The sequence below is a fragment of the Butyrivibrio sp. INlla18 genome (genome assembly GCF_900103635.1).
GTDB lineage: Bacteria > Bacillota > Clostridia > Lachnospirales > Lachnospiraceae > Butyrivibrio.
The window spans coordinates 1-57,671 of the sequence record NZ_FMXK01000004.1 but is presented as its reverse complement, the minus strand read 5'-3'; the positions used below and the strand labels follow the sequence as shown (position 1 = coordinate 57,671).

Below are 57,671 nucleotides of genomic sequence, written 5' to 3'. Positions count from 1 at the left end.
CAGCTATGAAGGATATTGCCAATGTACTCAACAAGGATGTTGATTCATTGAAACTGACCGACCTGATAACTGTTCTCGAGAAGAGACCAGAAGATCAGAAGAATCTGGCATTGCAGCGAGACAGATTGGTATCTGTAGCAGACAATGTTAGACGTGTAAACGGCCAGAACCAGGAACTACTTCTTAGTTCTTTGGAAATGGTACAATTCGAAATGAACATCATCCAAGCGTCAAAAAGCGCTCCACAGACGGCGAATTATTCCAGAGCTTTAGACACTACAGGCGAATGTTTAGGTTACACTTCGGGCGGGTTCGATGCAAAGCAGTAAGTACCACTCATGATGAAGGGTGGTACATCGCATTGGATAGCCCGAGGAAGTACTGAATATTTCAGTAGTGTCTTTTTTGCGCCCTAAAATAGGCCGCAAAAAAGACAAATATCAATCAAGGAGGAAACGGATATGTCTCTTATGGCAAATCTATATGTGGGTCAGTCAGGATTACAGACATCACAGAACGCATTAAATACAACTGCACATAACATGGCCAATATAGATACCGAAGGCTATACAAGACAGCAGGTGTCTCAGGGCACAAGGGCATATCAGACTCTTGAAAAGAAGAATGAATGTATTGCCTGGAAGCAGATCGGTACCGGCGTTCAATATAATAATTGTAAGCAGGTCAGAAGCGAATTTCTTGATAGCTCTTATAGGAAAGAATCAGGAAGATACGCTTTTTATGATGTTTCTAGGAAGTGTCTTGAAGAAGTAGAAGATCAGCTTCAGGAAATGAACGGATCAGAGTTTGCAACTTCTATCAATAACCTCTGGACAGCAGTTCAAGAACTTGCCAAGGATCCTTGCTCAGCAGTAGCACAGAGTGCTCTCGTAACAAGAGCAAATGAGTTCCTTACAAGAGCAAAGAGCGTATATGACGGTCTTGTTTCATATCAGGATAACCTTGATGCAACGATCGAAGGCATCGTAGATAACATTAATAGCTACGGTGACAGGATCAGACAGCTCAACGAAGATATCGTAAATATCGAGTCTGGCAGAGAAGAAAAAGCAAACGATCTTAGAGATGAAAGAAACAAGCTCCTTGATAAACTTGGTGAGCTTGGAAAAATAGATTACTACGAAGATACCCTTGGAAATGTAACAGTTCTTTTTGAAGGATCTTCATTTGTAACTACTGACCATGTAAATCATATCGGAATCGACAGAACCTTAGTAAGTTCAGTTGGTTATGCAACACCATACTGGGAGTATGCAGCAAGAAAAGAATATGACGAATATGGTATAGAGTACATTGCATCAATCGATGGCGGACATGTTTACAACTTAGAGCAGACAGTATCCTCAACTACAGATACTGATATTGGAAAGCTTAAATCAGTTCTTTTAGCAAGAGGTGATCACAACGCAACATACCACGACATTACTGAGAGTGAAGATTACTACAATACAAACATCGCACAGTCAGTCATCATGAACGTTGAAGCTGAGTTTGATCAGATGATCCACAACATCATGACAGCCATCAACAAGGTAATGGAGGACGCCGAGAGTAATCCAGCAACTCTTGATAACACAATAGGACTTAAGTCAGATTACGTGCTCTTTGTTGTAGCCAATGACAGTGACAAGCTCACTTATGATATTGATGAGGAGCACCCTGCAGGAACTATCGATACTGGATTTACTATCATGAATTCCCAGGTCAATCCTATTTTGTTAAAAGACCCAACAACCTTCACCTTCAGAAATGTAGACGGAAGTGAAGATACTGCAACAATGACAGCTCTTAAGGAAGCATTTAATAAAGAGCAGTACACATTAAATCCTAACGTTGCAAGTAGGAATAACTTTATTTCTTATTACAACGCTCTAGTTTCACAGGTAGCTAACTCAGGAGATGTTTATAACAGCATCACAGCTGCCCAGGAACAGACAGTTACAGCTATTGAATATGGCAGAGAACAGATTGTTGGCGTATCAAGTGATGAAGAACTTGAGTATATGATCCAGTTTCAGAATGCATACAACGCATCAAGTAGATATATAAACGTAGTAAGTGAGATGTTGGAACATTTGGTTACTACACTTGGTAGTTAATGTAAGGAGAATGCTATGGTATCACAATTTTTTGGACTTAACATCGCTGCATCAGGTCTTCGCGCTGCTAATGCAGCCCTTAACACAACAGCAAACAACATATCAAACGTAGACACTAAGGGATACAGCAGACAGAAGGTTAATCAGGAAGCTGCAGATGCTCTGAGGGTATTTGCTAAATATGGATGCGCCGGTGCAGGCGTTGAGACTATCGCGATCGAGAGAGTTCGCGATAGCTTTTATGATGTTAAGTACAGAAATAATGAGCAGCTCCTTGGAAATGTAGAACAAAAGAACTACTATACAAAGCTTGTTGAGCAGTACCTTGATGATGACGGAACAACCGGATTCTCATCTCTTTTTACAAAGATGGAAGCAGCACTTCAGTCAGTTAAGACAGCGGCAGGCACAACAGAAGCCAAGACTACATACGTTTCATCTGTAAGAAGTATTACAGAATACTTTAACAACGTTTATAACCAGCTTCAGGGACTTCAGAGCGATATCAACTCAGAGATCAAGCTCTGTGCAGACAGGATCAGCTCAATCTCTCAGGAAGTTGCTTCGATCAACAAGCAGATCAACATCATTGAAATGACTGGCACAACAGCCAATGAACTTAGAGATAAAAGAGATGTTCTCATCGATGAGCTTTCCAAGCTGGTTTCAGTTGAGACCAAGGAAACTCCTGTAGTTGATGAGAATAATCCAGACAGAGTAACAGGCGCAACAAGATTCCAGATCTGGGTTGCAGGTGGTTACGAGCTCGTTGATACTTACGAATACAGAAGGATGATCTGTGTAGCAAGAGATGAAGACGGATCTGTTAACCAGAACGATGTATCAGGACTTTATGATATCAAATGGGGAACAGCCAGCTACAAAGATGGCGATGACATCAAGGAACTTGCAGATTTCTCTATTGAGTCCAAGCTTATCGGCGGCGAGCTTCAAGGACTGCTTGCTATGCGTGATGGCAATAACAATCAGTACTTTAACGGTAAGAGCACAATAATCGATTCTCTCGCAAGACCTGTTACAGTACAGGTTGAAGTTGATGCCGCATATCTTAAGGATATGAATAAGTGTACTCTTCCTGAGGATGGAACTATACACATCGGCGACAAGACCTATAAGTATGATTCATGGGCTTATGACGGAGACAAGACTTTTACATTTACTATAGACAATTCAACACTTTCAAGTACACCTGATACTAACAGATTAGTTACTATCGGTTACGGTAATGATTATCAGGGAATTCCATATTATCTCGAGCAGATGAACGAGTGGGTAAGACAGTTCTCGTCTGCAGTAAACGAGATCATGGTAACAGGATATACATCAGACTCCCTTGAAGGTGTAGCTCTTTTGACAGGATCAATGGATACTAACTCTGTAGCACAGTATAGCTACGAACAGCTTACTTCCCTTTCTGAGAATAAGGGATATTACAAGCTTAGAGGCGGCAACTTTGAGGTTAACAGTGTAATAATCGAGAACGCAGAGAGATTTGCTACCAAGGCTGACATAACAGAAGGTGAATCAGAGTATGGTAACCTTTCAAGATTAAAAGAGATGTTTGAGACCAAGAAGATATTCAGAGGAGCAACTTCTGGAGAATACCTTACAAAGGTTCTTGCAGACGTAGCCCTTAATTCAAGTAATGCTGGAACATTGGAAAAGACCTATGAGGCCCTTGAAGTAACTATCAAGAATCAGCGCCTGTCAGATGCAGGTGTAGATGAAGACGAAGAAGCTTCAAACCTTGTTAAGTATCAGAACGCATACACACTTTCATCCAAGATGATCCAGACTCTGACTGAAATTTATGACAGATTGATACTTCAGACAGGAGTATAATCTGCCGATATGTATTGTAGATGACAAAAATGACTGCATGGATGCGCATTTTTTGACATGGAAGTTTATCTGGAGGTTGTACTATGCGTATCACTAACAAAATAATGCAGAACAATTCCCTTTATAATATTAACAATAACAAGATCAGTGAGGATCAGCTCAATACAATGATGTCTACAGGCAAAAAGATAACACGTCCTTCAGATGATCCTGTTATTGCTATCAGAGCACTTCGTCTTAGAAGTAACGTCACACAGATTTCCCAGTATTATGAAAAGAATGCTAAGGACGCAGAGAGCTGGCTTGATGTAACAGCCGACGCTCTTTCTACAGTTACGTCTGTTCTTACTGACTGTGTTAAGCAGGCTACTAAGGGTGCCAATAAAGATCTCACTATCGACGACCTTGGAACGATCATTACTCAGATGGAGGCTCTTTCAAAAGAGTATTATTCTACAGGTAATGTAGACTACGCCGGAAGATACGTATTTACAGGTTACAGAACAGATACATCCCTTACATTTGATAAGACAACAACAGCAGATTACAAGGATATAAACGACGAGTTCAAGGCTGCTAATATCAGTACATCCAGCAGAGTAACAGGTCTTAGCAAGCTTGATTCTGAAAAGATCCTTGATTCTTCAGCTGATACTGTATATGAGAGCGATATCGTAGAGCAGACAGTCGGAAGAATCAGACTTTCTTATGATACATTAAGCTACACTACAGACAGCTTCAATACTCCATCCCTTAAGTGGAGAGAGCAACTGATGCAGCCAGCAACAAGTACGGTTGAGGAAAAGATGGATGTCATTAAGCTCAACTTTACTAATAATGAAGGTGAGAGCTTTTACGCTATGCTTCCAGCAATCGAGCCAGGCGGATCAAGAGAAAGCTATACAGTTACCAACGAAGGAATTACTTATACAGTAGTTTCTCATTACGATGGAACTTATGATATCACTGCTAACAGCGATACTCAGACATATACATTTGGAATCGACTCTAACGGAATCTATGATCCTGCCAAGCAGAGCAGCAATATTGCTTCAGGTCAGACAAACCTTGATTCTGTTCAGAAGGCAACTATCACATATACAAACGATGACGGCGAGCAGATCCATTTTGGACTTCCGCTCCTTCAGGCTATTGGCCAGACTTACTCAATGGAGATCGAGTACAATGGCAATGCAGCAACTTGCGTAGTTAACAGTGATGGAACATATACCATCAAAGACCATAATATAACTGATAATGCTGATGGAACATCTACTCAGAACGTAGTAAATGTAACAGGAAACGGCAGTATCCATTCTTCATACAAAGAGACTACATTAAATATCACAAAAGATAAGATGATCTATTCAACAACATCAGATGATGATATCGATGAGTTCTATAATGATCTTGTTGCCAGAGAAGAGGGCGCTATTGCAGTATTTAATGCAGCTACAGGTGAGGTTCTTTTGAATAAAGAGCTTACAAACAAGCTTTCAACTCTTCCAGACCTTATAAACGCCAATACTATCGACGTTATCTATGACAAGAAGGAATGGAATACAGGTGACATCAAGCCTGAGAATTTATTTAATTGCCAATTCACCGATGAAAATGGTACAGTACTATATAACAGAGGTTCAGCAGCTCACGACATCGCTTATGATGTAGGTTTTGCACAGTCAGTAGTTGTTAACACTACAGCTGACGCGGTATTCACAACAAGTGTTAAAAGAGATGTGGATGATCTGAAGGATAAACTCAATCAGCTTACTCAGATGAAGAGTACACTTAAGATCCTCAATGATAAGTTGAAATCATCATCTTCTGATACAGAAAAAACTAAGCTTAAGATCGAAATTGAGTCAGCACAGAAAGCTTATGACTATCAGAGAGAAGAAATTCAAAAGGAGTTTGAACATAAGATTACTTCACTTCAAAAAGCTCTTGATACTGCAAACCTTGCAGTTACTGAAAATGGCACTAAATCAAAAAGACTTGATCTTATTAATACAAGACTTATGAGCCAGACAACAACATTTAAAACTCTTCAGTCAGAAAATGAGGACATTGATCTTGCCGAGACTGTCACTCAGCTCACATCAGCTCAGACTACTTATGAAGCAAGTCTTATGGCAACTGGTAAGATCAGCCAGTCTAGCTTAATGAATTATATTTGATGACTTAACATCAGATAAAATAAAATGTGGCATAGTTACGAAATAACGTTTATAATTAAAATGTAGCGATGTCTCAAAGACAATGGAGGTTACAGCATGAAACTTACAACTAGAGTATTTGGCGAAGTAGAAATCGAGGAGAGTAAGATCATTACTTTCCCAAATGGAATAATTGGTTTCCCTGAGTTTACAAGATTCACACTTATGCATGATGAGGATCAGGGGGCGAACACAATAAAGTGGCTTCAGTCAGTTGATGAACCTAATTTTGCAATGCCGGTTATGGATCCATTGATTGTTTGCCCTGATTATAAGCCTATTATTGATAAGACAGAGGTTGAATCAATCGGTAATCTTGATGAGGAGGAGATGCTTGTTCTTGTAACAGTTACAGTTCCACATGATCTTAAACTCATGACAGTTAATCTTAAGGGACCATTTATCATCAACACAAAAGACATGAAGGCGTCTCAGACAATTATTGATAATGATGAATATCCGGTGAAGTTCCCTATTTATGACATCCTTCAAAAAAATAAAGAAGCAAATGGATGATTTGAGTAATCAGCCAAAAACATTAGCCGCGGAGGGAGAACCATATGTTAGCATTATCAAGAAAAAAGAACGAGTCTATCGTTATTAATAACAATATAGAAGTAACTGTTTTGGACATCAGAGGTGATCAGATCAAGCTTGGTATATCTGCACCTAAGGAAGTTCCTATTTATAGAAAAGAAGTTTATATCCAGATTCAGAATGAAAACAAGGAAGCTACAGATGTTTCTGGAATTGAAGAACTCAAAAAGCTTCTATGAGAACTTAGATCATTTGAAATTAAGGCTGCTGTCCATAAGGGCAGCGGCCTATTTTTGGCTAGAGGATAAATATGCGCATACTTTATTACGACTGGGATGAATTTAATGGTGGGGATTGCAGAGATGCCATGAAAAGGCTTGGACATCAGGTTGATGTTCTTAAACTCAATATGAAAGGCTTTGATCTGACCCCTGAAATAGAAGGAAAGATAAAAGAGCTTGTGACAAAAAAAGAGGTCGATGGCAAAAGATATTATGACCTTCTCTATAGCTTTGATTTCTTTCCAAATATTTCTGAAGCCTGCCAGAAATATGGCATTCCTTATGTGAGCTGGGTATTTGATTGCCCTCATTACACCTTAGACTCCCATGTTACTAATAATCCTGTAAACAGGATATTTGTCTTTGACAAGGTCCTTTACCAAAACATGGTGAATAAGGGTGTTAAGACCATAAATTACTCACCACTTGGAGTTAATGAAAAGAGACTTGGCGAGCTGTGCCAGAAGCTTGACCAGGAAACTGGCGGCGAAGTTGCCTATGAGCATGACGTAAGCTTTCTTGGAAATCTTTATGATAATGAATACAACTTCTATGATCAGGTTAATTTCTTACCACCAATACTTAAAGGCTATACAGATGCGGTTATCAAAGCTCAGGAACGTGTATTTGGGGCAGACTTTTTTACCGAGGAAGAGATATACCCATATGAGAAAGTAAAAGAGCTAAGACAGTACATACAGTTCGAACAGACTGGCAAATATGAGATAGATTACGACGGCGTTATGCTGGATATCCTTAGGAAAAAAGTCACTGTAAATGAAAGAAGAAATATCCTGACTGAAATGGGTAAAAGATTTAATACAGTTCTTTATACTTCTCCAGGGACAAAGCCCATTGAAGGCGTGTGCGACTTAGGGCTTGCCAGCTACAACGAAAAGATGCCAAGAGTTTTCCATAGAAGTAAGGTAAATCTGAACATAACCCTTAGATCTATTCTTTCAGGAGTATCACTTCGTGTAATAGATATTCTGGCAGCAGGAGGATTCCTTATTACAAATTATCAGGCTGAGATCGCAGAATATTTTGAAGATGGTGTTGATCTTGTAATGGTATATACGCCAGAGGATATGATCCAAAAGACAGCTTATTACCTTCAGCATGAAGATGAACGTAAGGAAATAGCTCTTAATGGCCAGAAAAAGGTCTTTGAGAACTTTGCCTATACTAAACTTCTGCAGGAAATCCTGAAATCCTAAAATTTTTATTAATTTTAGGATTTTTTTTCCTTAAAAGACTAATGTTTTAATCCAGCTATCCGATATAGAGGATAAGAAATGCTATAACAATCTCATTTGAACTTATAAGATTATAAATGGTCAATAACAAGGATGTTCTCGAAACCATGGAGGTATAGGATTATGGGAATGGAAGCAATTAACGGCTTTTCGCCACTTATACAGCAGGCGCAGCCACAGGTAAAGACACAGGTACATGAGCAGAGTCAGTCTAATTCTGAAGTAGTTAATCGTGAAGCTGACGGCAGCATGCAGAACGTTGAGTTCAAGGTAGAAGCTGCTGATAGCTCTAACAATACTAATACTCAGAGTGGTCCTCAGAACTATGCTAGTGAGCAGGAGTTTATAGAGGCAACTGAAGAGCAGATTCAGGCTGATAATGCAAAGGTTAAGAAGGCAATCTCTGAAATGACTCAGAATGCTAAGTCAAGCGCTGAGGCAGTATTTGGTATTCATGAGAAGACCAACAGAGTAACTATCAAGATGGTTGATAAAGAAACCAAGAAAGTCATCAAGGAGTTCCCACCAGATGAGACTCTTGATATGATTGCCAAGGTTTGGGAAATAGCTGGAATCATGGTAGATGAGAAGCGCTAACATTTCCGGTATGTAACAGATGATGTTTGACATGGATGTCAAATCAGCACACTCAAGGATTGAGAAAGGAGAAAGCCTATGCCTATCAGAATAACAGGAATGAATTCAGGCCTTGATACAGAAAGTATCATAACAGCCTTAACACAGACAAAGCAGGATAAACTTAATACAGCAAAAGGCGATCAGAAAAAGCTCACCTGGAAGCAGGACAAGTGGAAAGAACTTAATAAGAAAGTTACTTCATTTTATAATGGTGCGCTTAGTAACATGAGGTTTACATCGGCATACAATAAGAAGACAACTACAGTTTCTAATGCTAATGCAGCATCAGTTATTACTGGCGAAGGCGCTATGAATGCAACCCAGACATTAGATATCATACAGCTGGCTAAGTCTGGATATCTTACAGGACAGGAAGTGAAAGTCGGCACTTCAAAGGCTACAAAAGAGACAACTGCAGAAGAACTTGGATTGTCTACTGGTGATAAGATTAAATTCAGTATTGGCGGAAATACTTCAGATGTTCTTTCTGTAACAGTTGAAGAAGGTGATACGGTTGGAAGTATTCTTAGTAAACTAAAAAGTGCTACATCTTCAGAGACAGGAACCAGCCTTAATTTTAATTATGATGAGAACAATGGAAGATTCTATGTTTCTTCAAAGACTGCCGGGGAAGCAGCTTCTTTTGACTTGATAATAGATAGTGAATCAAGTGATGCTATGACTAAACTTGGACTTACCAAAAAAGCAGATGGTTCCAATTATATTTCGGGAACTAGTGCTGAGATAGTTCTTAATGGAGAAACATATACATCTGACACTAATACATTTGAGATTAATGGGCTTACCATTACTGCCAATGAAGTTGCTTCAGGAATTACTCTTTCAACCAAACAGGATACCAGTGGCATTTACGACAATATTAAGAACATGATAAAAGAGTATAACGATCTTATGAAAGAGTTCGCTACTCTTTACAATGCAGATAAGGCTTCAAAGTACAAGATGCTAACTGATGACCAGAAAAAAGAAATGTCTGATACAGAAGTTGAAGAGTGGGAAAAGAAGATTAAAGATGGACTTCTTAGTCATGATGAGACTATAGGAACTATCAAGACAGCCCTTAGAGAAATGATGAATAGTTCTTTTGATGTTACATTAAAAGATGGAACAACTAAGAGTCTTTCGCTTGCTTCTTTTGGTATCTCTACAGGTGGGTATTTTGAGACAGAAGAAAATGAGAGAGATCTTCTGCACATAGATGGTGATGAGGATGATTCATCAGTTAGTGGAAATACAGACTTGCTAAGATCAATGATTTCAACAGATCCAACAGCAGTACAGGATTTCTTTACTGAATTATCAAAGAGCATATATAGTAAGCTTTCGGATCTTATGAAAGGTACTGAGTACAGCAGTTCCTTTACAATTTATGAAGATAAGCTTATGGCATCTCAGTATAGTGCTTATAATACTAAGATCTCCGATGCACAGTCTGCTCTTGAAGCTGCTCAGGATAAGCTATATAAAAAATTTGCAACAATGGAAACAGCACTCTCAAAGATTAATTCGTCGAGTAATTCTTTATCCGGTTTCTTTGGTGGCAATTAATTGATTTTAGGATAAAAATAATAACGAATGCGAGGGAACGCTTATGCCAGTATTATCACAACAGCAGAATGCTTATGCACAGTATAAAAACAACAAAGTAATGGGAGCTTCTGGACCAGAGCTTACGTTGATGCTTTATGATGGAGCAATCAAATTTCTTAATATTGCAGATTATGCAATAGAAAAAAAAGATGTTGAAAAAGCGCATATAAATATTATAAAAACCGAGAGAATAATCGATTATCTTCGAAATACGCTTGATATGAAGTATCCGGTTGCACAGGACTTTGAAAACATGTATTCTTATATTGCAAGGAGACTTGTTGAAGCAAATATCGCTAAAGATAGAGAGATAGTTGCTGAGGTAAACAAACATATGCATGCAATAAGAGACAATTGGGTTGAAGTAATGAAGGCTAATAATATCATGGTAAAGGATGCATAATATTTCTGAGTCTTGAGTGAAGAGGGGAATGCAATGGTATCAGCCAGTCTAGATATGCTTGAAGAAAGCTTGCAAAAAAAAATACAGGTCATGAAACAGATTGAAACTGAAAATGACAAGCAAAGAGAGATTTTGAAGAACCCTGATAAAGTGGATGAAGAAGCTTTTGATAAGATACTCGATGTGAAAGGCGAACTTATTGATAATCTTCTTAAGCTTGACGATGGTTTTCAATCATTGTTTGACAGAGTTAAAGATGAAGTTGGTCTGAATAAAGAGCTATACAAAGATCAGATTAGAAGAATGCAAAATCTGATTCAGGAGATAACGGGGCTTAGTGCATCAATAGAAGCAGCAGAATATCGAAACAAAAAACTGGCGGAAGAGTATTTTAGTGTAGCAAGAAAGGCTATGAATTATTCCAGACAAACGTCAGCAGCGGCATTTAATTATTATAGAACAATGAACAATTTCAAAGATATACCACCTCAATTTTTGGATAACAAGAATTGATATTATGAGAACTCGAAAGAGTTCTCTTTTTTTGCACAAATTTGTGAGACACCGTTTATCGGCATATAAGTGCAATAACTTTATAGCAAAATTGAAAATAATCAAAAAAATTTCAAATTGTTCAAAAAAAAGAAAAAAATATTTCAAAAAGGGTTAAGTTACTAGAAAAGCGGCCGATAACATTAGTGTAAAACAAAACAAAAGCAGCCATGGAAGGGACTCCGCGATACGCTGCACAATAGAGAAGATGGAAAGGCAGCAGGGAAGCGGGCCCCGTTCATGGAGGATTTTCATATGGTAGTACAACACAATGTCACAGCAATGAATTCTAACAGACAGCTTGGTATTACAACTGGCGTTCAGGCTAAATCTAGCGAAAAACTTTCTTCTGGTTATAAAATTAACAGAGCAGCAGATGATGCAGCAGGACTTGCTATTTCTGAGAAGATGAGAAGACAGGTAAGAGGTCTTACACAGGCTTCTGCAAATGCTCAGGATGGTATTTCGGTAGTACAAACGGCTGAAGGTGCTCTTAATGAAGTACATGATATGCTTCAGCGTATGAATGAGCTTGCAGTTAAGGCCGCAAATGATACTCTTACATCTCAGGATAGAGCATACATCCAGCAGGAGATGACGCAGCTTTCAGACGAAATTACAAGAACAGCTGCTTCTACAGAGTTCAATAACCAGCATCTTCTTGATGGATCATTTACTAATAAAAATCTTCAGGTTGGTTCAGAATCTGATGCACAGAACCAGATTAATATCTGCATCATGAAACTTAGTGCTACAAGCATTGGAGTATGGGCAGTTAAAGAGGCAACAGCTTCATATCCAGTTGGTTCAGCAAATACAACTGGTGGACAGATTAATGTAATGTCTCATTCAAATGCTAAAGCTACAATTGAGAGCGTTAAGCAGGCACTTATTTCTATTTCAAAGCAGAGATCAGATCTTGGTGCTATTCAGAACAGACTTGAACACACAATCAAGAATCTTGACAACGTAGTTGAGAATACACAGGCTGCAGAATCACAGATTCGTGATACAGATATGGCAGAAGAGATGGTTAGATATTCTAACAATAACATCCTTCAGCAGGCTGGACAGTCAATGCTTGCTCAGGCAAACCAGACAAATCAGGGTGTTCTTTCACTTCTTCAGTAATTCAGATAAGAGTCATAAGGCTCCAGCCCAGTGCTGGAGCCTATTCTATTGGCCTAAAAAAATTTATACATTTTTTTTAAAAATCCCCCTAAAGTTTTTATATTTATAGACGATAATAAAAGTGTAAAATAAAACAGAGATGATTTTAGGCCAGCACTGAGATCATTTCAAAACAAAGCAAACGAGCAGCAAGGATGCTGCCGTACAAATTCAAGGAGGAATTATATTATGGTAGTACAACACAACGTCACAGCGATGAACGCAAACAGACAGCTTGGAATCACAACTGGTATTCAGGCAAAGTCAAGTGAGAAGTTATCATCTGGTTACAAGATCAACAGAGCAGCAGATGATGCAGCAGGTCTTGCAATTTCTGAAAAGATGAGACGTCAGGTAAGAGGTCTTACACAGGCTTCTGCTAACGCTCAGGATGGTATCTCAGTTGTACAGACAGCTGAAGGTGCTCTTAACGAAGTACATGATATGCTTCAGAGAATGAACGAGCTTGCAACAAAGGCTGCTAATGACACATTACAGTCAAAGGATCGTTCATACATCAAGTCAGAGCTTAATGCTCTCTCTACAGAGATCACAAGAACATCAGCAGCTACAGAGTTCAACAACCAGGCACTTCTTGATGGATCCTTCACACAGAAGAATCTTCAGGTTGGTTCTGAGACAGATGCAGTTAACCAGATTGAGATCTGCATTAAGCAGATGAGTGCTACAAACATTGGTGTTCAGCAGGATCACCTTAATGTTTCTACTCATGGTAATGCTAAGACTGCTATGAGCTATATTAAAGTAGCTCTTGAGTCAGTATCAACTCAGAGATCAGATCTTGGTGCTATCCAGAACAGACTTGAGCACACAATCAAGAACCTTGATAACGTTGTTGAGAACACACAGAGTGCTGAATCTGCTATCCGTGATACAGATATGGCTACCGAGATGGTTAAGTATTCTAACAACAACATCCTTGCACAGGCTGGACAGTCAATGCTGGCACAGGCTAACCAGACAAATCAGGGTGTTCTTTCACTTCTCGGATAATAAGCAGTCTATTGCAAACATTGCAGACTACCAAGAAGAGCTCCGGTTTACCGGAGCTCTTTTTTTAGTATTTCTTCTACAGAACGGAAATAGTTTTCTTTTGAAAAATGCTCTACTGATTTTTGGCATATAATTTTTGAGGGTATTTGTTTTCGCATAAATGCAATGTCGTCCAGAAGACGAGCAAGCTGATTAGCATCGTTGAAGTTTATAAAATAACCATTTACAGAGTCCTTTAGGTATTCTTTTACACCTTGCGTAGGAGTAGATATAACCGGAATACCCATAGCCAGAGCTTCAGCGCCTGTCAACATGAAACCTTCGTAATCAGAGGTACTAATCATAAACTCTGCGTTTGTCATATATGAAAGAGGATTATCTTTCCACCCTAACATATTAGTTTGCTTTTGGAGTCCCAAAAGATTTATCCACTTACGGACATCTTCTTCTATCGGACCATTCCCAATTATATCAAGCATCCATGTTGATTTCGCTTTATACATAGCTTCAAGAACAAGGTCAAGTCTTTTTTCTTCAGATAATCTTCCGACAAAAACAAGTTTATTATGGCATGGGCAATCAGAAGTGGTAGGAATATCATTTAAAATGGGATTTCCTATATTATATACGATGGCTTTAGCGTTAGCATCTTTAAGTTCTTGTTCCATGGAACTATTTAATACCAAATGTGCATCTGCCATTAACATTTCATTGATTCCACCTTGTCCACATTGCGCATAGCGCCAGATTTCATTGTGAACCCAAGAAAAAACTTTCATTTTAGTATTTCTATATTTTCTGACCTGATCACAAACTGCGGACATTACAGGTGTATTAGTAGCAATACATATATCAGGGTCACCATATTGATCAAGCATCAGATTATAACCGCTAGCACAATAACTGGGAGTGACGTCAATATTGTCGCTATTAAGGTAATAAGCTTTTGGATATCCTTTAAGATATGCTATTCCAGGTGTCATGTGCATGATCCTGAGATCAAAGATATTATTATCTAAATATTTAGTCCAAGCATAGATAATGTTTTCAATTCCGCCTTCACGACCGCCATATGGTGAAACTATATCGACAATTATCTTGGACATGCAGATATCCCTTCCTTTAGTTATGACCTTATACAGATATTATAGCAAAATACAGACGTAAAATAATGTATAATTAAATTATCTGATAACAAAGAGCATTTGCTATAAAAGGGGAATAAAATGGTAAATCATGAGCATTTTGATACACTAATAGTTATTACTGCGGTGGATTGTAAACGTCTTTTAAGCTTATATCCAAGACTTGTAGATAATATTGAATATGGGAAAATATTATTTGTAAGTTCCGGTGCTGTTGAAGAAGTACTAGGTGAAAACGTAGATTTAAAAGGAAAAGTGGATTGGATAGATGAGAATAGTCTTATCAGCTTTGACGATGTACATGCTCTTATCAAGGAACGAATGGCTGACATTTTGGCCGGCCGAGAACTCCCTAGAGGAATAACTGGCTGGTATTATCAGCAATTTCTTAAGATGCAGTATGCTTTAAGTTGCCAGGATGAGTACTATATGGTTTGGGATGGGGATACCATTCCTTGTAGAAAAATAGAAATGTTTCAAGCAGAGTCCGGTAAGCCTTACCTTGACCTAAAACATGAGTATCATAAAGAGTATTTTGAAACTATGAGCGTTATATTGCCTGGATTTGATAAGGTTATTGAGAGATCTTTTATCTCAGAGCACATGCTTTTTAAAACTGAGATTATGAGAAATCTTATTTGCGATATAGAAAAGAATGATGCTATTGATGGAAAAAAGTTTTGGGAAAAAATAATAAATGCAATCCCGGCAGATAAGATACAGAACTCTGCTTTTAGCGAGTTTGAAACATATGGAACTTATGTGGCTTTAAAATATAGCAGCGTTTATAAACTCAGGGAATGGCATTCATTCAGGCAGGGTGGGAGTTTTTTTGACATTAATACAATCTGCGATAGAGATTTTGAATGGCTATCCAAAGATTTTCAAGCCATTTCTTTTGAAAAAGGACATACAGTAAGATCCGATAATGCTAATCTTTTTGATAATCCATATTATCAGGAAAAACTGACTCCAAAGCAGATGCTTCAGGCAGCACAGATGGAGTATAAAGAGGGGTACAAAGAAGTCTGGGCAGATGATAATGATGTAAAAAATGCGAATGTGAGTAGTGGAGCGTTTAGAGATGTATGCAAAGATTATTTGACAGATCGATTAAAATATCTGAATGAAGATATTTACAAAATTTACTATGAGATAGGAAAAGAAAAAAAAGGCGTAAATGATGACCAGGCATATTTGTGCTTCGAAAATGCAGAATTCTTGTGTCCTGATCCTGACATGAGTTTGGAAATATCTAGAGAAAGGATGAGACTGCTTGATTCTGGTAAAGTATGCGTAAAAAAGACAGCATTTATTATACTTTCATACAATAATACTTACCTAATGCAACAGTGCATTGAAAGTATATATACAAACTGTAGTCCAGAGAGCTTTTTGCTTGTTATATTTGATAATGGCTCCACTGATGGAGCCGCAGAGTGGCTCACTGCCTGGGGCGAAGAACATGATGAGGCAATTATAATCCTTAGTGAAGAAAATATGGGATTTTCGGTTGGTTGTAATGAAGCGTGTAAGTATGTTCCTGAGGATTATGATGTTTTCTTTTTGAATAATGATACCAGAATGACGGCAAATTCGTTATTTTGGCTGAGAATGGCACTATATGAGGCAAAAGATGTGGGAAGTGTCGGGGCTATACAAAACTATGCTATCAACACAATGGAAGAAAATGTCAATTTCAGCGTTATTGAGCAGTATATGGAACATGGTGCCAGAAAGAATGTTCCGGAGGATAATCCTTATGAAGAGCAGTGCAGATTGTGCGGCTTTGCGATGCTGATTAAGAGAGAGGCTTTTGATAAAACTATAGGCTTTGATGAGAGATTCAATCCAGGATATCTGGAGGATGATGATCTTAGTCTACAAATCAGAAATGTGGGATACAGACTTATATTAGTTCATAATAGTTTTATTTATCATGCAGGTTCACAGAGCTTTAGGAACAGAGATGATATAAAGGAACTATTTGATGCTCATAGGGAAGTTATAGTAGAAAAGTGGGGATTTGATAGTTCAGTCCATGCACTTATCAGTGAAAATGAAATTAAATTTATTTATTCTCTTAGAGATAAGGGCTATGATAGGACAAGCTTTTTTAAGGTTTTACATATAGGATGTGGATGTGGGGCGATGCTTGGCCATATCCATTATCTCTATCCAAATGCAAAGCTTGTAGGTATCGAACCTGATGATAATGCCAGAAAATTTGCAATATCTTGCATTGAGGAATATAAAAGCATAGAAGAAATGCCCTATGAATTGGAAAAATTTGATGAGGTGGCAAATAATATTGGCTGAGGAGAGGCTTAATGGTAAAAGATTTAGTAAAATCCGCAGTTTGTGAAGGAAATGAAGAAAATTTATCAAGATGTATTTCTAGTATCAAGGCAACTGTTCCTGAATATGAACTGATAGTTTCTGAAAAATCATATAATGAAGGAATAAAGGAAGCAGAAAGTAATGGTAATTATTTTTTATTAAGTAGTAGTACGGTTTTGATGGATAATTCTTTTTTTTATCTGCTTTTGGGATTATATTCTAAAGAAAATATAGGCGTGATAGGTGGACTTACCAATATAGCCAATGGGCAATCAAGCGAGCAAAGTATTGAACTTAATACAACAGATGAAGATGAAATAAAGATATTTGCCTCACATATTAATTCTCCTATGAAAAATGCTTATGAGAAAAAAGTGTATCTTTCAAAATACGCGATACTGATAAAACGTGATGTTATCGAAAATGTTTGGACTATTTGACGATATTTTTTCAGCAGGTGCTTATGAAGATATTGATTTGTGTACGTGCAAATCTTTCGGGATATGATGTAATACTTGCGTACAATAGTTTTTTGTATAGCTTGTATAAAGATAAAGCAGAGAGCGAAAATGATTTTAAGAGTGGGCAAAAAAACAGGAAGCTACTTAAGGATAAGTGGAATTGTGAACTGGGTTATTCAAGTGATGTTAGAAGTAAATTGATCGAGATGATAACTGAGGATAAGGAAGACAAGATTGAAGTATTAGAGTTAGGATGTGCGCTAGGAGGTACTCTTAACAGAATTAAATTCTTATGGCCTGAAGCTGGTGTGCATGGAGTAGAGTATACTTCTGAAATTGTGAAAATAGCAGGAAGTGTTACAGATGTAATTCAAGGCGATGTGGAAAATATGGAGATTCCATATCAGAAGGAACAATTTGATTATATTATTTGTGCTGATGTTTTAGAGCATTTAAGAAATCCTGAAGATACATTAAAGAGGTTTCTACCATATCTTAAGAAAAATGGTTATTTTATCATAAGTCTTCCTAATGTAAGATACTATGCTGTTTGCGTGATGTTGATGCAATTTGGAAGGTTTGATTACGCAGACTCAGGCATTCTAGACAGGACGCACTTAAGATTTTTTACCAAAGATACTGCGATTGAGATGATTGAGAATTGTGGTCTTAAAATAGTCAGTATGGACAGAAACTATAATGGAAATGCGGGTGATGACGAGTTTATAGAAAAGATAAAAAAGACCTTTGACGTTGTTGATCCTGAAGAATTTAAGGCATTTCAGTACTATTTTAAGGCCCAAAAGAGCTGATTTTTGGAGAATATTTATGATAACTGTGTTTACGCCTACTTATAACAGAGCGTATCGAATTGAAAAATTATATGAATCATTAAAAAGACAGACATCAAAAGATTTTGAATGGATTGTGATTAATGATGGAAGTACGGATAATACAAATGAACTTTTTGAGAAGTGGCTTGTAGAGGATAATGGTTTTAATATTGTGTACAGAGAAGTACATAATGGCGGTAAACATAGAGCAATAAATCTTGGAGTACAGATTGCTTCATCAGATGCTTTTTTTATAGTTGATAGTGATGATTATCTGACTACAGATGCCATTGAGTTAGTTGATAACTGGTTTTTACAGATAGCAAATGATGAGACGTTTGCTGGGGTCAGTGGGCTTAGAAGCGATTTAGCTGGTAATCCTATAGGTGGTAAACCTAAAATATGTGGCGAATATGTTGATTGTACTAATTTGCAAAGGCATCTTTATCATCTCTTGGATGATAAAGCAGAAGTTTACAAAACGCATATATTAAAAAAATATCCGTTTCCTGAGTTTGAGGGAGAAAAATTTGTTCCTGAGTCTTTAATTTGGGATCATATTGCAAGAGATGGATACAAGCTTAGGTGGTTTGAAAGGATAATTTACATATGTGAGTATCTTGAAGATGGATTGACGGCAAGCTCAGATAAGAAATTCATGGACAATCCTAAAGGATTTCTTACATATCTTGCTATGCTTGAAACTGTGCACAATCCTAAAGAAGTGGATGTTTTTAGGCTGCAATTCTATAATAACCTGATTAAAACATATGGCATGGATAAGGCCTTGGAAATCATAAATATGGCTAATACAATGGATTTCTCACAATATATTTAGTAATAGAAAGGCAATATCAGATGAATATCACAACTTCTTTTGATAGAAATTACATGAAATATGCAATAGTAATGCTTTCGTCATTTTGCGCAAACAATGAAGGCAGTCACAAAGTATTCATAATGCATAGATTACTGACACAGGAAGATATAAATTTTATTAAAGATTCATTGTCTAAATATGATTTGAAAATCTATTCTTTAAAAATGGATTTTTCTGATATTGAGCCGATGATACCGGTTACTCCTTATTGGACGTATGAGACTTATTGTACATTAAAACTTGCAGATACTCTTCCTGATGATATTGAACGAATATTATACTTTGATACTGATATGATCATAAATAAAAGTATCGATGAATTATGGAATATGGATTTTGCGGGAAATGATATTATAGCTGCAGATGAGTCAAATGGAAGTTGTAGATACGAAAATATACAATGTGGGCAGAAGGTTATTTTTGAAGAATATAAAGATAAATTCAGGTATTTTAATACTGGTACGATGTTACTGAACATTAGCAAGATTAAAAGAGAATATTCGTATAAGAAGTATTATGACATTATGGAAAAATGGAAATTTGATCTTCCTGCATGTGAACAGGATATTTTAAATTATGCACATTTTGGCAGAGTAAAATATATTCCATGGTCTAAATATAATCTTTTTGCAAGAGATGGATGTAGGGACGGGTACTCTTATGACAGGGTCATAAATGGAGATGAAACATCGATAGTTCATTTTGTTGGAATGAAGCCATGGAATTCTATGGGGCTGCATTATGATTTGGAGAAATTGTGGTGGGATTATGCAAAGATCACTCCAATATATAAAGAACTTATGGAAGAATTTGTTGAAGATACTTTGACAAATAAAAATATAGAAAATACGTTAAGGAATCTTGATTCTGAAAATAAACAGCTCAAGGAAGCTGTACGAAAAACGACAGAGCTTTTGCAAAAAATCACATCTTAATTTGAATGGGAAAACAAATGAATATAGCAACGGCGCTCAACAAAAAGTACATACCATATACAACTGTTATGCTGACTTCAATATGCATTAATAGTACCGAACATATTGATGCATACCTTTTAAATAGTGAGCTTGAAAATGATGATATCATGAAAATGATGAGTTCATTGGAAAAATATGATATTAACTTGATATCAGTTAATGTGGACAAGGGTAAACTGAATGAAAGAATGCCTAGAAATGACCAATGGAGCTTGGAAATGTATTACAGGCTGTTTATGTTTGAACTTTTGCCAAAGACAGTTGACAGAGTGCTTTACCTTGATGGGGACATAATTGTCAATAATGATATAAATGAATTTTATTATATGTCTTTTGATGATGCAGAGATGATAGTATGTGATGATAAAGGGGGATTAAACAAACCTGAAACCTACGGCGATAAGCATAGAGAAATGTTTAGTGAGGCATATAAGCATGGCTTTAGATATTTTAATTCTGGTGTAATCCTTTTTAATATGAACAAAATGAGATCATTATATACCTTTGATCTTTATCTTGAAGCAATGGACAAGTGGAACTATAAAATGGAGGCGCCTGATCAGGATATATTGAACTATGTGCACTGGAAAAAAGTAAAATATGCTGATTACAAGAAATATGATATGTTTGCGCGAGTTGCACATAATCAGAAAATGACATATGGAGACATCATGGAGACTGCTTCTATTATACATTATCCCGGGTACAAGCCGTGGGAGGCTGGGAGCTTTCACTTTGATATAGAAATGATATGGTGGGAATATGCAAAGGAAACCCCATATTACGTGCAGCTGTTGGAAAATTTTGTCACGGATGTTTTGAATGATAACAATGTTTCAAATTATATAAAAATGCTGGAAAAAGACCTTAATATTAAGAAAAAGGTATTATCCAAGGCACTGAGAATTATGGAATTAGGTAGCGATACAAATGTGTCGGATGATAATTATAACAGCGAAGATGAAGTAGTTAGTATATTTGATAGTCCTACATGGCAGGGAGGATACAGTTATTCTTTCGAACAAAAGCAGTTTTGGGTTGATGCAAGGCACAAAGAGAATTATGTCAAGCTAATGGAACAATTCCTTGAAGAAATAATGACAGATTCAAGAGCGGAAAATTACGCTGTCTCGCTTAACGCTAGCCTAAAAGAGCTAGATAAGGCTTTAGATATGTTTATAAGCTAATTATGATGATTGAAAAAGCAACTGGAGGATTATAATGCTTAGCATATATTTTGGTAATTACAAGAAAGCATATTATGGCCCCGCGTGGTTTAATAATAGCTATGATAGTGAGTGGTTTGAGAATCAGCTTGTTCAAAAAATGATCAAAGACATAGATAAGTCAGACTATAAAGGTGGAGAGCTGATTGTAAGTGAAGTATTAGGCCCAATTGCTCCAAAAGATTTATCAGGGGGATTAAAGACACTTATTTCAATATATAAGAATCCTCAAATGATTTTTGACGCTACTAGTTGTGGTAATAATTGTGCTAAATGGCTTTTAGAAATAGGGGAAAAGGAAGATGTATTGATTAAATTGGAGTATTTGATGGAATTTGAGGGACTAGAACCATTTGAAATAAAAATAGATAATACTGGAGAAATCGTCACAACTGAAAAAGCTTATGTGGTAGCTGCTTTAAAGGCTTTGCATGAAGGAGTTGACAATGAAGGGTAAACATCATGTATTACTAGAAACAAATAAAGTAAAATATGAGTTTGATATAAAAAGGAATATAACCATTATTCAAGGAGATAGTGCCACTGGGAAAACTACTCTAGCTTCATTAGTCAGTGATAATTCAAGATATGGTGAAGCAGCAGGGATAAGGCTCCAATCAGATGTGCCTTGTGTTACATATAATGGTGGTGATTTTTGGAAACAAGAATTTGAGGCATATCAAGATACTATCATTATTATAGATGAGGGCAATTCATTTATTTTTACAAAGGAATTTGCGAAAACTATACAGAATACATCAAATTATTATGTTCTAATAACTAGAAAACCACTATATTATTTACCATATAGCGTTAGCGAAATTTATGGAATACGTACTTCAGGTAAATATCACTATCCTGAAAAAATATATCATGAATTCTATCCGCTGTATTTCCAAGAAGTTGATCCTGATGAAAAAAAGGGTTGTAAAATACTAGTAGTTGAAGATAAAAGAGCAGGTTACCAATTTTATACACATTCCTTAGATGGAATTAATTGTATTAGTGCAGAGGGTAATTCGAACATTATAAAGAAAGTTATGGAGTACGCGAATGCCTCAAATGAAATAACAGTTATAGCAGATGGAGCTGCTTTTGGGGCATATGTTGGTGAGCTTGTGTCATATAGAAAGCAAAGTGACTTTGCTATTTATTTGCCGGAATCATTTGAATGGATGGTTTTAAAAGCTGGAGTAGTTAATTTTGACAATATTGAAGATGTACTAAGCAAGCCAGAAGAATATATAGAAAGTAAAGAGTACTTTAGTTGGGAACGCTACTTTACGTCAACATTAAGAAATTGTACAGCTTCTGATCTGATCAAATCATATAGCAAAGATGCACTTAAGCCATATTACTTCAGCGGTAAGAATAAAGAGAAGATTTTGTCTGTAATTCCTGAAAAGATAAGAGAACAGTTATGAATTTAAGATAATTCTTCAGACGAACTCACGAAACAAATTGAGGAAACATTTGAACATTTTGACTCAAGGTTTATACTTAGGCGTCAGTATCAGCATCAGGGACCAGCTAAATGTCGTAACATTGGTATGAAACAGGCGACCGGAAAGTATATTATTTTTCTTGATTCAGATGACATTTTTGGGGACAGTCTTTTATTGGACATGTCGCAAACCCTGGAAAAATCGGGGGGAGGTGTGTATCGCTAATTTCATGATGCTTGATATTGTAAACAATAATAAGAGTTTTATCTATGCAAAAAAGAAAAAAGGGGTTACAGATAGAACATTTAGTATTAAGGAACTGGGAATTGAAGGATTGGGCTATAGAGTCAATAATTGTAAACAACTTTCATATGATATTGATTCTAGAAATGTGATAAAGGCATTTGAAAAATTACTGGAAAGCGTTAAGGACGATATTTTAATTCAAATGATAAAAAAGAACTGGAAGCCTCAATTGAACCTATGACTTCCAGATGCTCTAATTTTCAATATAATTTGGAATGTCGCGAAATGGCAGAGGCACTTATTAAAAAATACACGTAGAAATTAAAACTTAAGCATTTCTATAAATGCTAAAGTATCTCTATCGAATCTTTCTTTTTCACCGGCGATGAATTCTCTATATGGAGCAAATGCCTTCTGATGCATAGCAAAGTTGTCACATATATCATGTAAAAGGGTTTCGATTTCATTAAGCTGTTGAGCGGGATTTTCAAATTTATATTTTTCGGGGATTGGTACATCTTTACTATATGCTGCTGATCCTTTTTTATTCGTAATGACGCAGCAACCATCAGCAGCAGCTTCTCTGGGGATTCTGTCTTTACCTGGATGTTTGCCAAAATCAACATAGATTTTACTTGCTTCCATCATGAGGACCATGTGGGGGAGATCCAGATTTACAAGAGGAATCCATTTAAGCCAATCTGCTTTGTCTATGAGAGGCTTGATGGCATCGTATCCTTTTGCTGGATTATAAAGAGCAATATTTTCTCTAAATTCTGCAGGATATATAAACTTTCCATGCTCCTGATTAATATAGTCGGATAGGAATAGACCTTTTGCATTAGGTATAGTTTTGTAGACATAATCCATTGAGTAGTAGGATTGGAACAGATGAAGGAAAACATTTTTTTTGATAAACTCCAGGTTCTCTTCATGTGTAGATTCGATGTAGTTGTCTACACTCATCCACCACATAACTATCTTAGCATTTCGTATATGCTGCATACTGTAGGTGAGACCTTCAGGAAAAACAATTACATTTTCAGATTGGTCAATCGCATTTAAATCCATGCAAACATTAGTCTTGTAGACTTTATATGGCTTAGGAGTCTCTGCGGGAACAGCAATATCGTATGGATAATCTAGACTTACATAACACATAGAGGCTTCTATATCTGTTAATCTGCATATGGCGTTACATAGTTGGTGGGCAAGCTCAGGACCTCCACTTATTCTGTTTTTGGATGAAACTATATAAATTTTCATAGGCATTCCTTTATTGATTTACGATTGTACTGATCATTTCTATGACTCTGTTTGTAACCTTGCTTTTTGCACATACTTCCTCGAAGCCTTGTTTTGCTATTTTTTCACGTTCTTTGTCATGACTAAGATAATAACCTATCTTGTCGATAAGTTCATCATAACTTTTGTAGGTGACGAGATGTTTACCGTCTTTGAAAAATGTATCAATTTCAGGTTGATAGTTAGTAATAAGAAAGCCTTGGCAGGCTAATACATCCCAAATACGTTGGGATAAACCGGAAGTAATTGATCTTGTGGTTATGTTAAGGTTGACTTTACTTTGCCTAAAGATAAACGGCATTTCTTTTAAGGAATCAGCTCCATTATGGATAATTATATTGTCGGATAATTCATTACAATTACTTTTGGTGAATAAATCAAGTTTTGTGTAAGGCAGTTTTGCTACAATAAGATTTAAAATTTTTACTCTTTCCTGATATGTTGCATGTGGACACAGGTAATTACACAAGGCAACATAGTCAGAAATATCAAACACACTCATGTTTGAAGGATAGAATGCTTTATCGATTTCCTTTAATTCGTTGATTATTTCGTTATTTAAAGTTGCTTTGAGAACGTCATAACCAAATACGCTGTCATCAAGCTGCTTATCTATCATTGATTCAATTGTAGATTTTAGACTGCAGGAAATGGATGGCTCATTGGAAAGAGGATCTTTTTCATTGTATAAGGAACCAATAAATGAAATGTCATATTTGTAATCGGATGTAGTTCCTAATAAAGTACTTACGCGGTCGCATGCAGCTCCTAAAGGTAAATGAAAAATACAGTCAGGATTCTGCGAATGAATAAGATTATATTGTTCTTTGTCAAAAAGGAAAATTCTGTTGAAAGTGTTTTTTATTGTTGTGTTAAATATTTCAAAAACAGGACAATCGACAGTTTCTGCGACATAGAATACGTGTAGCTTTTCGCATAGCATAGAAATAAATGGATAATAATTTATTGAGAAAACAAAAAGTGGCTTTTTGTCGGCGATTAGATTTCCAAGATTTGTTATTTTCTGATCTAATGTGAGGCTTGTAGCCATTCCATCAGTGTCTTCTATGACATTTATACCTAAGGAATAGAAGGCATCAATAAAATCCGGCTCACATATACTTTTGTATCTGTAAAAGATTATATTCATATAAACCTCTTGATTATCAACATTTCTAAATACTAGTATAATATATATAGTGACTTTTTTGAAATACGGAAAGCAAGGTGTAAAGGACATGAAAAAAGTAAGTGTGGTTATTCCTGCCTATAATGCTCACAATACTCTGGCGAGATGTCTGGGAAGTTTGGTTAATCAAACACTTGAGGATATAGAAATTATTGTGGTAAACGATGCTTCAACTGATGATACCTGGGAAATAATGAAGAGATGTGAAGCACAGTTTCCAGATAAGGTCGTGATTATTAATTCTGATATTAATACAGGTTGTGGAGGGGCTCGAAGTATTGGGCTCGATGCAGCAACTGGTGAATATATCGGGATGGCGGACGCTGACGATTATGTAGCACCTACTATGTATGAGAAGTTATATAACAGAGCAAAAGAAACTGGTGCAGATATCGTGGATTCTGGTTTTTATAGTGAAGCAACAGATAAAGCTCTTTTAACAGTATCTGATGACCTTGAAGGAGAACTTGATGATAATAAGAGGAGCAGACTTATTGCAGCAAATGGTTATTTGGTAACTAAGATTTTTAAAAACGAGATATTAAATGACCCTCCTGTTAGAATGCAGCAAAATATGGCGGCATTGGAAGATTTGGAGATTTTTATATATACCTTTTTGAAAGCAAAATCCATAGCGTCAGTTAAAGAGGTGTTTTATAATTATTGCGATACGGCGGGATCAAACACTAAGATGAGTGATCTTGATAAATATTATGATGCGGTATATAGAGCATTGGAGGGCGTATACGATAAGTGCCACGATATGGAGGCGTATGAGGGATGTCAGGAAGCGATAGAGTATATATTGACTAAAGTGTACTCTTATGGGATTAATCGTTGCTTGTATGACCGGATTGCACAGATTGGCTCTGATGAGACCAAGGTAAAAAAATATTTTGACTACGCGGGTGAAAAAGAAACAAAAATGTTAAATAAATTGTCCAAACTAAAAGATAAGGTAATAATAATTCCATATGAAAATAATTTATATGTTAAGAATAATATTTCTAAGCTAGATATAGAGATCATGAAAGAATGTGATAGACGTAACTGACAATTATGTATCACCAAACAATGTGAAATCCATTTCTTTTCCTGTGCTCTTGAATAATACAGCTACAGCGCATGAATCACCGATGTATTTATCTGCAAAGGTAATGGCTGCAGTTGGGGTAACAGACTCATCCAAAATTCCTATATTGTTAGATTTATAGTAATTAAGGATTTCCTCATATTCATCGACTAATTCAGGACGCATTATTTTTAGAATAGTCATCATTTCTCTATGAGGGCGCCAAATTAGAAGTACCTGATCTTTAATATCGATATATTTTTTCATTGTGACTTTGAGTTTCACAAATAGATTACGATTATTTTCGAGAACATCGAGCACTGATGTACAGAGCAAATGTATTGTCGTTTTGTGTACAAGAAAGCTGTCCCATTCCTTTGGATGTGGGACAGTTTTCTTGTTATATCTTTTCAGAATCTCAATCCTTGGATAACTTTGCCAGGTTATTTTACTGTTCCATTCATCGAATAAAGCTTTGCTCTGACCTGCTAAGAGATGCATGAGAGTACTTTTCATATTTTCTGATTGTACGATTGCATGGTCGATATTATAAAAGCCTGAAGGAACCAGCATAAATCTAATACTTTCCAGGTATTCGTGATTGGAACATCCGGGTTCTTTCATGCATGAATATGGAATATAAGTGAGATTTTTGGTAAATCTTTTGAGATTTGTAGTATGGAAAAAAGGATGCATTGTGAAACCAAGAGTTTCAGTGTCGCTGATGTTTTGAACATATATTATGTCAGGTTGTTCAGTTTCAAAGCTGAAATTATTTACTTCTGTGATTTTGACATTGGCAGGATAGCCTTCAAGACTGTATTCACAGTCGCTTAAGTTATTGTCCGAGTCACGCCGATATGTTGGCACAGGAATTACCCAAACTTTATTATCTGGGTCTGATATTATATCTTCATATAAAGTTTGAAAACCTTCCCACATATTAGGGGATAAAGGACAAAAAACTATTTTTTTCATATTTAAAAGATATCTCCTGTCTGGCCTATTCTATTATAATATAGAATTTTCATTTCCTGATTTTTATATAGAGGATAGTTATGACCAGCGGTTCCTCTAATGGGTGTCATGTAGTCTTCGCCAAAAAGAACGCGAATGACCTCCTCATAACCAATAGGAACAGGGACTTTTATCATTTCAAAATCCATTATTACTGTTCCAGAGTAGGCAGAGATGCTACGGCGCCTTTTGGATCCGCCCATAGCATATTCAGGATACCAGGTAATCCAGGAAGCTTCATCCTTTTTGGTCATTGTAGAAATTGCTTCGGCTATTTTCCAAACAGTACTTCGGCTGTTGTCACCAAATGATGAAAGATTCAGAGTACTTTTTAGCATGTTCAAAAATGAATCAAGTTCGCCTGATTGTAAATAAGAATCATAGTCAATCCCAATGTTATAGGCAATTATGTATAACTTACTCAGCTGTTCCCAGTACGCTTGATCTGTTGGAATGTAATCAAGAGGAAAAAGATCAACACCTAAACAGTAAGGGCAGTTGAACATACTTTGAGTTATAGCTTCTTCTTTGGAGCTGATGCCTATGTCAATGTTTTCTCTGTTGCAGACAAATGCTTTCGGGAGGTGATAATCATTTGTGGTATAAAAGCTGTACACTTTGCGATTGGCAGGAAGTTCTTCCTTCAATATTTGGAGAAATTTCATGTAATCATCTCTTATGAGACACAGATCGATGTCATCATCCCATGGAATGTAACCTTTATGCCTGATTGTTCCCAACAATGAGCCACAGTCCATCCAAATTGGAATATCATATTTGCGGGCCAAATCTAGTATTTCACTTAGTACGCCAAGTTGGATTGCCCATGTCTTTTTCATTGAGCTGGGAATATAAAATCCGTCACGATATTCTTCTTTGAAAAAATCTTCTGATATTTCAAGCATCATAATCTCCTGAATTATGCCTAATGTATGGTATAATTTTATCAAAAGTACCGTGGTTAATGCAAAAAAGAAAAATATTCTAAAAAATCTGCATAAAGGGCAAATATGTTAAATTTTCCAGATAATTATTTTAAAGATGAAGTGAGAGAAGGCTTTCTCGTCAGTGAAACAATGAAAAGAACCTGGGGCTCTCAACTTGAGATATTTGATAAAGTTAGAAATCTTTGTAACAAGTATGATATTACATATTTTGCAGAAGTAGGAACACTTTTGGGTGCAGCAAGGCATAATGGGATTATTCCTTGGGATGATGATATAGATATAGCAATGTTAAGAGATGACTATAATCGCTTTTTAGCGCACTGTGATGAAATGGATAAAGATTTGTGTGTCAGAAGCATATACAGTTCAGATACTTTTTATAACTTTCATGCAGTTGTTACGCAAAGAGCGGATATTCTTGAATGGGATTTTGACAGAATGGAGAAATATCATGGTTGTCCATTTATATGCTCAGTAGATGTTTTTCCTTTGGACTATTATCCAAGTGATGCAGAAGCTATGCAATTTTATGGTGAATTGTATTGTCTTGCTTATAAGTGTGTATATGATCTTGTGGATATAGAAAATGAGCAATTTGGTGGTAGCCTGATAACAATTAAAGATATTACAGATAATTATAGGTGTCATGAACTGTATGAAAATATTCAGATGTTAAAAAAGATACTAGTCAAAAGGAATATGACTTGTGATTTAAATGAAAAAGAGCCTCTAAGAAACCAATTATGCTTAATAGTTGATAATATTGCTCAAAGCTGCAGGGAAGAGGATGCTGCTGGAGTAGAATACTGCCCCAAACTTCCGCTTGGTATTTGGAAATGCAGACCCAAGCATTGTTATAAAAAAACATGCGAATTACCATTTGAAATGACTACCATAACTGTGCCTGAAGAATATAAAGAAGTACTAAGTAATATATTTGGTGAAGATTATATGATGCCCGTAAGAGGAGCGGCGGGACATGAATATCCCTTCTTTAGAGATGAAGTAAACGTTTTGGTAGGGGGGGATATTGGCGAATTATATTTATATTCAGAAGAAAAGAAAAAGGTTGTAGATTCTGTTAATACACTTCAAGAAGCATTTAGCGAGACTATGATCAAAATTCAAGAGCAAAATATTGCGATTGCCAAGAGTTTGTTAGGCCAAATACAGGATTTTACGTTTGAAATAGAAAAATATGTTGAGAAATATATTGATGAAAAGTCTGAGCTTACAAAGTATTTAGATAAGTACTGCAGAGACATTTACAAATTATATACAGAACTTGATTCAGAAGAATTTCTACAAGATGAAAAACAAATTACTAAATATTTTGATGGTTTTAGTGAAAGTATAAAGCTTATCAAGAGGACAGTATTTAAGGTAATGCACAGAGAAATACCTGATAAAATAGCAGAATTTTTTTCTGTAGATGCAAAGGAGAAGACCGAAACTGTAATTATAGGAATATCTGCTACAGGTCTTTTAAATAATTCTTACCGAGAGATTGATAAACTGACGAAATTGATTAACGATTACGATAAAGAAAATACCAGAATTTTTGTTTTTGCCTCCAAAGGACTATTGGAATTCCTCAAAAGGAGCAAATTGAATATAGAAAATGATTACATAGCTTTTTTGGAAGCTATCAAGCAAAATGATCAATTGCTTTTACTAGAGGATCCAAATACTGATGAAATCGATGCTGTTCTTTCTATGGCTGACACGTATATAGGTGATAAGTGTAGAATTACCTGTTTATGTGGAGATGCCGGTCTAAGTATTAATTGCTGCGAATACAATGATTGATAATACAAATCTGGAGATTGTTATGGCTGAATTATGTAATCTTACTTTCTCACCTGAATATTTTTATGACGAAGTAAGAGATGGATTTTATATTCCGGAAATGATGAAGCGTTTTTGGGCTGCGCAATTAGTTGTGCTTTCTGAAATAGCCAAAATATGTGAAAAACATGAGATAAAGTGGTATATCGATATGGGATCGCTTATAGGAGCAGTACGTCATAAAGGCTATATTCCATGGGATGATGATCTGGATATATCTATGCTGAGGGATGATTGGGAGCTTTTTTTTGAGTATGCACGGCAAGAACTTCCGGAAAATTATAAAATTCTGACTGTTCAAGATGAGCAAGAGTATACGTTGGCTCTGGGACGCATTACTAACGGTGTTACGATCAATTACGATGCCAGACATTTGGATAAGTTTTATGGATGTCCTTATGTTGTTGGGGTTGATATATTTCCTATGGATAAACTCTACAATGACAAGGAAAAGGAGCTTGAGAGGCAAAGAAGAGGGAAAAAAATAGTGGAAGCCGTCAGCATATATAATTCAAAAGGGATAGATGCTCCCGAGATAAATGCTCCTTTATTACAGATTGAGAAAGAAATTGGCTTAAAGATTCATAGGGATAACGGGATTATAAGGGAACTTGCACTTCTTTTGGACCAGATATTGAGGGAGTGCAGGGATGCAGATGCAAAAGAAGTGGCATCAATGTATGTGTGGATTACAGAAAATTGGGCGAATGTTCCAATTGAAATATATCAGGAGAATGTGTTAGTCCCATTTGAAAACACTTATGTGTATGCGCCTAAAAAATATGATCAGCTTCTTAGAATATACTATGGCGATTACATGACTGTAAAAAGAGGAACTGCAGTTCATAATTATCCGATATATGAGGAGCAGGAAGAATCACTCAGGCAACACTTAGGACATAATCCATTTAGATATACCCTTGATAAGCAGAGTTTTGACGTAAAGAGAAAGCATCCAAAGCAGATTAATGAGCTTGAGAGCTCCCTTAAGCTTTTGGAGAATACCCGCGCAGGGCTTGAAGCTGCGGCAAGTCAGGGACAGAGCGCAGATGCTGAGGCTCTTTTACAAAAGAATATCGAAATGACAGCTACTATAGAAAAGCTCATTGAGGAAAAGAAAAATGGTAAGAAAACAGTTCTTTTCCTGCCTTGCAGAGCTAAGTGGTGGGAGAGCATGAGACCACTTTATAGAAAGGCAGTGTCTGATGAGGATGTTGAGGCTTACGTGATTCCAATTCCATTCTATGACTGTGATCATAATGGAAATGTTGGCGAAAGGCATGATGAGAGAGACCTTTTCATGGCAGATGAGCATTTTACAAGCTTTGATGAGTTTGATCTTGTGGGCGGCCATCCTGATGTGATCGTGATTCAGGTGCCTTACGATGGCGAGAGCTATAGTATGACTGTTCCTGATAAGCTTTATTCTGAGGAACTTTTAAAATACACAGATGAGCTGGTTTATATTCCATGCTTTGACGTAATAGATCCTGTAAGTGACACAGATCCAGTGGCGATTTCGCTCAAGACATTTATTGAGCAGCCAGCTGTTGTGAATGCGGATAAGGTGGTACTCAAATCCGAGAAGATAAGAGATTTATATATCAGAGTTTTGACAGAACTTGCGGGAGAGGAAACACGCTCCTACTGGGAAGAAAAGATTGTTTTGCTAGAAAACTACAAGTTCTGAGAGGGGTTACATGAAGCAGATAATAACATGGGGACTTTCATATAGTGACTACGATAGCCAGAGGGAGCTTTACTCACTGATAGCTGATGGAGATGTAGAAGTTGTCGCAGAGGTTAAGTTTTTTCCAGAGGAAGAAGAGATATTTGGGCGCAGAAGCTCTGTAGAAGATGCGTTTAATCAGCCTCACGATATGGTGGTTTATTTTGGTGTGGATGAAGCAGATGTAAGGGCTGAGCTGGAAAAACTTGGGATACCTACTGAAAAAGAGGTGTTAGGAGGCCTTGGAAGTCTTATTGGAGATAGAAATAGCAAGATTTTATCTGATCAGGTTAAGGTCATTAAGGACCTGCTTGAAGCTAGTGATAGACAGATCGCAGATAGAGAGTGGCTTTTTAATAAGCTTGGTGAATACGGCTTTTTCCCATTCTTTAAGCTGGTAAAAAAGCCTCAGACAGGAGTTAGATACAGCAGCTGCGGAATATTGCAGGTTCCAGATGAGTTTGTGGATTTTTGCTTGTATCTAAGTAAGCTCAAATGCCAGAAGGCTATTGAAGTTGGAGTATACAAAGGCAGCAGCTCCTATGTGATGGCAGCTCTTTTGTACAGAAATAATCCAGATCTTGTGTATGAAATGGTAGATATCGAGGATGGACTGGTTAATTACGATGAGATTTCTAAGCTGATACCTGCTATTCGTAAGAGAATACCTAATACTTCTGCTGATTTTAAAGGACAGGAGTATGATTATTGTTTCATTGACGCGGATCACTCCTACGGCGCAGTTATGGAGGACTACAGAAATGTAGGTCAGTATGCAACAAAGTTGACCGTATTTCATGATGTTTTTGGACATGAGTATGATGAGCTTGATGGCGGAACAGTTCGGGGCTGGAGAGAATTAAAAGAGTTAAATAAAGACAAAGAGATAGTAGAGTTTTCGAAGTTTCCTGATAAATGGATGGGAATTGGCGTTATAAAGTGGATGTGATTTTTTAAAGGGGAAGATGATTATGAAAAAGATCATAACCTATGGCTCTTTTGACCTGTTTCATGAAGGTCATTATAAGATCTTGGAGCGCGCAAAGGCGCTTGGAGATTACCTTATAGTGGGTGTTACAACTGAACATTTTGATCGTCAGAGGGGCAAGCTTAATCTAGTTGACCCTATCATGACTAGAATAGAAAACGTCAGAAAGACTGGCTTTGCAGACGAGATCATTGTTGAAGACCATGAAGGGCAGAAGATAGAAGATATTCAGAAGTATGACATCGATACTTTTGTGCTGGGCTCTGACTGGACTGGTAAGTTTGATTATTTGAAGCAGTATTGCAACGTTGTTTATCTTGAGAGGACCCCTAATATATCTTCATCTTTTTTAAGAGAGGACAGGAAGAAGCTTATCAAACTTGGAATAGTGGGTACTGGAAGAGTTGCCAGACGTTTCTATTCAGAGATCAATTACGTTTCTGGTGTAGAGGCGGTGTCAGCTTATAATCCGGATTTTGAGAATCTGAGCGAATTCATGCAGGTCTGCACCATAAATGGATATTGCGACGATTATGAGAGCTTTCTTGATAGCGTAGATGCTATCTATGTGGCGTCACCTAATGAAACTCACGCAGAGTATGTCAGAACAGCACTTGATGCAGGCAAGCACGTTCTGTGTGAGAAGCCTATGACCTTTACCTACGACGAGGCGGTTGAGCTATATGCTCTTGCAAAAGAGAAACAGGTAGTCCTGATGGAAGGAATCAGAGCAGCGTATCTTCCTGGATTCCAGCAGCTTCTGACAGTTGCCAAAAACGGAACAATAGGTGATATCTGTGATATAGAGGCTTGCTTTACAAGAATCGGTGATCCAGCATCCCGTGAGATGTCAGATGCCAAGTATGGCGGAGCGTTTATGGAGTATGGAAGTTATACCCTGCTTCCAATCTTTAAGCTCATGGGCCTTGATTACGAGGAGTTCAAGATTGATTCTATCCTTGGAGAGAGTGGAATAGACGTTTTTACCAAGGTTGAGTTTAAGTACAAGCACGGCCTTGCTACATCCAAGACAGGAGCTGGTGTTAAGTCAGAAGGTCAGCTTGTAATAGCAGGAACCAAGGGATATATTTTGGCACAGTCACCATGGTGGCTTATTAAGAGCTTTGATGTCAGATATGAGGATCCTAGTAAGGTTGACCACTATGAAGCTGGATTTGTGGGTAACGACGGCTTTAGATATGAGATAGCAGAGTTTTTGACCAAGATAAATGGCACCAGAGGCCACGACTTTAAGCTTACAGCTGAAGAGTCAATTGCTATGGCCAAGGTTGTTGAAAGGTTTATGGATACCAGAAGAAAACAACAGGGATTTTAAGACTTTGCTGCAAACGGGACGGTAGTTTATGAGATTAGGGATCATAGGTACAGGAAGGATTGCAAAGCGTGCGGTAAAAGAGCTGTCTTTTGTGGATGGGATTGATGTTACTGCGGTGTTAAATCCCAATCTGGACCATGCTGAAAAGTTCATAGAAGATAATGGCATGAAGGCTAAGGCATTTTCAGACATCTCTGAATTTGCTGATGCTATTGATGCGGTATATGTGGCATCTCCTCATGGGAGTCATGCTTCTTACGTAAGGCAGATGCTGGGCTACGGCAAGCATGTTATCTGCGAAAAGCCTATGTGCTTTTCTGAAGCGGAATCCAAAGAGCTGTTTGATATGGCTTTTGATAAAAAGCATGTGCTGATGGAAGCAGTTAAGACAGAGTTTTGCCCAGGTTTTAAGAAAATCTGCGAAGTTCTTGAAAGCGGTGTTATCGGAGAAGTTATAGATGTGGAAGCTGCTTTTACTAGACTATCTGAGCCTTACGGCAGAGAGTTTGATGATACTGAGTTTGGCGGCTCTTTTACTGAGTTTGGAACCTATTGTCTATTGCCGGTAATGAGATTTCTGGGAACTGATTACAGTGATGTAAGGTTTATGAGTATTCCTGCTGAGTCGGGAGTGGATGGATATAGCAAGGTAGCGTTTGCTTATGGGGATAAGTCTAGTGGTGTCGGAGGGGCTGATGCGGTCAGTGCAATTAGGAAAACCGGAACTGCCAAGACAGGACTTACAGCTAAAAGTGAAGGTCAGCTCCTGATATCAGCAGCAAAGGGATATATCCTAGTGCCATCACCCTGGTGGCTTACAAAACGCTTTGAAGTTAGATACGAAGATCCATCCAAGATAGACAGCTATGAATGCGAATTTCTTGGAGATGGACTTAGATACGAGTTTACTGAGTTTGAACGCAGAGTTAGTGGCGGAGAGGTGGCTAATAGTCAGAGAGATGAGGCGGTTGCTAGAGCGAGGGTGTTTGAGAAGTTTTTGAAAAGTAGGAAACATTGAAACAGAATTAAATTATAAGTGTTTTGAGAAGAATGGAGGTTTTTTACCATGAAAATTTGGGCTCATAGAGGTTGTAGCCAGTTATATCCAGAAAATACATTACTTGCATTTGAAAAGGCTATGAATGTCAAAAATCTTACAGGAGTTGAACTGGATATTCAGCTTACAAGGGATGGCGAGATCGTGGTCATTCACGATGAGAAGGTTGATAGAACTACTGATGGCTTTGGCTATGTCAGAGACTATACATTAAAGGAACTTAAACAGCTCCACATTTTTGCTGGAAGAGGCGTAGATACTGAGCGCGTTCCAACAATGAAAGAGGTTATAGAGCTTCTTTTACCAAGAATGAAAAACGATGGCTTCATGATCAACATCGAGCTCAAGACCAGTGTCTTCAACTATCCTGGAATCGAAGAAAAGATCGTGGCTCTTGTTGATGAGATGGGCATTAAGGACAATATCGTATATTCCAGCTTCTGGGCTGAGTCACTGGTTAATGTACATGCTATTGATCCTGCAGCTAAGCTTGGGGTTCTTGATAATTACGTTTCTAACTGCCTCTATAAAGCTATTGGCCTTGAGTCCATGTGGAGAGACGTACCAAATGGCAGTATAGCTCTGCATCCAGCAGGAATCTACATGGATATCCCAGCTGAGAAATTCAAAGGCCGCGATGTAAGAGCCTGGTTTGGCGGACATCTTTATCCTGAGCTTCCAACCGGCGGCAAGCTGGATGTGAACAAGTATGCAGAAAAAGGAGCAACGGACCTCATCTTGAATGAGCCGGATAAGTATTTGCGATAATAGCTTTTTAATATATTTTGGTGATAGATGATAATGTACCTTGACAACTTCATACTTTACATTAGGAGATAGATATGATATCTTACATGGGCATTTCATGTATAGTGTTCGTGGCATTCGCCAGACTATTCCCATGACTAAGATATATATTTGATGATTTCGTTTATCTAACTATTTATTTTCTGAGTTTCTTGGTGATATTCTATTTTTCTTGCCTATGCATGAGATGTATTAAACATACGTAGGAGGAAAAGTATGGATGAAGTAAAGAAGAAAGATAATCCATTGTATTCTGAATCTGCATACGATGATGCTTTCAGAACAATGGAGGGAAGGTGCGATGATCTGCTAATACCACTGGTGTATCATATGTTTAGAGAAAAGTATGGCAAGAGTGCAGTAGTGAAAAGACTTAGAAACGAACAGTTTGTCGAGCATGAAGATGGTTCAGAGGAAAAACGTATTACAGATTCCAGTTTTGAGATTACTTACAAGAATATAACCAAGAGATATCACCTTGAATGCGAGAGCAAGGTCTATAGCAGATCAATGTTGGTAAGAATATTTGAGTATGACACTCAGATAGCCAAGAATGCTTACGAGATAAATGTACATAAGGTGAGATTCAGATTTCCAAATTCAGGATTATTATTACTAAGATTTTCAAAAGAGGCACCTGAATCAGGAGTTATAGAGATTGTAATGCCGGATGGTAAAGAAGTATCTTATGAAATACCAATGCTGAAGATGTCGGATTATAGTATAGACAAGATTTTTGAAGAGAAGCTCTTTATGTTAATTCCATTCTTTATTTTCAACTTTGAGAAAAGATTATCCGAGATGAATCAAGATATGGATCAGATAGATGAACTTCTGAAAAATTATGAGGATATCTTTGAGCGATTAGATAAGGAGCTTGCTGTAGGTAGCTTGTCATCAGCATCTTACGATGCTATCATAAGGCTAACACATAGTGTTGCATATAAGCTCACTACGAAGCAGGAAAATGTCCAAAAGAAAGTAGGTGATGTCATGGGTGGAAAAGTACTTGATTTACCAGGCTTCAGAATCTACGACGAAGGAAAAGAAGAAGGAATTAAAGAAGGTATTAAAGAAGGAATGAAAAAAGGCGTTGAGGCTATGGCCTCATTGATTCATGATGGCCTTATCACAAAAGAAGATGCAGCTAAGAGATTAGGCATCTCGATAGAAGAATTGGATAAAATGATGAAGTAAAAAGAACCTCCCGATGTAAGGTATGTAGTTGTCTTACATGGGAGGTTTTTATTTAGGAGGTTTCGTTTGAGCGAAAAACCAAAATACAAAATTGGATACACGCAGGGCGTATATGACATGTTTCATATAGGTCACTTGCATATCATTAATAGTGCTGCAGCTATGTGTGAAAAGCTCATAGTTGGAGTTAATTCAGATGCTTTGGTGGAACAATACAAAAACAAGAAAACGGTTATCTGTCAGGAAGACCGTGCCGAAATAATACGTAATCTGAGAAATGTAGATGAATGCGTTATAGCGGACACGTTAGATAAAGTTGAGCAGTACAAGAAGTATAAATTTGATGCAGTATTTATTGGTGATGATTGGAAAGGAAATGAAAGATGGATTCAGACAGAAAAAGATCTGGAGCCATTTGGGGTGGAAGTGGTGTATCTGCCGCATACGCCTAATATTTCTTCTACGATGTTAAGAGTAGAGATTCCAAATCGAGTATATGAAAAAGACTAAAGGAAAAGGGGACGAAGATGACAGTAGATAAGAAGTTTTGCATGAGTTCATATTTGGCATTCAGATTTGTTGTGGATGAAGAAAAGATTTTTAAAGAGGGAATACCTCACTTAGACCACGAAATGATTCCTGCGGAAAAGAAAAGACCATGTAAAACAGCGCAGGATATCGATCGTAATATTAGAGAATCTCTAGAAAAGATTGATTTGAAGCATACAGGCGTGCTCTTGAGTGGCGGAATGGATTCTGCAATTTTAGCTTCATATATGCCAAAAGGGACAAAAGCCTACACTGCAAAGTGCGTTGGTAAGAATGCAGTTGATGAGACCATTCAGGCAAGAAAATACTGTGATCTTTATGACCTCGAACATGTAGTAATTGAAGTAGATTGGGAAGACTACGACAAGGGAATGAATCCGCTCATGATATTCCAGGGATTTCCAATTATTTCAAATGAGCCACAGGCATATAAGATTGCAAAAAGAGCTAAGGCTGATGGACTTAATTGTTTGGTCCACGGCGATACCGCTGACATTGAATTTGGCGGAATGAGTAAAATGCTCTCTAAAGACTGGGGATATGAAGAGTGGATTGAAAGAAGTATATACGTTCATCCAGAGAAAGTTTTAAAAGATCCTGCAGATATATATCAGTTTTATGAAAACTATAAAAAGGCGGATGGAATGGCTAACTATATGGATTTCATCAGTAACATTTATGGAAGGGCAACAGCTGCTGCTTTGACTCTTGCATGTAGAGCAGAAGGCATAGGCTTCATTGATCCTTATGAGGAAATGCACCTTACTGAGCCACTTGATATACAGAGGATCAGGAATGGCGAAAGTAAGTATCTGATTCGCGAATTATTCCGTATGAGATATCCTTCACTTGATGTTCCAGAGAAGCTTCCAATGTCTAGACCAGCTGATGCATGGATGGCATCTTGGGAAGGCCCTACAAGAGATGAGTTCATAGAAGGTTGCGCAAAAGACTTAACTGGCGAGCAGAAGCTTCTTGTATATAGTCTGGAAAGATTTCTCAATTTGTTAGATGAATAAGCAGGAAAAGAGCCTTTTTATCATGGATAAAGAAAAAAGATATGTAGCGAAGCGAAAAATAAAAGCTTTTTTATATGGGATACCATACTTGCTATGCAGGATATTTCCTATAAAAAAGAACAAGATTGTTTTGTGGACCTTTGAAGGTACTGGTGGATACGGCTGTAGCCCAAGATATATTGCTGAAGGGCTATTGAAACAGAAAAAAGAAGGGAAGAATTCTTTTGAGCTCTATTGGATCGTAAAAGATATCTCAAAAGAGTTTCCTAAGGAAATCCATAAGATAAAAGATACAACATGGAATAGAGCTTTTCATATGACTACTGCCAGATTTTGGATAGGTAATACTAGAACCTTCTATGGCACTAGAAAAAGAAAAGGCACTACATATATTCAAACATGGCATGGATCACTAAGTTTAAAACCAATTGGTAAGTATAGAGGTAATCTCTTTTCCAAAATGGCATATTTGGTCAGCAAGGCAGATTCAGACTTGATCGATCATGCTATTTCTGGAAGCTCATATTGTACAGACATGTGGAGAGAGGGACTTATCTATGATGGAGTAATAGACCAGTTAGGATCACCTAGATGCGATGTGCTCGTAAACAATGTAGCTGAAAAGAGAATGGAGCTGAGGCATGAATACAATATCCCGGAGGAAGCCAAAATAATAATATATGCTCCAACATTTAGAGGCGGTAGCCAAGGAACTAAGAGAGCTATAAATGAAAATCCTATTACTCTTGATTTTGATAGGGTACTTGAAGCTTTTCAGAAGCGTTTTGGTGGGGAATGGTACATGTTTTTAAGACTTCATCCGCAGCTTTCTGTTTATTGCGAAGGAATGTCTGTAAAAAATCAGAATTCAAGGCTTATAGATGTTACCCAAAGACCTGATATGAATGAAATCATGGCAGCCACAGACGCAATCATTACTGATTACTCAACCTGTATCTTTGAAGGTTTCTTAAATGGTCAGATGGGATTTATCTATGCAGATGACCTTGATGATTATGTGAAAGACCGCGGTAGTCTTATGTTTGAACTTGATGAAATTCCATTTAGTACAGCTTCTGACAATGATGCGTTGGTTTCAAATATATTAGCCTTTGATGAAAAAGAGTATGCTGAAAAATCAAAATGTTTCATTGAAAAGAATGGAATAATCAATGATGGACACGCAACGGAAAGAACTGTGAAATTGATTGGGGAGATATAGTTAGTTTTTTTACTTTAGGGAAGAAGGAAATATATGAAATTAAAAAACTGCAGATTAGATGAAGCATCTAAACAATTTAAGGACAAAAAAATTATTTTTTTCGGAAAAGGAAGCTGGTTAAAATCTGTAGATTATTCTCCGTTAATGGAATTAGAAAGCAACTTTCTGTACATAGTGGATAACAATCCCCTAGGCGATGTAACTATCGGACACAGATTATTAAATACATATACCCCGGATAAGTTAAACCATGAAAAAAATGTAGTTATTATTCTTACAAGTCCTATCTATATGTATGATATGTACAATCAGTTAATGGATATGGAGTTAGATGATTCAATAGATTGTTATGCTTTTCCTTTTATGCAAAAGATAACAGATAATAATAGTGATTATTCGATTGATTATAAGAATCAGGAACAAAAGATTCCTAAAATTATCCATTCATTTTGGTTTAGTGGGGAAGAAAAGCCGGACTCATACCAAAAATGCTTGGATTCATGGCCTAAACATCTAAGCGATTATGAGATCATAGAGTGGAATCTGGATAATTATGATTGGCATAAAAATAGCTTTTTGCAAAAAGCTATCGAATGTAAAGCGTGGGCATACGCATGTGACTTTGCAAGACTAGATGTGCTGAATGAATATGGCGGCATATACCTTGATATGGACGTTGAAGTATATAAGCCTTTTGATGATCTGCTTGGAAATGATGGTATTTTATCGTTTTCTAATAATATTATGGTTGACTTAGCAGTGATGGGTGCAAAGAAAAACAATGCGCTTGTTCAGCGTTTATTGGGATTATATGAAACAATAGTTCCACCTAATGATAAGAAAGAGTTTGCTAATTATTTTCAGCCTTCTTTGGTTAGGGATACTTTGGTAAAAGAAGGAATTAAGATGAATGGTTGTTTGCAAAAAATAGAGAATGCGACAGTCTTTCCACATGAATTTTTTATGCCGCTTGATTATGTCCTTTTTGATAACGACAGTAGTAATGAGAATACATACTGTGTTCATTATGACAATTTTGGATGGAGTTATGAAAAAGAGGATAAAAGGGCGAAGAAGATAAGAGACAATACACAGTTATGGAAAAAGCTAAGCAGTAAATGACAGATAACTAATACAAGCTTTTTCTATTATGATAAGGATGAGACTTATGAATATTTGTGATGTCACCTTTAGACAATTTGAAAGTGAGATTAGAGATAAAAAGATTGCTTGTATAGGTGCGGGAAAGTTACTAGATCACTTATTAGAATTCGGTCCAAAAGATGTGGTTAGTAAAATAGAACTAATTGCTGATAATAATGAACATGCAAAAACAAGAAAAGTTAATAATTTAAATATTGAGTGCCGAAGTGTTGATGAAACTATTAAATTACTCGATGAAAGCTTTGTGATTTTGATAACTACTATGTATTGTAAGGATATAGTTGATCAAATTAATAGTTTTAAAAGTGATTTACAGAATGATTGTTATATTTATTCTTTGATGTCTTTAAGGGTAGATGAATATGAATTTCCAGAAAAACATGATGAAAGCATACCCAAAATAATACATTGGGTGTGGGTTGGTGGCGGACCAGTGCCTGATAAAAATAAGAAATGTATTGAATCGTGGTATAAGTATTGTCCTGACTATGAAATCAAATGTTGGAATGAAGATAATTATGATATTTCAAAATGCACTTATATGAAACAGGCCTATGAAGCTCACAAATGGGGATTTGTTCCAGATTATCTAAGACTGGATGTTATTTATGATTATGGTGGTATCTATTTAGACGCAGACGTGGAATTAGTTAAACCTTTAGATGATTTGTTGTTTTATGACGGATTTGTTGGATTTCAAAGAAATTTTGCAATTAATCTTGGTTTAGGTTTTGGGTGTAAAGCAAAGAATCCTACGATTAGAGCTATGCGAGATTATTATGATTCAATTAGTTTTAAGACGGATAGCGGATATAATCTTACGGCATCTCCGGTATACAATACAAGGGTATTGGTAAGAAATGGGCTAATTATAAACAACGAGTTACAAAAGGTGGGAGATTTACTTGTGTTCCCAACAGATGTACTTGATCCTAAAGGGGCATTTTCGTGGACTCCCAAGTTAACACGACATTCATATAGCGTTCATCATTATGATGAATCTTGGGTGAATTTAGAACAGAAGCAAATTAATGAGGAACGATACAAGCAAACGGGCTTTTTCCGAGATGGGGTTGTGAATGACTAGTGAAAAAAAACAAGTATATTTTACGGTGTTTACGCCAACATACAATAGAAGAAAAACTATAATCAATGTCTATGAATCATTAAAAAGACAAACATATAAAAGTTTTGAGTGGATTGTAGTTGATGATGGCTCAACTGATGAAACATCTTCTTTTTTTGATTCACTAATTGTATCTGAAAATGAGTTTAGAATTATTTATGTAAAAAAAAGTAATGGTGGAAAGATGAGAGCAAATAATATTGCTTTGAAACTGGCTGATAGTGTAGCTTTTTTGAATGTTGATAGCGATGATTATTTGTTAGATGATACATTAGAGACATTACATGAATGGTTTATCAGAATTGAGGATAGAGTGGAAATAGCTGGCGTTTCGGGCATAAAAAGAATTGTAGGTAGAGAAAAAAAATATAAATTTGACATGATCGAAGCTACAAACATAGAAAGACGGAAGTATGATTTAGTAGCAGATATGTCAGAATGCTATAAAACAGCGTTGTTGAAATGTTACCCTGCACCAGTTTTTGAAGATGAAAAATATCTATCGCCTAGTATTGTTCATAATATGATTGCGAGGGATGGATATAAGCTTTGTTGGTATGATAAAGAGATACAGGTTTGCGAATATCTAGAAGATGGGCTTAGTAAAATTGGTAAAAATGCGCATTTTCTCAATAATCCTAGAGGATTTGCGCTATCAATTAGCCTTAGCATAGCAATAAAAAACGACCCGGATTATGCAGAATTTCAATATTACTATTATTACACTCTATTTAAGGATAGATATTCTATTAGAGAAATTTCAGAAATGCTTTCATTAGCAGAGAAACAATTGGAGAGAATGGTTCGAGATAAACCTAAAGTAATTAGGCAATTATCAAATTTTTTTAAGGATAGCAATATAAAGAAGGTAGCAATATATGGCCTTGGCGCTGCGGCCAAAAAGCTAATTCCATTTATTGATGATATAGGATTAGAAGTGATTTATGGAATTGATAGAAATCCCAATGGCTTGTTAGAAAAAGTATATTTACCTACAGATAATTTACCACAAGTGGATGCAATTATATTAACCAATTATTATGAAATAGAAGATATACGCAGATACATGGAACATTTAACTAAAATTAGAATTATCTCATTGGAAAAAGATATTCTTGATAAAGGCTTAGGGTACTATTTTAGTGAAATATAGAAATGGGGGATACTATGGACAATCTACATTATGGAAGTATGACTTGGAATTTAGATGATGCCAAAAACTATATAGATGAGTTTATGAATTTGTATGAACATCGCCCAATACAAAATAATAAAGGGGGAATGTTATCATCGCATCTTTTTTGGGCATGGTATGTAATGAAAAAGAGACAACCGAAATTCATAATAGAAAGTGGAGTTTTTAAAGGACAAGGAACGTGGGCGTTTCGCCAAGCTTGTCCCCAAGCATCTATTTTTTCTATTGATCCTAGATTAGATAAAAGAGTATACATTGATGACGAGGTTGAATATTTCGATGTGGATTTCAATGAAATAGATTGGGCTAAGCTTGTAAATCCGTTGCAGACTGTTATTTTTTTTGATGACCATCAAAATGCGTATACAAGATTACAACAGATGAACTGGATGGGATTTAAGGAAGCAATGTTTGAAGACAATTATCCAGTTGGAACGGGAGATGTGTATTCTTTGAACAAGGTTATGTCAATTGAGCTGTATGATGAGCTACGCAATACGAGGGATTTATCAGCAGATGATAATCTCAAGAAGAGTATGGCACATAAGAAATATTGCAAAGATAATTTAGAGGAATATACTGTTTTTCCACCGTTATATTTAGCTGAAAAGACAAGATGGGGGAATGAATGGAATTCTGCAGGTTTTGAAGTTGATGTGCCTTTACTAGATGAAAAAGTGCTAAAACGATATCCTGTCATTTTAGAAGAAGCTCACAATTATACTTGGATAGCATATGCAAGACTAAAGTAACTATAGAAATTATAAATAGGTTGATTTGGGACTCAAGTGATGGATAAAAGCGTAGCGGTTATAATTCCAGCATATAATGTTGAAAAATGGATTGGTGAGTGTTTGCACAGTGTAGTTTCACAAAAGGTACCATTTTCTGAGGTTATTATCATTGATGATGGATCACAAGATGATACACTTTCGATATGTAAAAAGTATGCTATGGAATATCCGTATATATCGATAATTGAACAGAGAAATAATGGACAGGGATATGCTAGAAATATAGGAATATGTTCTGTTACATCTGACTATTTCATATTTTTAGATGCGGATGATTTGCTGAGTGAAAATGCGCATAGCTACATCAACCAACACCTTACTGAAGATGTTGATGCTGTTTACTACAATGGAACAGGTTTCGGAGAAGCAATGCAAAAATCTCAGGAAAGAGATTATATAAGAAAAGGACGCTATTCTTATATAATTATGAAAGGCCAAGATTTTTTCTTAGAAACATATCCATGGGATTATAAGCCTGTTGTTTGTTTGACATGTTATAAAACAGAATTTGTAAAAAAGAATGAGATTTTGTTTCCTGAACATGTAGTGTATGAAGATAATTATTTTGCATTTAGATTCATGATGACTGCTAATAAAGTTATTCATATTGATAAGGAGCTATATATTAGAAGATATAGATATGGAAGCACAATGCTATCTTCTATGTCCGATAAGAAAATCTGCGATTTAATAGTTGTGTTTAGAGGAATATGGAAATTTTCATTGACTGCTAATTTGGAAAAAAAATATTATGTTCGTCAATATTTGCTAGATACTTTGCAGCAACTTATAAATATATACAAAAAATGTAATGATTGCAAAATTGAATTAAGTAAAGAAACTGTTTCTTTTTTTTATGAGGCTATTGATGAGTTTTCTGATATGTTTTTAGGAGATATTACTGACTTGGAGTTGTGGAGAGATGACAACAAATTGGTATTATTTCAGATATCATCATGGGTGATTGCAAATTGCGAAAAAAAAGAAAGATATAGTGTTATTTACCATAGACTGTTCCGCTGGGCCAAGTCATTTTATTATAAATTATTCAAAAAAATGGAATTAGATCATGATAATTTGGTGGTGGGGATATATGGCGTAGGTAGAGGAACAAATGGAATGTTGGATTTATATAGTAGACTGTGCGGAAAAATAAAAGCAACGCTTGTGTTTTATGATACATACAAAAAAGGAGAGCAGTACAGGAAACAGACGGTTCTAGATTTTGAGAAAGAAAAAATATCTTGTGGGAAAGTGGTTATTTGTTCATGTAAAGCGCATGAGTTTATTAAGGAACTAATTAAGGAGAAAATGCCCAAGATAGAGATAATAGATGTTAATGAAAAAGTTGATATTTCAGTTTTTGAGTTTGTGGATACATTGTTTTAAATTTCAAATTATTAAATGAGTGATTAAATGGGAAATAAGAAATTATCTATTATTACAGTATGTTTAAATTCTAAAAACTACCTAGAACAGACTATAAAGAGCCTCATAAAAGTGGGGCTAGATAACTGTGAGTATATAATTATTGATGGACAATCAACTGATGGAACATTAGACGTAATAGAACAATATAAAAAGCATATTACATATTGGGTGAGTGAACCAGATAATGGCATATACGATGCAATGAACAAAGGTTTGAGAGTTGCGTCAGGTGAGTGGGTGCTTTTTTTAAATAGTGGAGATATTCTTTATGATAGATGCTTTGACCTTCTTGAAGTAGAAGGTAATGCGGATGTTGTTTTTGGAAATGCAAATATAATTGATGATGGAAATGTTATAGGCCAAAGAATGGCACAACCATTAGATGACATATGGAAAGGAATGCCTTTTTGTCACCAAGCTGCTTTTACCAAAAGAACATCTTTTTATGAAATAGGTTTTTTTGATATTAGTTACAACATCTCAGCGGATTATAAATGGTTTCTTGCTGCGTATGATGAAGGAATGAAATTCAAATATATTGATAGAATTATTGCTGGCTTTCTAGATGGTGGAATAAGTAGTCGATATTATGAGGAACGTTTCTGGGAAAGTATAAGAGCGAGTTTTGATGTAGTAAATAAAAATGCGGATGAGAAAATAATAGAAAAGGTAAAAAGAGATAAGAGGATAGATTGTTGCCTACACATGATCATGAACGCTTCTAATAGGCAAGAAGATATTAATGAATATTTAAAGGCTAAATTAGAATTCAATCGGATTTCTATTTGGGGGGCTGGCATTTGGGGGAGTAGATTATGCTCTATTATTTCAGCTTGTTGTGGAATAGATCATGTGGTAGATAGTGATATAACTAAAAATAAAATAAAAATATGTAATATATGTATCGAGGAACCGGCTGTACTTGTTGGATATAGTGGATTAGTAATTGTAGCAATAAGAAATGTTGATAACAAAATAATTGAAGAAATAAAAAAGATCTTGGGACCAAATGCACACATTATCACGTTGGTTCAACTGGCAACAGATGTTTTTGGCAACCAGGTAGATGCTTTATTTCGAAAAAGGTATGTCGTGTCTGAATAGTATATATCGTTTGGGCTATAGCTAGAATAATAGTTCATGATGTTCATTAAAAATAATTATAGTTTTGACATGCGAGGCAATAAGGGTAAGAACAATGCGTGTATTGTGGATATGCAAAGTTATCACTCCTGAATACAGTGATATTTACAAAGTTAAGAAAAGACATATTGAAGGCTGGATAAGTGGAATGCATCGTGCACTGGCTGATAATTCTGATATGGATATTGCTTGTTGTTTTTCCATAATTGATGAAGTAAAAATGATCAAAGGCAAAAGCGGAAAGTTGACTTATTATTCATATCATAGTGAAATAGATACCAGAGAAGTAGATGAAGAAGCAATTAGCGAATTTTGTGCTATTTATGAAGATTATAAGCCTGACATAATACATATATGGGGGTCTGAATATCCACATTCATATGCAGCTGCACTTGCGGCAGAACGCGTTGGGTTGTTGAAACGAGTGGTATTACATGTGCAAGGTCTGATTTCTGCTATTGCACCTTATTATAGCTTGGAAATTCCGGACAAATGGATTGACTTTTCATGTAATAACATAAGAAGTATAAGAGAAGAGGCATCTGATCTAGAACGTAGAGGAAAGTACGAAATAGAGTTGATTAAAAGCGGCATCACAGTGCTCGGAAGGACATCATGGGATAAGGCTTACATAGAAAGTTTATCTAGCAACGTACATTACAGATTATGTGATGAAATATTACGTAGTGATTTTTATGACAATACAGATAGGTGGAAAATAGAAAGGGCACGTAAGCATACAGCTTTTATTAGTCAGGCCTACTATCCGATTAAGGGATTACATTTTATTCTATCTTCTGTAGCAAAATTGAAACAAGAGTATAACGATTTTCATTTGTTCATTTCAGGTGGAAGTGGACTAATAGCTGAGGATAGCAGAAAGCAATCGCCTTATGAGCAATATATCTTGTCTTTGATTCAAAAATATAAAATTGAGGATGTTATTACTTTCACAGGAACACTGGATTCTATGCAAATGATAAAAATGTTTTTGGAATGTAATGTCTTTATTTGTCCGTCAACGATTGAAAATTCATCAAACTCAATTGGAGAAGCCCAACTTCTTGGAGTCCCTGTAGTGGCTTCGTATACAGGGGGGACACCAGATCTTATTACTCATGGAGAGACTGGGCTCATGTACCAAATGGATTCAGATTATATGTTTATGTCATGCATTAAAAGAGTTTTTGATGATGATGCATTTGCAACACGCATGTCGGTAGAAGAGCAGCGAGTGGCTTCTGAAAGATATAACAGAGATAGGATTAAGAAGCAGTTACTAACCATATATGAAGAACTGATTGAAAACAATCTTGCGTAGAATGCTTGAACTATGTAGAGGGATATGAAGTTATGGGGAAAATTTCAGATTTTATTAGCAAGAATCAAAAAGTATATGTTTATGGGAATGGTACTTTAGGAAAAAAAGTGATTAGGGAGTTGACTGATCATAGTTCTAAGTTTAAAGGGGCAATTGTTACTAATAATTTAAGCAAAATATATGAGATTGATGGAGTTGATTTATTTGAGGTTGATGATTTTTTTGCAAAGCACTCAGATGAAGAAATAGGACAAAGTGGGATTTTAATTACAGTTTCTTTGAAGAATAGAGGTGACGTAGAAACAGTTCTTAATAAATATAAGTTTGATAATTATTTATTTGTTGATTCAGATAGTGTGGCTGAATATATCAGGGAGACTGACGATGTAAAAGACAGAAGACTATTACATGGATTAGAACCTGTAAGCAGAGTGTTCGGCTTAGACCGTGGAACGCCGATTGACAGATACTATATCGAGAACTATTTAGAAGAAGCATCTCATGAAATAATAGATAGTGGAGTTAAACCTAGTAATATTATTGAAGTAGGGGCAGACAGCTATAGTAAGAAGTACTTCAGCTCAACTCGTAATGAAGAGACACATTTTGATATTTTGGACTATGCAAAAGGAAAGGATCTGACAAATACAGCAAGTTTACCAAAGGAAAAGTATGATGTCTTTATTTGTACTCAGACATTTAATTTTATTTACGATGTAAAAAAAGCTATTGAAGGCGCACATTATTTGTTGAAACCAGGAGGATATTTGCTAGCTACAGTAGCTGGAACTATTACGCCTATTTCAAGATTTGATATGGATAGGTGGGGACATTATTGGGGATTCACTGAGCTATCGATTAAGAAGCTTCTGGAAGATAAATTTGAATCAGAGAATATTAAAGTTTCGCCTTTTGGTAATGCACTATCTGCAACAGCTTTTGTACAAGGAGTTTCTGTTGAAGATTTGGATGAAAAGAACATGCTGGATGCTCAAGATAAGGACTATCCAATTGTAATAGGAATAACTGCAAGAAAGGAATTCTGATGACACAGGATTGGCGTGAGTTTTGCGAGAAGAATAATGGCAAAATAAATATATATGGTGCAGGTATATATGGCAAAGAATTGGCTATATGGCTAAAGGAACACGGACTGGATTTTTGTAATTTCATTGTTACTAAAGAAAAAGATAGAAATGAGATATTTGGAAAGTCTGTAAAAACTATAGCTGAAATAGATGAAAAACCTGAATCAGCTTTTGCTATAGCGGCTAGTACAAAGAATGCTATTCAGATGACTGCAGAATTAGAAAAGAGAGGAATTAGCAATTATTCAATTTTTAGTGACGATGATGTCGAAAAGGCAAAGGCTGAAAATAAATATGTTGGTTCATATATTGCCGATAACTGTGTGAATGTTTTGTTTTATCATCGCGTTATCAATTTGTCTACTGATCCACAGCAACTGGCAGTTAGTGTTGAGAATTTTGAGGAACAAGTTAGATATATTAAGGAAAACTATAACGTTGTAAGATTTGAGGATGATTGGACTTGTTTAAAGGATAAATCTATCGTACTTACTTTTGATGATGGCTATGCGGATAATTATTGGAATGCACTTCCTATACTCGAGAAATATGAAGTGCCCGCCACTATATTTGTCAGCTCTGGAAATTTGGGAACAGCCAATGAAATGTGGTGGGACGCGCTTGAGTCTTTATTGTTATTACCAAGTCATAGGCCAGAAAAGATAGTAATAGGAACAGAAGAATTAGCATTTGACAGTGAAGAAAATAGATATGAAAGCTACTTATGTGCTCATCGAATAATGAAAGCGATGAGTGCCGAAGATCGAGAGAAAGAGATAAGAAGATTAGCCAGCATAATAAAACCTAATGATTTTCCTAGAAAAGAATTTAGATTAGTTGATCAAGAAGAACTGCGAAAACTAGCTGAGTCAAAATATATAACTATTGGTGCCCATACTGTGACTCATAGCTCACTTGCTTGTGAAAGCGAAGAGGAACAAAGGTGGGAAATTAGAGAGTCAAAGAAAAGATTAGAAGCTATCATTGGTAAAGAGATAACGGTTTTTTCATATCCATTTGGGACAAGGTCTGATTACACAGATAATACATGCGAGATTTTAAAAGAAGAAAAAATCAAAAAAGCTGGTATTGTAAAGCAGGGATTGTGGAGAGACGGAATAGATGAATACCAGATACCAAGGAATATTGTTAGAAACTGGAATGCCGAGGAACTTGCTAGGCAGATAAATAGGACATGGACAATTTGGAGTTGATGTTGAGGAAAGGAATTAGTCTATTATGGAGAAGTATGCACCTATAGTTATATTTGCGTATAACAGAGTCGACCATCTAAAAAAATTAATAGAAACACTTTTGCAGAACGATGAATTTAAGTATTCTGATCTTTTTGTTTATTCAGATGCTGCAGCAAATGTAGAAAAGCAAGATGCAGTGAATGAAGTAAGGAAGTATCTGCAGAGCATAAAAGGTTTCAAAAGTAAGACAGTCATTGAGCGAGAAAAAAACTGGGGACTTAGGCGTAATATTATCGATGGCGTAACAACAGTAGTAGAAAAGTACGGTCGAGTAATAGTTTTAGAAGATGATTTGGTGCTTTCTCCATTTTTTCTGGATTATATGAATAAGGCTCTTGATAAGTACTGTGATGATTCCAGAGTTATGCAAATTTGCGGAAGCATGATAGACATTTGCACAGACGATCTTCCAAACACTTTTTTTTCAGGCTTTTCTGATTGCCTCGGCTGGGCAACTTGGAAAGAAAGCTGGGATTTATATAAAAGAGATCCTCAAGCTCTCTTTAAGGATACTCCTAGAAATGAGGTGTACAGATATAATAAAGCTGGGTTTGATTTGTGGAAGCAGATTATGGCTAATTATGACGGGACTTTAGATTCTTGGGCAGCATTTTGGTATGCCACTATTGTCCAAAATAATGGATTGATTTTGTATTCGAAAAAGCCATTATCAATGACTATCTATGATGAGTCAGGAACTAATTGCCAAGATGCTACATTAGATGCTCTAAATGGAAATATGACATTGTTAGACACACCAGTTGAATACTATCCGGAAGATTTTGAAATAAATGAGCTAGCAGAAAAAAGGATGATTCAACTATATAAGAACGTGTTTCAACGTAATTCTATTTTTCAAGATACGATTAGAAACGCCAAGAGTGTCCTAGGAAGTAGAAAAATTGCTATCTGGGGTATGGGGCATTATGGGAAAAGCGTTTACATGGAATTATGTAAAGCAGAGAACTTGTCCATTGATGTAGAGTGCTATGATGGCGGGAAACTTAAGAGTTTTTACAAGGATCCAGAGGCTTTAAAAAACAAACAGAAAAGCACTTTTATAATTGTGGCATTGAAAGATGCAGATGATGTAAAAAGAATAGTTGAATCGTATGGATATAAAAGAAATTTAGATTATTGTGTAGTGGGTGAATAGCATGAAAAAGCGTATAGCGATTTATGGGACAGGCAGTTATTCTGAGAGATTACTAAAATGGATTCAATATAGAAATATAGATGTTGATATTTGTTTTTTTATTCAGTCTAAGGTGGATGAATTATCTTTTTTTGATAGACCTATTTATTCATGCTCTAAAATAAAAGATGATTTTGATTATCTTATTATAGCTGTTTCAGATAAGTATAAATTGCAAGTGCTTGATAATCTTGAAGCGATTGATATATATGAAAAAATAAAAGAAAAAATTGTATCTATTGATGAGTTTAAAATTTTAGCCGGTTGGAATGAAGACGTTCTTGTAGACGTGCCAATACAGTGGGTGTCAGATGGCTTAGAAAAAGTAGGAAGTGACTATGGAGGATATTGGATAGATAGAAATGTTTTAGGTGAGAAGCCGATTGTTCTTTCTTTTGGAATAGGGGAGGAAATATCTTTTGATCTTGAAATGATCAATAAATTTGATGCTCAAATATATGCATTTGATCCTACTCCAAAAGCGATTCATTTTATGGAACAATACAAAGCAAACGAGAACATATCATTCTTTCCGTACGGTATAGCTAAGGAAGAAGGAGAGGCATCTTTCTATTTGCCAAAGAATAAAGAATATGTTAGTGGAGCTTTGGATACTAGAGAAGAACTTGAAGTGATACCGATAACAGTACAAATGAAGACATATTCTTCGATTGTTTCGGAGTTAGTAGCGGGTTCAACTATAGACGTTATCAAAATGGATATTGAAGGATCTGAATTTGATATTATTCCAGAAATTTTAAATAGCAAAGACAACAGTGTTAAGCAGATAGTTGTTGAGTTCCATGAGAGGTTCTATCCAGATGGAATCAGTAAAAAGAATAAGGTGTTAAAGTTGTTAAATGAAAAAAGCTATCTGCTAGCTTATAACGATGAAAAAGAGTTTACGATGTCTTTTGTTAAAAGAAAATGAAAATGGGGTGTTAATAAGAATGAGCAATAGACCCAACGTATCAGTGATAATTCCTGTGTTTAATAGAGAAAAACAAATCCAAAAGTGCTTGGATAGCGTATTGAATCAGTCTTTAGAAAACATAGAGATAGTATGCGTTGATGATGGCTCTATTGATGAAACTCCTAAAATATTGGATGAATATGCCCAAAATGATGCAAGAGTAAAGGTTATTCATAAGTCAAATACTGGCTATGGCAATTCATTAAATGAGGGCGTAAAGAAAGCAACTGGTGAATATATTGGAATTGTAGAGTCTGACGATTATATTGAATCGAAAATGTATGAGGAATTATATATTGCGGCTCATAAAAATGATGCAGATATAGTTAAGGCAGATTTTTTTGTGTTTTATGAAAACTATGACTATGAGCATGTTTATAACATTCTTTCTGACAAAAACAAAGATTTATACAATGTTGTAACAAATTATAAAAATGATAGAAGAGTATTTGAAGCCTACATGACTTCTTGGTCTGGAATATATAAAAGAGATTTTTTGATCAGTAATGATATTTTGCATAATGAAACGCCAGGAGCTTCATTTCAAGATAATGGTTTTTGGATTCAGACAATGTTGTATTCAAGGAAAACATTCTTTATAAATCGTCCATTCTATCATTTGAGAAGAGATAATGCAGATTCTTCTGTTTATGATTTGAGAAAGATATATGCACTATGTGATGAATATGATTTTATGAGGAAGTGTTTAATTAAGTACTCGCAAGATATGGATGAACTTCTTCCATGGTTATGGAAAAGGCGCTTTTTGTCATGTTTAAGTGATATGTGCCGAATTGGATACGAATATCGATGTGAATTTATAGAAAGACTTTCGAATGATATAAAAAAGGGTGTTGAGCTAGGCGAAATCAAAAAGGATACTGTTGACTCTAAAACTTGGAATGCCATTGATGAGCTGATTAGTAATGATAAGCTTTTTTATGAGAAATATTATAAGTTTAAGGACGCGGCCGTAAAGAGATTAGATGATGCGAAGGCAATCGTAGTATATGGGGCGGGCGCTTATGCTACTAGAATCATAGGAGATATACAAACTTCAAGGTTTGCAGACAAGTTGGTAAGTATTGCAGTAACTAGTAAAGAGGGTAATCCTGTAATTAAATCTAGGCTAAAGGTTCAGGAAATAAAAGAAGGTGCATTTCCAAAGGATGCACTTTTCATTATATCGATTAAACAGGGAATTGAAGAGATTGAGGCAATTCTTAAAAAGAATGGGTATTCTAATTATATGTCTTGTTATGAATTGCATGATTTATTGTAGCTGTAAGGTGAAAAATGGTTATGAGTGAAAATGTCAAGGTATCTGTAATACTGCCAAGCTATAATGTTGGTCAATATATTGATGAGTGCTTGCAAAGTGTCGTTAACCAAACTTTGTTAGACATTGAGATAATATGTGTTGATGCAGATTCAGTTGATGGTACTAAGGAAATCATTGGAAGCCATTTATCAGATAGTAGGGTTAAACTGGTTACTTCTCAAAAAAAGAGTTATGGATACCAGGTTAATTTAGGAATGTCACTTGCTCATGGAGAGTATGTTTCCGTAGTAGAAACAGATGATTTTATTGCGGCTGATATGTTGGAAAAACTATACTCCATAGCTAAAAAGGAAGATGCAGATATTGTAAAATGTGGCTATTATGCGTTTATAACTGGTCTCGATGGCAAGTATCTTACAAATGAGGTATCGCTAGATAGAGAAGGGATTAAAAGTGGAGGCCCTTTTTCATTCATTGATTATTGTAATAAATCGCAAGGAACAGATCCTTTTATCTGGAATGCTCTATATAAGAGAAGCTTTTTGTTAGATAATGCAATATTTCTGAACGAAAGTCCGGGAGCTGCTTTTCAGGATTGTGGTTTTAGATATCAGGTTTATGCATGCGTGGACCGAGCTATATATGTTGACAAGGCATACTACTATTATCGAAGAGATAACGCATCATCGTCCATGTTTAATCCCAAAGGTTTAGTCTTTAACTATAATGAATGCAGTTTTTTAGCAGATAAAATGCAATTAGCGATAAATGGAGATAATCTCAAGGCGCATTTTATTGCTGAAACTATAATTGCTACAATGCTAACTTCATACCGTTTTTGCCTTTTGAACCATATTAAAGATGAGATGTTAGCAGAAACAATGAATAAGTTTAGAGGCTTGATAAAACAAATGTTGGATTCAAAAGCACTGATTCTTGATGATCTTTCGGAGAATATGAAGAATGAAGTGTTGCTTTTGTTGGATTCATATGAAAAATATGCATCTTTTGTGGAAGATAAATTTAGCAATTTAGATAAGAATGCTACGGATTTTATAGCGACTATAAAAAAAGCAAATGGAATAGTTGTATTTGGCGCTGGAAAAATAGGAAAGAGCGTGTATACGTGGTTAGTAAAAAATAAAATATGCTCGGATCTTTCTGTCTGTGATAATAGTCCTGAATTGTGGGGAAATGAATTTTTTTACACTATAGTAAGATCACCAGAAGAAGTGATGGTATGTGATAGCAAGGTGTTTGTATTGGCTGCTGGAAAACATAATTGTGAGATTAAGAAACAATTGGTGGATAGCGGAATTGGAGAAGATAGGATTGTTGAGTATTTATATGCGACGCACCCTTTGCTGTGTACTGGAACTATGATGGATATATTTTATTCGTGTTAGTTATCATGATCTTAAAACCTGGATTCTCGGAAACGTGACGATGAAAACCTCGTCACAGATTTCTGAAATCCGCTAAAATACTGAATTTATTGCTATTTCTCTCTTGATTTTTGCATCGTCATGTTTTATAATATTTATAGAAAACATGACGAGGTGGGGCGATGGCAATCATTACACAAACTGACAAAAGATCCGGTATTACCTACGCTTACGAGACAACCTATTACTGGGACAAGGAGAAACAGCAGTCGAGGTCCAAGCGTGTCTGCATTGGAAAGGTTGACCCAGTCTCTGGGGAGATAATCCCTACCAGAGGACGCGCAAAGAAAGGCGAGTCCAAGACTCCTAAAGCTTTGCCTGCCAGAACAGGCCCGGTCACATATACTGAGACAAAGCACCTTTATTTTGGCGCCACATATCTTCTGGAGCAGTTTGCTGATCAGATAGGACTTACAGCTGATCTTAAGCAGTGCTTTCCGGATATGTACAAAAAGCTTTTGTCAGTAGCTTTTTACCTTGTACTTGAGGATAACAATCCTCTATACAGGTTTGAAAAATGGAATCTTACCCATAAGCATCCTTATGGACAAGATATAGCTTCACCCAGAAGCAGTGAGATGTTCGCATCCATCACTGATGATCAGATAGCCAAGTTCTTGCGGTTACAGGCCAAGAGACGTGTCGAGGATGAGTACTGGGCTTATGACAGCTCCAGCTTCTCAAGCTACTCAGAAACTCTTAAGCAGGCTCAGTGGGGCAAGAACAAGGAAAACGACAGGCTTCCTCAGATAAATCTCCTTCTTGTGTTCGGAGAGAAATCCGGTCTTCCGTTCTATTACCGCAAGCTTGCCGGCAACATCCCTGATTCAAAGACGGTCAAGCACCTTCTTGAGGATCTGGATATCCTGGGCTTTGGCAAGACCAAGTTTGTCATGGACAGAGGCTTTTACTCTGAGGACAACATCAATGGTCTGTACAGGGAGCACGTTAAATTCCTTGTAGGAGTAAAGCTCTCCCTTAAGTTCATCAAGAAGAATCTTGATGATGTATATGATGATATCCGTATGTTCAACAACTTCGACGAAGGCCTTAATACTTATGGACTTACAGTCAGCGCTGAGTGGAATTATACTCAGGACAGGCCATACAAGGGCGACACCCTCGAAGAGAAACGCCGGATCTACATCCACTATTTCTACAGCATCGAAAGAGGTGCTGATGAAGAGCAGGCTTTTGACAAGCGTATCATGGACTACTGCAATGAGCTTCTTTCTGGCAAACCGGTTGAGGATCACAAGAAAGCTTACGCCCGTTTCTTTGAAGTAAAGGATACCCCTGTCCGAGGAAGGCAGGTCTACTACAAAGAAGATGAGATCAAAGCTGCTCGCAAGCACATAGGATACTTTGCCATCATCACCAACGAGAAGATGGACGCATTCACCGCCCTTCATCTATACAGAATGAAGGATGTCGTAGAGAAAGCGTTTGGCAATCTCAAGGAAAGACTCAATATGAGAAGGCTTCTCGCCAAGTCCGAGAAGAATCTCGATGGCAAAATATTCAACGAGTTTATAGCACTAATTCTGATTTCCCACCTTGATCACAAGATGAAGGAAACAGATTTATATAAAACTTACACAATGCAACAGCTGCTTGATAAGCTTGATGTCCTTGAGTGTTATGAGGACGAAAAGCGTGCGCTCAGGATTGGTGAGCTTCTGGACAAGCAGGCAGATATTTACAGGACTCTCGGAGTGGCATTGCCAACCTCGTCATGTTAATCCGAGAATCCAGGTT

52 protein-coding genes and 1 pseudogene (1 of these 53 running past the window's edge) are annotated in these 57,671 nt (G+C 36.4%); 48 read left to right on the top strand and 5 right to left on the bottom strand.

The window, feature by feature from the left end; translation table 11 throughout:
• The 13 genes from BLS24_RS01635 to BLS24_RS01575 form a co-directional block, all read left to right on the top strand.
• Positions 1-329, top strand: the 3' portion of a protein-coding gene (locus tag BLS24_RS01635) for a flagellar protein FlgN (protein WP_242872205.1). The gene continues 190 nt to the left of window position 1, outside the view; the window shows 329 of its 519 coding nt (coding positions 191-519); the start codon falls outside the window, past its left edge; the stop codon is at positions 327-329.
• A 132-nt stretch (positions 330-461) separates the two neighbouring features.
• Positions 462-2,120, top strand: coding sequence for a flagellar hook-associated protein FlgK (gene flgK, locus BLS24_RS01630; protein WP_091755522.1), 1,659 nt, complete (start codon positions 462-464; stop codon positions 2,118-2,120).
• A 15-nt stretch (positions 2,121-2,135) separates the two neighbouring features.
• Positions 2,136-3,983, top strand: coding sequence for a flagellar hook-associated protein FlgK (flgK, locus tag BLS24_RS01625; protein WP_091755520.1), 1,848 nt, complete (start codon positions 2,136-2,138; stop codon positions 3,981-3,983).
• 83 nt (positions 3,984-4,066) lie between these two features.
• Positions 4,067-6,163 carry a flagellin N-terminal helical domain-containing protein gene (locus tag BLS24_RS01620; protein ID WP_091755518.1) on the top strand — a complete coding sequence of 699 codons (2,097 nt, stop codon included), beginning with the start codon at positions 4,067-4,069 and terminating at the stop codon, positions 6,161-6,163.
• Positions 6,164-6,259: 96 nt separating this feature from the next.
• Positions 6,260-6,718 carry a flagellar assembly protein FliW gene (fliW, locus tag BLS24_RS01615; protein WP_091755515.1) on the top strand — a complete coding sequence of 153 codons (459 nt, stop codon included), beginning with the start codon at positions 6,260-6,262 and terminating at the stop codon, positions 6,716-6,718.
• 44 nt (positions 6,719-6,762) lie between these two features.
• On the top strand, positions 6,763-6,978 hold the full coding sequence (csrA, locus tag BLS24_RS01610; RefSeq protein ID WP_091755513.1) for a carbon storage regulator CsrA: 216 nt from the start codon (positions 6,763-6,765) through the stop codon (positions 6,976-6,978).
• A gap of 71 nt (positions 6,979-7,049) precedes the next feature.
• Positions 7,050-8,237, top strand: coding sequence for a glycosyltransferase family protein (locus tag BLS24_RS01605; protein ID WP_091755511.1), 1,188 nt, complete (start codon positions 7,050-7,052; stop codon positions 8,235-8,237).
• 162 nt (positions 8,238-8,399) lie between these two features.
• Positions 8,400-8,873 carry a flagellar protein FlaG gene (locus BLS24_RS01600; protein ID WP_242872204.1) on the top strand — a complete coding sequence of 158 codons (474 nt, stop codon included), beginning with the start codon at positions 8,400-8,402 and terminating at the stop codon, positions 8,871-8,873.
• 78 nt (positions 8,874-8,951) lie between these two features.
• Positions 8,952-10,484 (top strand): flagellar filament capping protein FliD, encoded by a 1,533-nt coding sequence (gene fliD, locus BLS24_RS01595; RefSeq protein WP_091755509.1) that lies wholly within the window; start codon positions 8,952-8,954, stop codon positions 10,482-10,484.
• A gap of 43 nt (positions 10,485-10,527) precedes the next feature.
• Positions 10,528-10,929, top strand: coding sequence for a flagellar export chaperone FliS (fliS, locus tag BLS24_RS01590; protein ID WP_091755507.1), 402 nt, complete (start codon positions 10,528-10,530; stop codon positions 10,927-10,929).
• A gap of 33 nt (positions 10,930-10,962) precedes the next feature.
• Positions 10,963-11,442, top strand: a complete 480-nt coding sequence (locus BLS24_RS01585) for a hypothetical protein (RefSeq protein ID WP_091755505.1) — start codon at positions 10,963-10,965, stop codon at positions 11,440-11,442.
• A gap of 294 nt (positions 11,443-11,736) precedes the next feature.
• Positions 11,737-12,612: a flagellin N-terminal helical domain-containing protein gene (locus tag BLS24_RS01580; RefSeq protein ID WP_091755503.1), complete on the top strand. Its 876-nt coding sequence runs from the start codon at positions 11,737-11,739 to the stop codon at positions 12,610-12,612.
• A gap of 228 nt (positions 12,613-12,840) precedes the next feature.
• Positions 12,841-13,665 carry a flagellin N-terminal helical domain-containing protein gene (locus BLS24_RS01575; RefSeq protein WP_091755501.1) on the top strand — a complete coding sequence of 275 codons (825 nt, stop codon included), beginning with the start codon at positions 12,841-12,843 and terminating at the stop codon, positions 13,663-13,665.
• Between the two features lie 47 nt (positions 13,666-13,712).
• On the opposite strand, the gene BLS24_RS01570 is transcribed toward BLS24_RS01575, so the two are convergent.
• Complete coding sequence (locus tag BLS24_RS01570; RefSeq protein ID WP_091755499.1) at positions 13,713-14,771, bottom strand: glycosyltransferase; 1,059 nt, start codon at positions 14,769-14,771, stop codon at positions 13,713-13,715.
• Between the two features lie 120 nt (positions 14,772-14,891).
• On the opposite strand from BLS24_RS01570, the gene BLS24_RS01565 reads away from it, so the two are divergent.
• The 10 genes and pseudogenes from BLS24_RS01565 to BLS24_RS01520 all read left to right on the top strand — a co-directional run bounded on the left by BLS24_RS01565 (position 14,892) and on the right by BLS24_RS01520 (position 23,459).
• Positions 14,892-17,129, top strand: a complete 2,238-nt coding sequence (locus tag BLS24_RS01565) for a DUF6492 family protein (protein WP_091755497.1) — start codon at positions 14,892-14,894, stop codon at positions 17,127-17,129.
• Positions 17,130-17,140: 11 nt separating this feature from the next.
• On the top strand, positions 17,141-17,590 hold the full coding sequence (locus BLS24_RS01560; RefSeq protein ID WP_091755495.1) for a hypothetical protein: 450 nt from the start codon (positions 17,141-17,143) through the stop codon (positions 17,588-17,590).
• Positions 17,591-17,613: 23 nt separating this feature from the next.
• Positions 17,614-18,423: a class I SAM-dependent methyltransferase gene (locus tag BLS24_RS01555; RefSeq protein ID WP_091755493.1), complete on the top strand. Its 810-nt coding sequence runs from the start codon at positions 17,614-17,616 to the stop codon at positions 18,421-18,423.
• A gap of 16 nt (positions 18,424-18,439) precedes the next feature.
• On the top strand, positions 18,440-19,282 hold the full coding sequence (locus BLS24_RS01550) for a glycosyltransferase family 2 protein (protein WP_091755491.1): 843 nt from the start codon (positions 18,440-18,442) through the stop codon (positions 19,280-19,282).
• Positions 19,283-19,302: 20 nt separating this feature from the next.
• Positions 19,303-20,259 carry a glycosyltransferase family 8 protein gene (locus tag BLS24_RS01545; RefSeq protein WP_091755489.1) on the top strand — a complete coding sequence of 319 codons (957 nt, stop codon included), beginning with the start codon at positions 19,303-19,305 and terminating at the stop codon, positions 20,257-20,259.
• Between the two features lie 17 nt (positions 20,260-20,276).
• On the top strand, positions 20,277-21,488 hold the full coding sequence (locus BLS24_RS01540; RefSeq protein WP_176764303.1) for a glycosyltransferase family 8 protein: 1,212 nt from the start codon (positions 20,277-20,279) through the stop codon (positions 21,486-21,488).
• A 34-nt stretch (positions 21,489-21,522) separates the two neighbouring features.
• Positions 21,523-21,984, top strand: a complete 462-nt coding sequence (locus BLS24_RS01535) for a DUF4869 domain-containing protein (RefSeq protein WP_091755485.1) — start codon at positions 21,523-21,525, stop codon at positions 21,982-21,984.
• Positions 21,974-22,951, top strand: coding sequence for a hypothetical protein (locus BLS24_RS01530; RefSeq protein ID WP_091755482.1), 978 nt, complete (start codon positions 21,974-21,976; stop codon positions 22,949-22,951). The genes BLS24_RS01535 and BLS24_RS01530 overlap by 11 nt, the downstream gene beginning before the upstream one ends.
• A gap of 18 nt (positions 22,952-22,969) precedes the next feature.
• Positions 22,970-23,197 (top strand): annotated as a pseudogene (locus BLS24_RS15610) (glycosyltransferase family A protein); the annotation flags it as partial.
• 4 nt (positions 23,198-23,201) lie between these two features.
• The gene (locus tag BLS24_RS01520; protein WP_091755478.1) at positions 23,202-23,459 is read left to right on the top strand and encodes a hypothetical protein; all 258 of its coding nucleotides are present in this window, start codon (positions 23,202-23,204) and stop codon (positions 23,457-23,459) included.
• A gap of 80 nt (positions 23,460-23,539) precedes the next feature.
• Here BLS24_RS01520 and BLS24_RS01515 read toward each other — a convergent pair whose 3' ends face one another.
• Positions 23,540-24,484 carry a hypothetical protein gene (locus BLS24_RS01515; protein WP_091755476.1) on the bottom strand — a complete coding sequence of 315 codons (945 nt, stop codon included), beginning with the start codon at positions 24,482-24,484 and terminating at the stop codon, positions 23,540-23,542.
• Positions 24,485-24,494: 10 nt separating this feature from the next.
• On the bottom strand, positions 24,495-25,673 hold the full coding sequence (locus tag BLS24_RS01510; RefSeq protein WP_176764302.1) for a glycosyltransferase family protein: 1,179 nt from the start codon (positions 25,671-25,673) through the stop codon (positions 24,495-24,497).
• Positions 25,674-25,761: 88 nt separating this feature from the next.
• Here BLS24_RS01510 and BLS24_RS01505 point away from each other — a divergent pair, with 88 nt between their 5' ends.
• Positions 25,762-26,766: a glycosyltransferase family 2 protein gene (locus BLS24_RS01505; protein WP_091755472.1), complete on the top strand. Its 1,005-nt coding sequence runs from the start codon at positions 25,762-25,764 to the stop codon at positions 26,764-26,766.
• A 3-nt stretch (positions 26,767-26,769) separates the two neighbouring features.
• Here the strand turns inward: BLS24_RS01505 and BLS24_RS01500 are convergent, their stop codons facing one another.
• Positions 26,770-27,762, bottom strand: coding sequence for a hypothetical protein (locus BLS24_RS01500; protein ID WP_091755470.1), 993 nt, complete (start codon positions 27,760-27,762; stop codon positions 26,770-26,772).
• 2 nt (positions 27,763-27,764) lie between these two features.
• Entirely contained in the window at positions 27,765-28,709 is a 945-nt protein-coding gene (locus BLS24_RS01495; RefSeq protein ID WP_091755468.1) for a LicD family protein, read from the bottom strand.
• A gap of 102 nt (positions 28,710-28,811) precedes the next feature.
• On the opposite strand from BLS24_RS01495, the gene BLS24_RS01490 reads away from it, so the two are divergent.
• The 24 genes from BLS24_RS01490 (at position 28,812) to BLS24_RS01375 (ending at position 57,655) form a co-directional block, all read left to right on the top strand.
• On the top strand, positions 28,812-30,557 hold the full coding sequence (locus BLS24_RS01490) for a LicD family protein (RefSeq protein ID WP_091755466.1): 1,746 nt from the start codon (positions 28,812-28,814) through the stop codon (positions 30,555-30,557).
• A gap of 22 nt (positions 30,558-30,579) precedes the next feature.
• Complete coding sequence (locus BLS24_RS01485) at positions 30,580-32,286, top strand: LicD family protein (protein WP_176764301.1); 1,707 nt, start codon at positions 30,580-30,582, stop codon at positions 32,284-32,286.
• Between the two features lie 10 nt (positions 32,287-32,296).
• On the top strand, positions 32,297-33,274 hold the full coding sequence (locus tag BLS24_RS01480; protein WP_091755462.1) for a class I SAM-dependent methyltransferase: 978 nt from the start codon (positions 32,297-32,299) through the stop codon (positions 33,272-33,274).
• Positions 33,275-33,296: 22 nt separating this feature from the next.
• Positions 33,297-34,649, top strand: a complete 1,353-nt coding sequence (locus BLS24_RS01475; protein WP_091755460.1) for a Gfo/Idh/MocA family oxidoreductase — start codon at positions 33,297-33,299, stop codon at positions 34,647-34,649.
• Positions 34,650-34,677: 28 nt separating this feature from the next.
• Positions 34,678-35,667 (top strand): Gfo/Idh/MocA family protein, encoded by a 990-nt coding sequence (locus BLS24_RS01470; RefSeq protein WP_091755458.1) that lies wholly within the window; start codon positions 34,678-34,680, stop codon positions 35,665-35,667.
• A 48-nt stretch (positions 35,668-35,715) separates the two neighbouring features.
• The gene (locus BLS24_RS01465) at positions 35,716-36,474 is read left to right on the top strand and encodes a glycerophosphodiester phosphodiesterase family protein (protein WP_091755456.1); all 759 of its coding nucleotides are present in this window, start codon (positions 35,716-35,718) and stop codon (positions 36,472-36,474) included.
• A gap of 255 nt (positions 36,475-36,729) precedes the next feature.
• Positions 36,730-37,710, top strand: a complete 981-nt coding sequence (locus BLS24_RS01460; RefSeq protein WP_091755454.1) for a hypothetical protein — start codon at positions 36,730-36,732, stop codon at positions 37,708-37,710.
• Between the two features lie 66 nt (positions 37,711-37,776).
• Positions 37,777-38,220 carry an FAD synthase family protein gene (locus BLS24_RS01455; protein ID WP_091755452.1) on the top strand — a complete coding sequence of 148 codons (444 nt, stop codon included), beginning with the start codon at positions 37,777-37,779 and terminating at the stop codon, positions 38,218-38,220.
• Between the two features lie 17 nt (positions 38,221-38,237).
• The gene (locus tag BLS24_RS01450) at positions 38,238-39,278 is read left to right on the top strand and encodes an asparagine synthase C-terminal domain-containing protein (protein ID WP_091755450.1); all 1,041 of its coding nucleotides are present in this window, start codon (positions 38,238-38,240) and stop codon (positions 39,276-39,278) included.
• 22 nt (positions 39,279-39,300) lie between these two features.
• Positions 39,301-40,500: a CDP-glycerol glycerophosphotransferase family protein gene (locus BLS24_RS01445; RefSeq protein WP_091755928.1), complete on the top strand. Its 1,200-nt coding sequence runs from the start codon at positions 39,301-39,303 to the stop codon at positions 40,498-40,500.
• Between the two features lie 33 nt (positions 40,501-40,533).
• Positions 40,534-41,622, top strand: coding sequence for a glycosyltransferase family 32 protein (locus tag BLS24_RS01440; RefSeq protein WP_091755448.1), 1,089 nt, complete (start codon positions 40,534-40,536; stop codon positions 41,620-41,622).
• A 46-nt stretch (positions 41,623-41,668) separates the two neighbouring features.
• Entirely contained in the window at positions 41,669-42,751 is a 1,083-nt protein-coding gene (locus BLS24_RS01435) for a glycosyltransferase family 32 protein (protein WP_176764300.1), read from the top strand.
• On the top strand, positions 42,744-43,943 hold the full coding sequence (locus BLS24_RS01430; RefSeq protein WP_091755444.1) for a glycosyltransferase family A protein: 1,200 nt from the start codon (positions 42,744-42,746) through the stop codon (positions 43,941-43,943). The genes BLS24_RS01435 and BLS24_RS01430 overlap by 8 nt, the downstream gene beginning before the upstream one ends.
• A gap of 14 nt (positions 43,944-43,957) precedes the next feature.
• A complete protein-coding gene (locus tag BLS24_RS01425; RefSeq protein WP_091755442.1) occupies positions 43,958-44,737 on the top strand; it encodes a hypothetical protein in 780 nt (259 codons plus the stop codon).
• 39 nt (positions 44,738-44,776) lie between these two features.
• Entirely contained in the window at positions 44,777-46,168 is a 1,392-nt protein-coding gene (locus tag BLS24_RS01420) for a glycosyltransferase family 2 protein (RefSeq protein ID WP_091755440.1), read from the top strand.
• 27 nt (positions 46,169-46,195) lie between these two features.
• Positions 46,196-47,314: a glycosyltransferase family 2 protein gene (locus BLS24_RS01415; RefSeq protein ID WP_091755438.1), complete on the top strand. Its 1,119-nt coding sequence runs from the start codon at positions 46,196-46,198 to the stop codon at positions 47,312-47,314.
• Between the two features lie 94 nt (positions 47,315-47,408).
• Positions 47,409-48,674 (top strand): glycosyltransferase family 4 protein, encoded by a 1,266-nt coding sequence (locus BLS24_RS01410; protein WP_091755436.1) that lies wholly within the window; start codon positions 47,409-47,411, stop codon positions 48,672-48,674.
• 32 nt (positions 48,675-48,706) lie between these two features.
• Positions 48,707-49,720, top strand: coding sequence for a methyltransferase domain-containing protein (locus tag BLS24_RS01405; RefSeq protein WP_091755433.1), 1,014 nt, complete (start codon positions 48,707-48,709; stop codon positions 49,718-49,720).
• A complete protein-coding gene (locus BLS24_RS01400; RefSeq protein ID WP_091755431.1) occupies positions 49,720-50,976 on the top strand; it encodes a polysaccharide deacetylase family protein in 1,257 nt (418 codons plus the stop codon). The genes BLS24_RS01405 and BLS24_RS01400 overlap by 1 nt, the downstream gene beginning before the upstream one ends.
• A gap of 25 nt (positions 50,977-51,001) precedes the next feature.
• Positions 51,002-52,174: a glycosyltransferase gene (locus tag BLS24_RS01395; RefSeq protein ID WP_091755429.1), complete on the top strand. Its 1,173-nt coding sequence runs from the start codon at positions 51,002-51,004 to the stop codon at positions 52,172-52,174.
• 1 nt (position 52,175) lies between these two features.
• Positions 52,176-53,144 (top strand): FkbM family methyltransferase, encoded by a 969-nt coding sequence (locus tag BLS24_RS01390; RefSeq protein ID WP_091755427.1) that lies wholly within the window; start codon positions 52,176-52,178, stop codon positions 53,142-53,144.
• Positions 53,128-54,468 carry a glycosyltransferase family 2 protein gene (locus tag BLS24_RS01385; protein ID WP_176764299.1) on the top strand — a complete coding sequence of 447 codons (1,341 nt, stop codon included), beginning with the start codon at positions 53,128-53,130 and terminating at the stop codon, positions 54,466-54,468. The genes BLS24_RS01390 and BLS24_RS01385 overlap by 17 nt, the downstream gene beginning before the upstream one ends.
• A 20-nt stretch (positions 54,469-54,488) precedes the next feature.
• Positions 54,489-55,874 (top strand): glycosyltransferase family 2 protein, encoded by a 1,386-nt coding sequence (locus BLS24_RS01380; RefSeq protein ID WP_176764298.1) that lies wholly within the window; start codon positions 54,489-54,491, stop codon positions 55,872-55,874.
• Positions 55,875-56,035: 161 nt separating this feature from the next.
• Positions 56,036-57,655, top strand: coding sequence for an IS1634 family transposase (locus BLS24_RS01375; RefSeq protein ID WP_091755420.1), 1,620 nt, complete (start codon positions 56,036-56,038; stop codon positions 57,653-57,655).
• The last annotated feature ends 16 nt before the right edge of the window (positions 57,656-57,671 follow it).

What these genes read in the sequence shown, in the direction of transcription:
- csrA (WP_091755513.1), top strand. Translation starts at nt 6,763, where the DNA reads ATGTTAGCATTATCAAGAAAAAAGAACGAGTCTATCGTTATTAATAAC.
- BLS24_RS01420 (WP_091755440.1), top strand. Translation starts at nt 44,777, where the DNA reads ATGGATAAAAGCGTAGCGGTTATAATTCCAGCATATAATGTTGAAAAA.
- BLS24_RS01530 (WP_091755482.1), top strand. Translation starts at nt 21,974, where the DNA reads ATGAAGGGTAAACATCATGTATTACTAGAAACAAATAAAGTAAAATAT.
- BLS24_RS01515 (WP_091755476.1), bottom strand. Translation starts at nt 24,484, where the DNA reads ATGAAAATTTATATAGTTTCATCCAAAAACAGAATAAGTGGAGGTCCT.
- BLS24_RS01480 (WP_091755462.1), top strand. Translation starts at nt 32,297, where the DNA reads ATGAAGCAGATAATAACATGGGGACTTTCATATAGTGACTACGATAGC.
- BLS24_RS01425 (WP_091755442.1), top strand. Translation starts at nt 43,958, where the DNA reads ATGGACAATCTACATTATGGAAGTATGACTTGGAATTTAGATGATGCC.
- BLS24_RS01550 (WP_091755491.1), top strand. Translation starts at nt 18,440, where the DNA reads ATGATAACTGTGTTTACGCCTACTTATAACAGAGCGTATCGAATTGAA.
- BLS24_RS01435 (WP_176764300.1), top strand. Translation starts at nt 41,669, where the DNA reads ATGAATATTTGTGATGTCACCTTTAGACAATTTGAAAGTGAGATTAGA.
- BLS24_RS01540 (WP_176764303.1), top strand. Translation starts at nt 20,277, where the DNA reads ATGAATATAGCAACGGCGCTCAACAAAAAGTACATACCATATACAACT.
- fliD (WP_091755509.1), top strand. Translation starts at nt 8,952, where the DNA reads ATGCCTATCAGAATAACAGGAATGAATTCAGGCCTTGATACAGAAAGT.
- BLS24_RS01495 (WP_091755468.1), bottom strand. Translation starts at nt 28,709, where the DNA reads ATGATGCTTGAAATATCAGAAGATTTTTTCAAAGAAGAATATCGTGAC.
- flgK (WP_091755520.1), top strand. Translation starts at nt 2,136, where the DNA reads ATGGTATCACAATTTTTTGGACTTAACATCGCTGCATCAGGTCTTCGC.
- BLS24_RS01580 (WP_091755503.1), top strand. Translation starts at nt 11,737, where the DNA reads ATGGTAGTACAACACAATGTCACAGCAATGAATTCTAACAGACAGCTT.
- BLS24_RS01585 (WP_091755505.1), top strand. Translation starts at nt 10,963, where the DNA reads ATGGTATCAGCCAGTCTAGATATGCTTGAAGAAAGCTTGCAAAAAAAA.
- BLS24_RS01620 (WP_091755518.1), top strand. Translation starts at nt 4,067, where the DNA reads ATGCGTATCACTAACAAAATAATGCAGAACAATTCCCTTTATAATATT.
- BLS24_RS01375 (WP_091755420.1), top strand. Translation starts at nt 56,036, where the DNA reads ATGGCAATCATTACACAAACTGACAAAAGATCCGGTATTACCTACGCT.
- BLS24_RS01565 (WP_091755497.1), top strand. Translation starts at nt 14,892, where the DNA reads ATGGTAAATCATGAGCATTTTGATACACTAATAGTTATTACTGCGGTG.
- BLS24_RS01485 (WP_176764301.1), top strand. Translation starts at nt 30,580, where the DNA reads ATGGCTGAATTATGTAATCTTACTTTCTCACCTGAATATTTTTATGAC.
- BLS24_RS01410 (WP_091755436.1), top strand. Translation starts at nt 47,409, where the DNA reads ATGCGTGTATTGTGGATATGCAAAGTTATCACTCCTGAATACAGTGAT.
- BLS24_RS01545 (WP_091755489.1), top strand. Translation starts at nt 19,303, where the DNA reads ATGAATATCACAACTTCTTTTGATAGAAATTACATGAAATATGCAATA.
- BLS24_RS01415 (WP_091755438.1), top strand. Translation starts at nt 46,196, where the DNA reads ATGGGAAATAAGAAATTATCTATTATTACAGTATGTTTAAATTCTAAA.
- BLS24_RS01490 (WP_091755466.1), top strand. Translation starts at nt 28,812, where the DNA reads ATGTTAAATTTTCCAGATAATTATTTTAAAGATGAAGTGAGAGAAGGC.
- BLS24_RS01555 (WP_091755493.1), top strand. Translation starts at nt 17,614, where the DNA reads ATGAAGATATTGATTTGTGTACGTGCAAATCTTTCGGGATATGATGTA.
- BLS24_RS01605 (WP_091755511.1), top strand. Translation starts at nt 7,050, where the DNA reads ATGCGCATACTTTATTACGACTGGGATGAATTTAATGGTGGGGATTGC.
- BLS24_RS01600 (WP_242872204.1), top strand. Translation starts at nt 8,400, where the DNA reads ATGGGAATGGAAGCAATTAACGGCTTTTCGCCACTTATACAGCAGGCG.
- BLS24_RS01475 (WP_091755460.1), top strand. Translation starts at nt 33,297, where the DNA reads ATGAAAAAGATCATAACCTATGGCTCTTTTGACCTGTTTCATGAAGGT.
- BLS24_RS01500 (WP_091755470.1), bottom strand. Translation starts at nt 27,762, where the DNA reads ATGAAAAAAATAGTTTTTTGTCCTTTATCCCCTAATATGTGGGAAGGT.
- BLS24_RS01440 (WP_091755448.1), top strand. Translation starts at nt 40,534, where the DNA reads ATGAAATTAAAAAACTGCAGATTAGATGAAGCATCTAAACAATTTAAG.
- BLS24_RS01470 (WP_091755458.1), top strand. Translation starts at nt 34,678, where the DNA reads ATGAGATTAGGGATCATAGGTACAGGAAGGATTGCAAAGCGTGCGGTA.
- BLS24_RS01465 (WP_091755456.1), top strand. Translation starts at nt 35,716, where the DNA reads ATGAAAATTTGGGCTCATAGAGGTTGTAGCCAGTTATATCCAGAAAAT.
- BLS24_RS01390 (WP_091755427.1), top strand. Translation starts at nt 52,176, where the DNA reads ATGAAAAAGCGTATAGCGATTTATGGGACAGGCAGTTATTCTGAGAGA.
- fliS (WP_091755507.1), top strand. Translation starts at nt 10,528, where the DNA reads ATGCCAGTATTATCACAACAGCAGAATGCTTATGCACAGTATAAAAAC.
- BLS24_RS01505 (WP_091755472.1), top strand. Translation starts at nt 25,762, where the DNA reads ATGAAAAAAGTAAGTGTGGTTATTCCTGCCTATAATGCTCACAATACT.
- BLS24_RS01405 (WP_091755433.1), top strand. Translation starts at nt 48,707, where the DNA reads ATGGGGAAAATTTCAGATTTTATTAGCAAGAATCAAAAAGTATATGTT.
- fliW (WP_091755515.1), top strand. Translation starts at nt 6,260, where the DNA reads ATGAAACTTACAACTAGAGTATTTGGCGAAGTAGAAATCGAGGAGAGT.
- BLS24_RS01380 (WP_176764298.1), top strand. Translation starts at nt 54,489, where the DNA reads ATGAGTGAAAATGTCAAGGTATCTGTAATACTGCCAAGCTATAATGTT.
- BLS24_RS01430 (WP_091755444.1), top strand. Translation starts at nt 42,744, where the DNA reads ATGACTAGTGAAAAAAAACAAGTATATTTTACGGTGTTTACGCCAACA.
- BLS24_RS01460 (WP_091755454.1), top strand. Translation starts at nt 36,730, where the DNA reads ATGGATGAAGTAAAGAAGAAAGATAATCCATTGTATTCTGAATCTGCA.
- BLS24_RS01445 (WP_091755928.1), top strand. Translation starts at nt 39,301, where the DNA reads ATGGATAAAGAAAAAAGATATGTAGCGAAGCGAAAAATAAAAGCTTTT.
- BLS24_RS01400 (WP_091755431.1), top strand. Translation starts at nt 49,720, where the DNA reads ATGACACAGGATTGGCGTGAGTTTTGCGAGAAGAATAATGGCAAAATA.
- BLS24_RS01520 (WP_091755478.1), top strand. Translation starts at nt 23,202, where the DNA reads ATGATGCTTGATATTGTAAACAATAATAAGAGTTTTATCTATGCAAAA.
- BLS24_RS01575 (WP_091755501.1), top strand. Translation starts at nt 12,841, where the DNA reads ATGGTAGTACAACACAACGTCACAGCGATGAACGCAAACAGACAGCTT.
- BLS24_RS01510 (WP_176764302.1), bottom strand. Translation starts at nt 25,673, where the DNA reads ATGAATATAATCTTTTACAGATACAAAAGTATATGTGAGCCGGATTTT.
- BLS24_RS01535 (WP_091755485.1), top strand. Translation starts at nt 21,523, where the DNA reads ATGCTTAGCATATATTTTGGTAATTACAAGAAAGCATATTATGGCCCC.
- BLS24_RS01450 (WP_091755450.1), top strand. Translation starts at nt 38,238, where the DNA reads ATGACAGTAGATAAGAAGTTTTGCATGAGTTCATATTTGGCATTCAGA.
- flgK (WP_091755522.1), top strand. Translation starts at nt 462, where the DNA reads ATGTCTCTTATGGCAAATCTATATGTGGGTCAGTCAGGATTACAGACA.
- BLS24_RS01570 (WP_091755499.1), bottom strand. Translation starts at nt 14,771, where the DNA reads ATGTCCAAGATAATTGTCGATATAGTTTCACCATATGGCGGTCGTGAA.
- BLS24_RS01395 (WP_091755429.1), top strand. Translation starts at nt 51,002, where the DNA reads ATGGAGAAGTATGCACCTATAGTTATATTTGCGTATAACAGAGTCGAC.
- BLS24_RS01560 (WP_091755495.1), top strand. Translation starts at nt 17,141, where the DNA reads ATGGTAAAAGATTTAGTAAAATCCGCAGTTTGTGAAGGAAATGAAGAA.